Origin of the sequence: Streptomyces sp. MP131-18 (genome assembly GCF_001984575.1) — a bacterium.
Classification (GTDB): Bacteria; Actinomycetota; Actinomycetes; order Streptomycetales; family Streptomycetaceae; genus Streptomyces; species Streptomyces johnsoniae.
Window position 1 is genome coordinate 6,021,382 of the sequence record NZ_LZNS01000001.1, and the last position, 55,170, is coordinate 6,076,551.

The window sequence follows — 55,170 nt, forward strand, 5'->3', positions numbered from 1 at the left end:
CGTCCGCCCCGGCCAGCTCGACGGAGCCGGCGGCCGGCGGGTGCATGCCGACGAGCGTGCGCAGCAGCGTGGACTTGCCCGCGCCGTTCCGGCCCATCAGGGCCACCGTCTCGCCGGGGCGCACCGACAGGTCCACGCCGCGCAGCACTTCGGCGCGCCCCCGGCGTACGGCCAGGCGCCGGACGGTGAGCAGCGGCGCCTGACGCGTGGGCGCGGGCGCGGGCGGCGGCGTGTGCGCCGTCAGCTCCTCCCGCAGGCCCGCGGCCCGGCGGCGGGCGTCCCGGACGGACAGCGGCAGCGGGTCCCAGCCGGCCAGCCTGCCCAGCGCGACGACCGGCGGGTGGACGGGGGAGCGGGCCATGACGGCGGCGGGCTCGCCCAGCACGGGCGCGGCGCCGGGCGCGGGGAGCAGCAGGATGCGGTCGGCGTGGTGCACGACGCGTTCCAGGCGGTGCTCGGCCATCAGCACGGTGGTGCCCAGGTCGTGCACAAGACGCTGGAGCACCGCGAGTACCTCCTCGGCCGCCGCCGGGTCCAGGGCGGAGGTCGGCTCGTCCAGGACCAGCACGCGCGGGTGCGTGGTGAGGACGGAGCCGATGGCGACGCGCTGCTGCTGCCCGCCGGACAGCGTCGCGATGGGCCGGTCGCGCAGGTCGGCGAGGCCGAGCAGGTCGAGGGTCTCCTCGACGCGGCGCCGCATCGTGTCCTGCGGCAGGCCGAGCGACTCCATGCCGTAGGCGAGTTCGTCCTCGACGGTGTCGGTGACGAAGTGGGCCAGCGGGTCCTGGCCGACCGTTCCGACGACGTCGGCCAGGTCACGCGGCCGGCTGTGCCGGGTGTCGCGCCCGGCGACGGTGACCCGGCCGCGCAGCGTGCCGCCGGTGAAGTGCGGAACGAGGCCGGAGACCGTGCCGAGCAGGGTCGACTTGCCGGCCCCCGAAGGGCCGACGACCAGGCACAGCTCCCCCTCGGGCACGGTCAGGTCCACCGGCCCGAGTACCGGGTCGGCGCCGTCGCCGTCCCCGTGGACGACGGAGACCTGGGTGAAACGGATCATGCGGGGGCCTCCTTGGCGGCCGGCGCGGCGGGGCGTGCGGCGGGGCGCGGGGCGACGACGGCGGGCAGCAGCCCGAGCAGCACGGCCGCCGCGGCGCCCGGCGGGAAGGCCGGGGCCGTCAGCGGCACGGCCGGGGGGTTCAGCGCCAAGGGGTCCGCGGCCGAGGCCAGCCCGACGAGGACGGCGACGGCCGCGCCCGCGCCGGCGACCAGCCAGGCCCTGGCCCCGAACCGGTCAGGACGGTAGCGGGAGCGCGCGCTGCGCCGCCCGCCGAGCAGCAGCCCGCCGAGCGCCGCCAGCAGCCCGGCGGCCAGCAGCGGCAGGCCGAGCCCGGCGCCCTCCGCGGCCAGCAGCCCGTAGGACCCGGCGCACACGCCGAGCAGCCCGCCCAGCGTCAGCGCGGTGGTCGTGCGCCGCACGGCGCGCGGCACCTCGGCCGTGCGCCCGTAGCCGCGGGCGTCCATGGCCGCGGCGAGCGCCACCGAACGTTCCAGTGCGCCTTCGAGCACCGGGCGCGCCACTCCGAGGAGGGCGCGCACGCCCCGGTCGCGCCGCCCGCGCAGCCGCCTGGCATCCCGCAACCGCAGCAGGTCGGCCACCAGTTGGGGCGCGAACGTCATGGCCACCACCACCGCGACGCCCGCCTCGTACAGCGCGCCCGGCAGGGACTTCAGCAGGCGGGCCGGGTTCGCCAGGGCGTTGGCCGCGCCCAGGCAGATCAGGAGCGTCGCAAGACGCAGCCCGTCGCAGGCCGCGAACATCACCGCCTCGCCGGTGACCCGGCCGCCGAGCCGCACGCTCTCCAGCCAGCCGGGCAGCGGCATCTCGGGCAGCGTGAACAGCAGCCGCGTGCCGCCGATCGGCGAGCCCAGCAGGACCGCGAACAGCACCCGCAGCACGACCACGAACGCGCCGAGCAGCAGGAAGAAGCGGAACGCGTGCGCCCACGGCGCGTCGGTGCGGCGCGCGGCGACGACGTAGCCGGCGACCGTGACGAGCAGCGCGAGCAGCAGCGGGTTCGTGGTGCGCGAGGCGGCGGCGGCCAGGCCGAGCGCCCACAGCCACCACGCGCCGGCGTGCAGCGCGTTGCTGCGCGTCGCCTGCGGCGCCGCGAGGCGCGCCAGTGGGCCGGGTGCGGGCATCACCGCGCGCGGTCAGGCACGGTGCCGCCGCGCCCGCAGGAGCGCGGCGGTGCCGAGCGCGGCCACCACCCCGACGCCCGCGAGCACCGCGACGCCCGAGCCGCCGCCGTCGTCGCCGTCCGCGTCGCCCCCTGCCTGCGTCTCGTCGTCCGCGCCGCCGCCCGGGCCGTCGGATATCTCGTCGGCGCAGCCGCGGGCCGGATAGCCCGCGATCGCGCACAGCAGGGCGTTCGCGTCGTAGCGCAGCGGCTCGGCGACCGCCGCCAGCGCCTCGGCGGCGGTGCCGCCGTCCGGCAGCGGCGCGCACTCGGCGCGCCGCTCCGGCGGCGCGGCGCCGCCGGGCGCGTCCCTGGCCGTGCCGAAGTCCAGGACCAGCGCGACCCGTTCGCCCTCGCCGGCGTCCCCCGGGCCGCAGGCCGCCGCGAAGTCACCCGCGCCGCGTGGCGCCGAGGCGTCCGCGGTGCCGGTGCTCTCGGCGAACCTGAAGCCCAGCACGTCGCCGTGGCCCGGCCGCAGGGTCCCGGGACCCTGCACGGCGTAGGACCACCGTTCCTCCGCGGTGTCCCACGTCCAGAACGACCAGTACCGGTACCGGTCGTCGTCCGCCGCCGCGGGCGCCGCGCCCGCGGGCACGAGCAGCCCGCCGAGCGCGGCGGAACCGAAGAGGAGCAGGGCCGCCCGCGCGCGGCGGCGCGGGGCGCCGCGGCTCATGCGCGGCCGGCCTTCGCGCGGGAGCGCCACAGCACGAGCGTCACGCCGATGAGGGCCCCGAAGGCCAGTCCGATGCCGATGACCCACAGCGCCGAGAGGCCGCCGTCGCCGTCGTCCGCGGCGTCGCCGCCGCCCTCGCCCGGCGCCTCGTGCGGGTCGGGGCCCAGCTCGTTCAGCCGCGCCATGAGGTCCGTGCCGCCGAACTCCTCGGGGGACACGCCCCCGGCGTGCGCGGCCATCACCAGTGTGCCGACCGCGGTCGGGCTCGCCGCGAAGTCCGGCCACTCGCCGTGGTGTTCGACCAGCCAGGCCAGCGCGCCCGACGCCGCGTCGCCGTGCCCGGCGGCGGCCAGGGCGACGACGGCGCGCGCGGTGGCCAGGTAGTCGGGCTGCTCCTCGCCGCCCGCCGGGGTCGAGGTCAGGTGGTTGCCGCCCTCGTCCAGCGTCCCGGCCAGGTAGGCGGCGCCGGCCGTTGCCGACTCCTCGTTCTCCGGCTGCGGGTGCGTGGCGTCCGACGGCTCGTCCGCCGCGCCCGCGGTGTCCTCGGCGCCCGCGGTGTCCTCGGCGCCCGCGGTGTCCTCCGGGGTCTCGCCGCCTTCCTCGCCTTCCTCGCCCTCTCCACCGCCGGCCTCGCAGTCCAGCGGGGCGACCGGTGTCTCGGGCACGTCCGGGTCCACCAGCAGGCCGCGGCCGTACGAGGCGAGCACCGCGTCCACCGTGGCCAGGTCGCTGGCGTACAGATCGCCGCTCTCCTGGTCGGGCTGCCAGGCGAACGCGCCGCGCTGGTCGTCCATCGGGGCGTCGCAGCCGAGCTGGAACGCGGCGAGCGCGTCGTAGGGCGAGCTGTCCGCACGCCGCACCTCGCCCGGATCGCGGCCCGCGGCGGCGAACGCGCCGATCACCAGCGCGGTGGAGTTGGCGTCCGAGGCGCCGCCCGGGTTGTAGCTCCACCCGCCGTCCTCGTTCTGCACGCCGGTCAGCCAGCTCAGCCCCGCGTCCGCCGCGTCCTCGTGGCCGTCGAGCGCGGTCAGCGCCTGTACGGCGAGCGCGGTGGCGTTGGTGTCGGCGGCGGTCACGTCCGCGCAGGGCTGCCCCGGGTCGGCCCGGTAGGACAGGAACGCGCCGTCGTCGCACTGCTGGCCGAGCAGCCAGTCGACGGCCTGCCCGGCCGGGGTGTAACCCACGGTGTCCTGCGCGAGCAGCGCGACGGACTGCCGCCACACCCCGTCGTACTGCGGGTCGGCCTCGCCGAACAGGCCGTCGTCCGGCAGTGCGGGCGACTCCGCCCGCGCCGCCTCCGCGGCCGGCCCCAGGGCCCCGAGCACGACGGCCGCGCCGGTCAGCACGGCTGCGCCGCGGCGCGGTTTGCGCGGATGATCCCGGTGCCGGCGGGCCCGGTGCGGGTGCTGAAGGAGGGACACGCGGATGCCTTTCGCTGAACCGGTCCGCCGGCACGGCTGACCACCACGGCGCGGCATGCGCTGCGTGGCACCGGGCTCAGCGCCGTACTCCTCGACGGTGCCGGCTCCCCCGCGGGGGAGCCGAGGGCCAGTGCGTGCCGCGGGCAGGCGTTCCGGCTCACGGGGGCGCCGAAGGGACCGCCCCCCGCTCACGGTTGCGGGTCAGCGCCGGGTTTGCACCGGCTTCTCCCGCTCACGGCATGACTGAAAAAGCCATACTAGCGGCGCCGCCGGGGCCCTACGGCGGCGGGGACGACGCTCCGCCCACCAGCCGGCAGGCGGTTTCGACGTCCGTGTGCGCCTCGGCGAGGGAGATGTTTCCGGACAGCCAGTACAGCAGCGTCGCGTGCCAGGTGTGCCGGATGACGCGGATGGCGCTGACGTGCGCCGCCGCCTGGGTCTCCGACAGGCCGGAGGCGTCCACCAGGAGCTCCGTCGTGAGCCGGGACACCGCGCCGACCTCGTCGCGGGCCGAGGCGTCGGCGAACTGGAGCGCCCGCATCATCGCCTCGGCCAGCCGCGGTTCGCGGCGGTGGGAACGGAAGGCCCGCTTGAGGGTGTGCACCAGCCGTTCGGCCGGGTCCCGTTCGGTCAGCGGGCGTTCGCTCAGCGTCGCGTGCAGCTGTCCCAACTGGTCCTGGAGCACGGCGAGCAGCAGGTGGATCTTGGAGGGGAAGTAGCGGTACAGCGTGCCGAGCGCGACTTCGGCGGACTCCGCGACCTCCCGCATCTGCACGGCGTCGAAGCCGCCCGCCGCCGCGAGCCGGGTCGTGGCGTCCAGGATCCGCCGCCTGCGCGCCCGTTGCCGCTCGGTCCTGGCCGGGGCTGCGGGCGCGGGGGCTGCGGGCCGGGGGCGGAGGGTCATGGGGGCCGCTTTCGAAGCCGGACTCTGAAACGTGTTGCAGTTTACTCACGGCGGGACCGTGGTGATAATCACCTGACTCGGGGCATTCCTGCCAGGGAGGGCCGCGTTATGGTCATACCCGCGAGTAGGCGCAGCAGCAGAGGGGGCGCGTGTGGCAGCTGACGCCGGCGAGGATCGCCCGCTGCGGGTGGCACTGCTCAGCTACAAGGGAAACCCGTTCTGCGGCGGCCAGGGCGTCTACGTCCGCCACCTCTCCCGCGAACTGGCCCGCCTCGGTCACCGCGTCGAGGTGATCGGCGCCCAGCCCTACCCCGTGCTCGACGAGGGCGTTCCCCTCACCGAGCTGCCCAGCCTCGACCTCTACCGCGAGCCCGACCCGTTCCGCACCCCGGCCCGCGGGGAGTACCGGGACTGGATCGACGTGCTCGAAGTCGCCACCATGTGGACCGGCGGCTTCCCCGAGCCGCTCACGTTCTCGCTGCGCGCCCGCCGCGAACTCGCCGCCCGCCGCGGCGCCTTCGACATCGTGCACGACAACCAGACCCTCGGCTACGGCCTGCTCGGCGTCCCCCGCCTCGGCCTGCCGCTCGTCACCACCGTGCACCACCCGGTCACCGTCGACCGCCGCGTCGAACTCGCCGCCGCCGGCACCCGCAAGCGCCGCTGGTCGGTGCGCCGCTGGTACGGCTTCACGCGCATGCAGAAACGTGTCGCCCGCCGTCTGCCGACCGTGCTCACGGTCTCCGGCGCCTCCCGGCGCGAAATCATCGAGGACTTCGCGGTCCCGCCCGGCCGCGTCCACGTCGTCCCCATCGGCGCCGACACCCGCGTCTTCCACCCCGACCCGGCCGTGCCCCGCGTGCCGGGCCGCATCGTGACCACGTCGAGCGCCGACGTTCCCCTCAAGGGCCTGATCCACCTCGTCGAGGCCCTGGCCAAGGTCCGCACCGAACACCCGGGCGCCCACCTCGTCGTCGTCGGCACCAGGCCCGCCGCCGGGCCGGTCGCGGACGCGCTGGAACGGTTCGGGCTGCGCGGCGCCGTCGAGTTCGTCAAGGGCATCAGCGACGCCGACCTGGCCGATCTCGTCCGCAGCGCCCAGGTCGCCTGCGTTCCCTCCCTCTACGAGGGCTTCTGCCTGCCCGCCGCCGAGGCCATGGCCGCGGGCACCGCGCTGGTCGCCACCACCGGCGGCGCCATCCCCGAAGTCGCGGGACCCGACGGCGAAACCTGCCTGGCCGTCCCGCCGGGCGACGCCGGGGCGCTCGCCGGCGCCCTCGGCCGCCTGCTCGCCGACGACGCGCTGCGCACCCGCATCGCCGCCGCCGGCCGCGCCCGCGTACTGGCCCGCTTCACCTGGGAACAGGCCGCCCGCGCCACCGCGGACCACTACCGCGCCGCCCTGGCCGCCCGCCGCGGCTGAACCGCGGCCCGCGGCGGCCGGACCGCAAGAACCCGCACGGCACGAACGAAGGAGCTGACCCGCGTGCTCACCGTGGACTTCACCCGCTTCCCCCTCGCCCCGGGGGACCGCGTCCTCGACCTGGGCTGCGGCGCGGGACGGCACGCCTTCGAGTGCTACCGGCGCGGCGCCCGCGTCGTCGCCCTGGACCGCGACCGCGACGAGGTCCGCACCACCGCCGGCTGGCTCGCCGCCATGCGTGAGGCGGGCGAGGCCCCGGCCGGCTCAGCCGCCGCGGCCGTCGAGGGCGACGCCCTCGCCCTCCCCTTCCCCGACCACACCTTCGACGCCCTGATCGTCTCCGAGGTCATGGAGCACATACCCGACGACAAGGGACTGCTCGCCGAGGCCGTCCGCGTACTGCGCCCCGGCGGACGCATCGCCGTCACCGTGCCCCGCCACGGCCCGGAACGCGTCTGCTGGGCCCTGTCCGACGCCTACCACGAGGTCGAGGGCGGCCATATCCGCATCTACCGCGCCGACCAGCTCCTCGGCCGGCTGCGCGAGGCCGGGCTCCGCCCCTACGGCAGCCACCACGCGCACGCGCTCCACGCCCCCTACTGGTGGCTCAAATGCGCGCTCGGCGTCGACAACGACACCGCCTGGCCCGTTCGCGCCTACCACAAGCTGCTCGTCTGGGACCTCATGAAACGGCCGCTCGCCACCCGTGCCGCGGAGAGCGCCCTCAACCCGCTGCTCGGCAAGAGCTTCGTCGCCTACGCCACCAAGCCCCGTACGGCCTCGGCGTGACGAGCCCGGAACGCACCGGGCGCCTCGCCCTGCCCGGCGTCCTGACCGCGGCCGAGGCCGCCGCCACCGCCGCGGGCATCGCCGCCGTCCAGCGCCCCGACGGCGCCATCCCCTGGTACCGCGGCCACCACCTCGACACCTGGGACCACGTCGAGGCCGCCATGGCCCTGGACACCGCGGGCGAGCACGAACGCGCCGCCGCCGCCTACGACTGGCTCGCCCGTCACCAGAACCCCGACGGCTCCTGGTTCGCGGCCTACGCCGACGGCGACGCCGCGCGCCCCACCGACCTGGCGAAGGAGAGCAACTTCTGCGCCTACCCGGCCGTCGGCGTGCTCCACCACTACCTCACCACCGGCGACGAGCCCTTCCGCCGCCGTATGTGGCCCGTCGTCCACGCCGCCACCGAATTCGTGCTCGCCCTCCAGCAGGACGGCGGCCAGCTCGGCTGGCGCCGCGACCCGGACGGCAGCGCCGTGCCCGACGCCCTCCTCACCGGCTCCGCCTCCGGCTACCACGCCCTGCGCTGCGCCCTCGCCCTCGCCGCACTGGACGGCGCCCACCGGCCCGACTGGGAGCTGGCCGCCGGCCGCCTCGGGCACGCCGTGCGCGGCCACCCGGAGCGGTTCCTCGACAAGTCCCGCTACTCCATGGACTGGTACTACCCGGTACTGGCCGGCGCGGTGCGCGGCACGGCCGCGGCCAAGCGGCTGGCCCGGCACTGGGACGACTTCGTCGTCCCCGGGCTCGGCGTCCGCTGTGTCCTGGACAACCCCTGGGTCACCGGCGGCGAGACCGCGGAACTCGCCCTCGCCCTGTGGACGGCCGGCCAGCCCGGCCGCGCCGTCGGCGTGCTGCGTTCGATGAGCCACCTGCGCAACGGCGACGGCATGTACTGGACCGGCTACGTCTACCCGGACGACGCGCTCTGGCCCGCCGAACTGACGACCTGGACCGCGGGCGCCGTGCTCCTCGCCGTGGCCGCCCTCACCGGCGACGACGCCACCCGCGCCGTCTTCGGCGGCGAGCGGCTGCCCCGCGGCCTCGCCCCCGACTGCTGCCGCGCGGGCACCTGAGCCGGTACCCGTCCGTGCCTTGAACGGCCGGAACGGCCGCGGCCCGGCCTGGCAGCGTGAGCTGCCGGACCGGGCCGCAAGCCGGAAGAGAAGAAGGGATCAGCCGCGCTGAATCCCCGCGGTGTCCTGGAGCACGCCGCGGCGCCCGTCCTGGGTCTGCGCCACCAGGGCCTGGCCCCGCTGCTCGACCGCCAGGTACCAGGTGCCGGGCGCCAGCTCGGCCACCGGAGTCGGCGAACCGTCCTCGCCGTAGAGCGGGCGTGCGGCGGGCACCGCGAACCAGAACGGCTGGAAGTTCGGGTCCGCGCCGCCCTGCGCCGCGGGCACGGCCTGCGTCGGCTGGTGCGACATGCCCGGCTGGCCAGGACCCGGCTGCCCGGGCTGCCCGGGCTGGCCCGGCTGACCGCCGTACGAGGGCTGGCCGCCACCGGGGTAGCCGTAGCCCGGCTGACCGCCGTACGGCTGCTGCGCCGCGGGGGGCTTCGGGCCGCCGGTCAGCGGCAGCTGGAGCGCGGGGATCATCGGCGTCGCCGCGGCGGCACCCGCGAGCAGCAGCGCGGCGAAGAAGCCGAGGATCAGCCCGACGCCGGTGTCCAGGTACTCCGGGCCGCCGATGAACGTCCAGAGCCCGGCCCAGACGGACGTGACCGACAGCGCGATGCCCCACTGGTTCAGCTTCAGCCCGAGGAACTCGCGGTCCGGCTGGGGCAGGAACTTCGAGCCGACGATGAGACCGGCGCCGATGATGCCGGCGAGGAACACGGAAGGCAGCACGGGGAAGAAGTCGGCGTCCCATGCGTTGACGCTCTCGCTGCCGCCGCCGTATTCACCCCCGTCCAATGTGTAGAGGTCGAGGAAAGAGAAGATGAAGAGCAGGACCGCTGCTCCGATCACTGCTGCATCGCCTCGGGAGAGCGAGCGGTTGTTCACGTCAGATCCTTCGTCGTTCTCGTCGTCATGGTCTGGTCAGACACCGGAAGGCCCCATCGTACGGATGGCGGCCCGGCCGGTCCCCGTGGGTGGGCGTACTGTTTCCCACGCGACACGCTTGTGATGTCGTCGTGACCTGTGGGCACCGGTCAGCCACCCGCGGCGTCGGCCGCCGTCCGTCTCAGGACGCGCAGCGACCGGCACGCGGACACCTCGGCGAACCGCCCGGACGACACCGCGCGCCGCCAGATACGGTATGGCGCCTGCCCGCCGTCGGCCGGGTCGGGGAACACGTCGTGGATGACCAGCAGCCCGCCCGCGGCCAGCCGCGGCACCCAGCTCTCGTAGTCCGCACGCGCGTGGGCGTCGGTGTGGCCGCCGTCGATGAAGACCAGCGCGAAGCGCCCGCCGCCGCCCCCGCCGAGTGCCGCCGCGGCCTGCGGCGACCCCCCGACGACAGCGACGACGTACTCCTCAAGACCCGCGTCCGCCAGCGTTCGCCGGAAGTGCGGCAGCGTGTCCATGCGGCCGGGGGCGTTCGGGTCCGCCAGCTCCGGGTCGTGGAACTCCTGCCCCGGCTGCTGCTCCTCGCTGCCGCGGTGGTGGTCCACCGTGACCGCGACGGTGCCCGCCCGGCGGGCGGCGTCGGCGAGCAGCAGTGTCGAACGGCCGCAGTAGCTGCCGATCTCCAGCAGGGGCAGGCGCAGCGCGGCGGCGGCCTCGGCCGCCGCCGCGTGCAGCGCGCGGCCCTCGTCCGCCGGCATGAAGCCCTTCGCGGCCTCGAAGGCGGCGAAGACGTCCTCGCCCACTCGTCCCCCTGTGGTCCCCTGGGTCACTCCATGCTGCACCATACGTTCGAACGCGGCGCGGCGGGGTCGGCCGCCACGGGTCAGCCGGGCCTGGCCAGCGGCGCCTGCTGAAGCGGAACGGGCTTGGCCACCGCGACCGGTGGCGGCACGGCCGGCGCCGCCGCACCCGCCTTCCGCACCTCGTCCCGCGCCTCGTCCCGCACCTCGTCCTGCGGCTCCCGCGGCGTCTCCGGTTCCTGCGAGGCGTCCGGTTCCGGTGACGCGTCCCGTTCCTGCGTCGTCTCCGGGTCCGGCGGCTCGGGCAATTCGGGCATCTCGCCGGTCCCGGCCCGCGGTTCCTGCGCGGCGGGCTCCGGCGTTCCGGCCGTCTGGCCCGGCTCCGCGGGCGGCAGCACGGGCACGTCGATCCTGGCCAGGCCGCACGGCGTGTGCTCCGCCGCGTACGGCAGCAGCAGCTGCCCGTCCACCGTCCAGAGACCGGACCCGGCCAGCCACCCGTCCGGCACGCCCAGGTGCTGGAGCTCACGCTGCTGCGGGCGCCACACCGCGACCCAGTCCGCCACGTTCGTCGTCATCCGCAGCGCCACCGCGCACTTCTCCGGCAGCAGCACCTGGCCCGGCTGCGTCGCGAACGGCGTCACCCGCACCCCCTCCGGGTGCAGGGCCTCGGGGAAGCGCACCGGCCGGTGGCTGCCCAGCACCCCCCACCCGATGCGCTCCGTACCGGGCGCGTCGGAGGACACCAGCAGCAGCCCGCTGTCCGGATCGGCGAGCAGCAGCCGGTCGTTGCTGTCCTCGGCGATGCGCAGCAGCTCGGAGGGCTCGCCGCCGTGCTCCACGTCGACGGTCACCGTGCGCGTGCAGCCGGCGTCGTCGGTGCGGTCGAGCGCGAGCAGCCGCCCCTCCTGGTCCAGCCACGCGCCGCCCGCGCACTGCCCCGCGAGCACCGTCACCAGCTCCGGGCCGAACGCCCCGCCGCACACCAGCCACAGCGCCGTCGCGTCCTCGCGGGGCGCGAGCGCGTACACCCGGCTCCCGCCGGGGGGCGGCGGCAGCAGCGTCAGCCGTTCGCACTCGACGGCGCCCAGGGACAGTTCACCGGTGTCGGGCGTGGAGGGGTAGAGCAGGGTGAAGTGGTAACGGCCGTCCGCGCGGCGGGCGATGAGGACCCGCCCGTCGGCGAGCGGCTGGAGCGGGGTGTCCGCCTCCTCCGGCTGTGCGCCGGGCAGCCGCACCGCATAGGGCTCGGGGCCGTCCAGCGTCCAGCGCTCCGGGCACCATCCGCCGTCGCCGTAGCCGGCGATCAGCCGGGCCGCGTAGGCACCTCCGGCCGCGATCGTCAGCGGCACGGGCAGTAACGCCGGTCGGGCCGTCATATGTCGCTCACCTCCAGCGAGGACGCTAGGTTCGCACTCCGCACCGGACAACTGACGTTGCCCGGCTTCATACATAAGGGTGACCGCTGCCGGATTCACAAGATCAACCGGGGTCTGCCCTGCCGGTGGAGTCCAACTCCGCCGGCACCGCTCCCGGGGTCCTTCCGGGCAGGTAGCCTGGGCCCCGTGCCCGTACTCTCCGACGTGATCAACGCCCTCGACACCCTATGGCCCCGCGCGCGGGCCGAGGACTGGGACGCGGTCGGGCCGGTGTGCGGTGACCCAGGAGCCGGGGTGGACAGGGTGCTGTTCGCCGTCGACCCGGTGCAGGAAGTCGCGGACGAAGCGGTCGCGCTCGGCGCCGGGCTGCTCGTCACGCACCACCCCCTCTACCTGCGCGGCACCACCTCGGTCGCGGCCGACACGTTCAAGGGCCGCGTCGTGCACACCCTCATCCGCAACGGAGTCGCGCTGTACGTCGCGCACACCAACGCCGACCGCGCCGACCCGGGGGTTTCCGACGCCCTGGCCGCCGCGCTCGGCCTGCGCGTCACAGGACCACTCGTTCCCGACCCGGACGATCCGTCCGGCCGCCGGGGCCTCGGGCGCCTCTGCGCGCTCGACCGGCCGCTCAGCCTGCGGGAGTTCGCGGCGCTGGCCGCGGAGCGGCTGCCCGCCGCCGCGCAGGGCGTGCGGGCCGCGGGCGACCCGGACAGGACCGTGCGCACCGTGGCCGTCTGCGGCGGCTCGGGCGACAGTCTGTTCGCCGAAGTACGAGCGGCGGGCGTCGATGCCTACCTCACCGCCGACCTGCGGCACCACCCCGCCTCCGAGGCGCGCGAGCACTCCCCGCTCGCCCTGGTGGACGCCGCGCACTGGGCGACGGAATGGCCCTGGTGCGAGCAGGCGGCGGCCCAGCTCGACGCCGTTTCCGAACGGCACGGCTGGGGTCTGCGCACCCACGTGTCCCGCCGGGTCACCGATCCCTGGACCACCCACCACACCGCCCCGCGTGCGAGCGAAGGAGCCCCCAACTGAACGCCGCCCCCGCCGATCAGATCCGCCTGCTCGACGTCCAGGCCCTCGACGTCCGGCTCACCCAGCTCGCGCACCGGCGTGACAAGCTGCCGGAGCACGCCGAGATCCGCTCGCTGGACGCCGAGCTGGCGCAGCAGCGCGACCTGCTGGTCGCCGCACAGACCGAGGAGAGCGACACCGCCAGGGAACAGACCAAGGCCGAGCAGGATGTCGACCAGGTCAGGCAGCGCGCCGCCCGCGACCAGCAGCGCCTGGACTCGGGCAAGGTGACCAGCCCCAAGGACCTGGAGAGCCTCCAGAGCGAAATCACCTCGCTGGCCAAGCGCCAGGACGACCTGGAGACGATCGTCCTGGAAATCATGGAGCGCCACGAGGCCGCCCAGGCCCGCGCCAAGGAACTGTCCGCCGCGCTGGAGGACTTGGAGAGCAAGGCGGCCGACGCGGCGGCCCGCCGCGACGCCGTGCTCCGGGAGATCGACGCCGAGGCGGAGTCGGTCCGCACCGAGCGCGCCGAGGCCGTCGCCGCCATCCCCGCCGACCTGCTGAAGCTGTACGAGAAGCTGCGCGAGCAGCAGGGCGGCGTCGGCGCCGCCCAGCTCTACCAGCGGCGCTGCGAGGGCTGCCGCCTTGAGCTGAACATCACCGAGGTCAACGAGGTGCGGGCCGCCGCCCCCGACGCCGTGGTGCGCTGCGAGAACTGCCGCCGTATCCTCGTCCGCACCCCCAAGTCCGGGCTGTGATGGGCGAGTTCATCGTCGAGGCCGACGGCGGCTCCCGCGGCAATCCGGGCCCGGCCGGTTACGGCGCCGTCGTGCGCGACGCCGCGACCGGGCAGGTGCTGGCCGAGACCGCGGAGTTCATCGGCACCGCCACCAACAACGTTGCGGAGTACCGCGGCCTCATCGCCGGGCTGCGCGCGGCCCACGACGTCGACCCCGGGGCCGCGGTGCGCGTGCGGATGGACTCCAAGCTCGTCGTCGAGCAGATGTCGGGCCGCTGGAAGATCAAGCACCCGGACATGCGCCCGCTCGCCATGGAGGCCGGGCGGGTGTTCCCGTCCGGCGCCGTCCGGTACGAGTGGATTCCCCGCGAACGGAACAAGCACGCCGACCGGCTCGCCAACGAGGCGATGGACGCCGGGCGGCGCGGCGAGCCCTGGCGGCCGCGGCCACAGGCCGTGCCGCCCGCCCTGGCCCCCGACCCCGACCCCGATCCCGCGCCGCCGTCGACGGGCTGGAGCGCCGCGGCGGGCACCCCGACCACGTTCCTGCTGCTGCGGCACGGCGAGACGCCGCTCACCGCGCAGAAGCGGTTCTCCGGCAGCGGCGGCGACGACCCCGACCTGTCACCCGCCGGCCTCGCGCAGGCCGAGGCCGCCGCCGAGGCGCTCGCCGCGGCCGGCGGCGTGGAGGCCGTGGTCAGCTCGCCGCTGACCCGCTGCCGCACCACCGCCGAGGTGGTCGCGGCACGCCTCGGCCTGCCCGTCCGCTACGAACCGGGCCTCAGTGAAGCCGACTTCGGCGCCTGGGAGGGGCTCACGTTCGCCGAGGTACAGCAGCGCCACCCCGACGACCTCGCGGCCTGGCTGGCGAACCCCGGCGCGAAGCCGACCGGCGGCGGCGAGAGCTTCACCGCGGTCGCCCGCCGCGTCGCCCTGGCGCGCGACAAGACCATCGCCCGCAACCCGGGCCGCACCGTGCTCGCCGTCACCCACGTCACGCCGGTCAAGACCCTGCTGCGGCTGGCCCTCGGGGCGCCCCCGCAGTCCATGTTCCGGATGGAGCTGGGCCCCGCCGCCCTGTCGGAAGTGGCCTACTGGCCCGACGGCAACGCCAGCGTGCGCCGTTTCAACGACACGGCGCACCTCGGGTAGGAGCGTTATTCCGGAGGTCGTCGGCGCTGTGGTCCTTACGGTCGGCCGTCCCTCGGGCGTTTCCCCGGCTCGGACTCGGTGATCCACAGCGGCTTGCCGTCACCGCAGGTGACCCGCGTTCCGCCGGCGGCCGGTTCGAGACTGGTGCGGATCAGCCGCAGCCAGGTGTCGCCGAGCCGGGCGACCGGCCCGTCGGGCGTGCGCATGAAGCGATGCGTCCGCACTTGGTCGTGAATCGTGCGCGCGCTGTCGGACCACTGAACGCGGGAGAACGCGGCCTCCATGAATCCTGCGTACGTGGCCCTGCGTTCGTCCTGCGGCTCGCCGGCCTCGCCGGCCGCCGCCCGGTCCAGTGCGGTGCGCAGCAGTTCATAGACAACGGGCATGGCATCGGTGCAGTAGGACGCCCAGCTGATGTCGTCGGCGAGCGGGATACCGTCCCGCTGGGCGAGGATGTTCCCGGTGTCGAAGTCCTCGTCCATCCGGTGCACGGTGATCCCGCCCGTTGGATCACCGTTGCGGATCGCCCACAGCAGGGGCGCCGGGCCGCGGTACTTCGGCAGCATGGAGACATGGATGTTGAGCGCTCCGAGCCGCGGGATCGCCAGCACGTGCGGCGGGAGCCGCCAGGCGAAGCCGAAGACGACCAGCAGGTCGGGCCGGTAGCCCGTCAAGGCGAGAGCGAGACCGCTCATGCTTCCCGGAAGGAGCAGGTCCGTCTTCGCCGGAACGGCCGGGAGAATCGAAGCCGCCGTCTGTCCCGCGTCGTCGAGGAGCGGGCCGCCCGGGCGGAGCGAGCGGCCGTAGAAGTAGGCGACCGGCACGTGGCCCGCATCGGTGCACGCCGCATGGATGGTGGAGAACTCTTCGGGGCCTGAGGAGATCACCGCGACGCGCAGGCCGGCCGACAGGGTCCTGGCTTCATCGGTCTCCCGGCGGTTGGTCACCGCAGCACGTAGGTGTCGTGAGGGATGCCGAGCTCCCAGACCGACTCGAACGCCTCGGCGCACAGCAGGGCGACACGCGCATCGGTGGTCAGTTCGTTGCCGACCCAGCCGCCGTCCCCGGTGAAGTGGTTGAACAGGACCGTCGTCCTGTCGAAGATCCAGCAGTCGTTACCGGGCAGAGCCAGCCCCGATGCCCTGCTGCGCGGCAGCCAGCGCACCTCTTCACCGGCTGCGATGTTCTGAGGGGTGCCCTCGTGCTCGAAACGGATGTATTCGGTGACCGGTTCCGAGACGATACGGGCCCGGCGAAGCCGCACCCCGCGTGCCGAGGTGGCCCGCATCAGATCGAGCCAACCCGCCTTGCTCGCCGCATCCTGCTCGGGCCCCCAGTCCCCGGCCCGCCACTTCTCGATGTCGGCTGCTTCCTCGGCCACCGCGTAGTGGTCGCGCATCTCAAGATGACAGGCCGATTCCCGGCACGCGTCGAACAGCCTGGCCCAGCCCGCTGAGTCAAGAGACTCCATCCAGATGATCCTTAGGTAGATGGGCGAACAGAGAAACCGGTACCCGCACGACGGTTTCCCCGTCAGGAACGTTCATCTGCGCAAGATCGGCCGGGTCGTTGACCACGTAGCCCTGCACGATGAAGTCGCCGCTCACCTCGTCGCGGTATAGACGTGGCGAACCGCCCTGGCCGGTGGAACCGCCCACGAATGCAATCTTCATGATCACCACTCATTCTCCGGACTCGCGAATCACGCCGCAGGGGGGAGGCGTCCCCGGCCCCTGACGATCGTACTGCCCGGGCGACTTTGCGGAGTGTGGTGAGACAAATGAGGGAAAGTGCAGCGTGTGGATCTGGCCAGTCGGATCTGGCTGGTTGGACACCCAGGGATAAAACGCCTGGGTTCGGTGTATCCGTCCCTGGGTACGTCCGTCTGGCGCTGGTGGGCATGTGACAGGAGGATACGTGGCGGAGAGCCGGAGTTGTCAAGATCAGGAAGCGGAATGCGAGCCTCCTGGTGGCATTCGCAACGAACTGCCGGGTCTGGCGGGTAACGTCGTGCAGACCGGCCAGGTCAGCGGTGGTGTGCATTTCCATGCCTCGGCATTCGCGCCGGGGGTGCGCCCGGCGCAGCTCCCCAGTCCCGTGGCCGGATTTGTCAACCGGGTCGCCGAGTTACGATCCCTGGACACACTTGCGGAAGCCGAATCCGGTGCGCATCGGAGCGCAGCGGCCATGCGCATCATTGCCGTCGTCGGAACGGCCGGGGCAGGCAAGACATCGCTTGCGGTGAGCTGGGCACACCGCATCAAGGACCGGTTTCCCGATGGCCAGTTATATGTCAATCTCCATGGATATGATCCCGTTCCGCCGGTGGCCGCCGGGGAGGTTCTCGGACGTTTCCTGCGCGCGTTGGACGTGCCGGTAGAGCAGATTCCTGTGGGTGAGGAGCCGCGAGCGGAGTTGTTCCGTTCTGTGACGGCTGGGCGTCGGGTGCTCCTACTGCTGGACAATGCTGCGACGGCGGCTTCGATCCGGCCGCTTCTGCCGGGCTCCGCCCATTGTCTGGTGGCCGTCACGAGCCGTACCCGCATGTCGGGTTTGGTGGCACGGGAGGGGGCACACCGTGTGAGTGTGGAGACCCTTTCGCAGGACGAATCCATCCGGTTGATGCGCACCGTCATGGCCGCGTACCGCCCCGACGACGATGAAGCAGAGCTGGCCGAGTTGGCGCGCCTGTGCGCCGGACTGCCGCTGGCCCTCCGGATCGTGGCCGAACGAGCCGCCGGGCGACCGCACATGGCGTTGCGCGATCTGATCGCGGAACTGCGGGACCAGTCCGGACTTTGGGATGCGCTGTCCGCAACCGGCGGGTCGGATGACGACGAAGCGGACGCGGTGCGTACGGTGTTCGGCTGGTCCTACCGCGCGCTCGCCCCGCAGGTGGCTCGCTGCTTCCGCCTGCTCGGACTGCATCCGGGACCCGATTTCCGAGTGGAGGCCGCAGCCGCGCTGCTCCGTGCCACCCCGGTTCGCGCCCGGCGCCACCTCGACACCCTGGCCGGCGCGCACTTGCTGGAGGAGTGCGGTCACGACCGTTACCAGTTCCACGACCTGCTGCGTGCCTTCGCTGCCGAGCAGGCACGGCGCGAGGAGCCGGCGGAGGCGCGGCACGCGGCTCTGGGACGAGTCCTCGGCTGGTACGTGCACTCCGCCGCTGCGGCGGCGCGGGCGGGCTCGAACTCTTACACGCTTCCGGTGACCCTCGAATCCCTGGACGACGGCGTGGTGCCCGCCGCCTTTGACGACGGCAAGGCCGCCATCGCCTGGTACGAGACCGAACGCGATAACCTCATCGCCGCTGTCAGCACCGCGAGCGCGACAGGCATGGAGCGTATCGCCTGGCAGCTCCCCGCCGTCCTGACAATGATCATCGCGGACCGTGAGCTGGCGGGCACGTGGCTGCCCGCCCAGCAGGTGGCCCTCGCCTCGGCCCGCCGGGCAGGGGACCGGTACGGAGAGGCGGTTGCCCTCGACAACCTGGGCATTGCCTATCGGCATCTCTACCAACTGGCCGAGGCCACAGAGCATTTCGACGCCGCGCTCATAGCCTTCGGGGAACTGGGCGACTCGTTCGGCCGCGTGCGAGCCGCCAACGGCCTGGGGGTGACCCATATGCTCGCCCACCGCACGGACGAGGCGGCAATCTGCTTCGAACAGGCGCTGGAAGGGGCGCACGAGCTCAACGAGCCTGTCTACGTCGGTGCCTTCACCCGCAACCTCGGCTGGGCGCACCTGGAGCGCGATGACCTGGACCGGGCGGAAACGCTGCTTGAGCGATCGGCTGATCTGCTTGCCGACGAGGGGGAACAGCTGGAGTGGGCCGAAGCTCTGACTCTGCTCGCCGCCGTCCACCGGCGTCTGCGGCGGTACGCGCTGGCCGAAGAGACGGCGGAACGAGCGCTGGCTCTTTCGGGCGAGGCCGACGGCACGTTATTCCAGGCGCTTGCGCTCCTGGAGTTGGGACGGGTCGCCCTGGCCCGCAGACGCGGTTCCGAAGCGCTGAATCTCCTTCAGCAGGCCGCCGTCCTGTTCCAGCGCGTGGGCCGCTCCGATCTCCAGGCGAGCGCCTGGGACGCGACAGGCGAGACGTATCTGTTCCTCGGACGAACGGAGGACGCGGTGGCCTTTCACCGACAGGCATCCGCCGCGTTCCGCAGCAAGGACGACTCCTGGTCACTGGCACTTTCGTTGGCTCGTCTCGCCACGGCGCTGACCCGGCAGGGGAACGCGCACGAGGCAAGGGAACACCGGAGCGAGGCACTTCGGCTGCTCGCCACCTTCACGGGCCAGGCGGCGGAGGCGAGACGGGCCGAGGTGGCGGCGGCCCGGGCCGACGGAGACCCCGGCCCGTGAAGGCGCCCGGGCCCGCGTCAGCTGTCGATGAGGTGGTCGAACTCGCCTGCTTTGGCGGCCTGGATGAAGGCGGTGAGTTCGGTGGGGGTGTAGCGGAGCGGTTCGCGGTGGGGGGACTTGGAGTCGTCTATGGCGACGCCACCGGTGATCTTCATGAGCCGCACGCAGTCGTTGCCGTTGCCCACACTGTAGCTGGATTTGACCCACTCGCCGTCGAGCGGTGCGGAGTAGAGGGTGTCTTTATCGGCGTGCACAGGATGTCCCTAGTTCTCGGTGTCGTCGATGAGGTGGTCGAACTCGCCTGCTTTGGCGGCCTGGATGAAGGCGGTGAGTTCGGTGGGGGTGTAGCGGAGCGGTTCGCGGTGGGGGGACTTGGAGTCGTCTACGGCGACGCCACCGGTGATCTTCATGAGCCGGACACAGGCGTCACCGTTGGTGGTGCTGTGGCTGGATTTGATCCACTCACCGTCGAGCGGTGCGGAGTAGAGGTCGTTCTTCTCGCTCATGACAGCTCCTTCTCGATCTCTCCGATGTAGCGGGCGGTTTCCTCCGGACTCAGAGCGTGCCTGGCGAGATTGGCGAACTTCCGCCGGGCCCTTCTGACGTCGGCGGTTTCCTCATTCAGGATCTCCCCAGTGGTCCTCTCCTGGAAGACCACGGCACGGTTGGTATCGCCGGGGAAGTCGAAGATGCTGAAGGGAGCACCAGAAATGCTCGGTGCGCCAGCGGAATGCGGGACAACTCGGAGAGTCACATGGGGCCGTTTCGTAGAATCGAGAAGGTGGCCGAGCTGCCTTCGCATCACATCGGGACCGCCGACGACCGCGCGGACGGCCGCCTCCAGGCAGAGGGCATCGAGAGCGACTGGATTTCTGCGGGTGAGGATGTCCTGTCGCCTCATCCTCGCCTCCGTGAACACCTCGCGGTGCTCCGCGCTCTCGTCGGCCTGCCCGAACGAGACGATGGCCTCGGTGTATTCGCGGGTCTGCAACAGGCCAGGGACATACGTGCCCGAGTGGACGAAGATCTGTTCAGCAGCGTCCTCGATATAGAAGTAGCGATACGAGTCGCCGTGGATGTGACTCCGGAAGCGGGGTTGTTCCCACCAGGCGCGGCCGAATGATCGGCCCTGGTCGATGATTGCGCGGATCGCGGCGTGTTTCTCTGCCGTGGCCTCGTAAACCCGCAGGAGCGTGTTCAATTGCTTCTCGGTCGGGAAGGCCTTCCCGCGCTCGATCTTGCTGATCGTGTAGCGGGTGACGTTCAGCCGCTCCGCCGCGTCCTCCTGGCGGAGCCCCGCCGAGATGCGGAGTTGCGCCAGGTCCTCACCCACGGCCTGCATGGCCATGATCGCATTGGTGTTGATGCTGACGGACACGGCCTTCTCCCTCCCCGCGGCATGGCGATCAGCGTATCGCCCAGCCCCGCTGTGCCCGAAGTTTTCCCTCTTCAGGGGGAAGTTCCCACCTGGGGTTGCACGTGACTGGTCACGTGACCCACACTCTGGGTGTGCACGCTGCGGCGCGGGTCGTATGCCGTGTGTAGTCCTTGATCGTGCGCGGTCGGGAGGAGCTGTGATGCATGAGCGCGGGCACGTTCTCGCCGTCGGACGGTACCGGTGTGAGCCCCGGGCCGTGGCGAAGGCCAGACGGACAGCGGTGGAGGCATACTCCCCGTTCCCGTGGATCGACTCCGGTGTGGTGGCGCTCCTGGTGTCGGAGCTGGCCACCAACGCCGTCCTTCATTCGAACGGCGCCGACTTCTACGTGCTGTGCCACTCGCCCTCGCTCGCCGACGGAAGCGTGCAGGTCGAAGTGCACGACAGGGGAGGCGGGTTGCCCGCGGCGCGGGTGGCCGACGCGTTCGATGAGGGCGGGCGCGGGCTCGAACTCCTCGGTGTGCTGGCCGCCCACTGGCGCACGGAACGGACTACGACCGGGAAGAGTCTCGTTTTCACTCTCAAGGGGGATGGATGAACCGTTTAACGCCTGCCGGCGGTGCCGGCGAGGGGCCGGTGAGGCCGCCGACGGGCCGGGGCGGTGTCGTCGTGTCCGTCGAGGTGGACGCGGGCACCGTGCGCAGGGGCGACCAGGTGATGATCGGTGGGCGCCCGTTCGTCGTCGAGGACATGACCGCGCTCGCCGGCGGCGGCAAGCGCCTCCTCTTCGGCGGCGGCAACTCGTTGACCGTCGCCAGGGCCACGGTGCTGTGGGCCGCCCGCGTGGCCGATCCCCGGCGGATTCCGTGACCGGCCTGCCGGGGTGAGGGGGGCTGACGCGGCCTCACCGTCCATGATGAGGATGTTGACGCCCCGGGACCAGAAGGAAGCATCTCGTGAGACGACTTGTCGCCCGCCTGTGGCGGATGATTCGCGGCCCCGTCCAGTGGCGGGTGCTCTGGCTGGCGCATGCGAAGTTCATGGTCGGGGTGACCGGCGTGGTCAGGGACGGCGAGGGACGGATGCTCCTCCTGCGTCACCGGCTGTGGCCCGAGGGGCGGCAGTGGGGGTTCCCCACCGGTTTCGCCGTCAAGGGCGAGGACTTCCGGCAGACCGTCGTGCGCGAAGTCAGGGAGGAGACGGGCCTGGAGGTCGTTCCCGGGCGGCTGGTCCGGCTGCGCAGCGGCTACCGGCTCCGGCTGGAGATCGCCTACGAGGCGGAGTTGACCGGCGGCACGCTGCGACTCGACCCAATGGAGATCCTGGAGGCGCGCTGGTGCACCTTGGAGGACCTGCCGGAGGGTCTGCAACCGGTGCACCGAAACTTGGCAAAGGGAGAGGAAAGCTGGTGACGGCCCGACGCGGGGGGTCACCGGGTGACGTCGGTGATCACCACGTCCAGCCGCCCCGGCGCGTTCTCCTCCACGCGCCACCCCAGGTCGCGCAGCGCGCCGGTCAGCTTGGCCGGGGTGCGGGGGAGCGGACCCGCTTCCAGCAGCGAACGCAGCAACTGCCCCTTGGTCGCCTTGTTGAAGTGGCTGACCACGGAACGTCGTTCCGTCCCGTTCACGACTTGTGACAGGAGAACGCGCACCGTGACCGTTCGGCGGGCGGTTTCCGTGTCGGGCCGCCACATCGCCGCGTACGCCGCGGACCGCAGGTCCAGCACCGGGCCCCGTCCGACCTCCCCGGGCAGCACCTCGGCCAGCGGCCCGCGCCAGAACGCGGCGGGCGTGCCCGTCCCCGGCAGCCGCACGCCCGCCGGGCACCGGTAGCCCGGGATGCGGTCGGTGACGCGCACCACGCCCCAGAGCCCGGAGAACACCAGCAGCGACGCCCGCGCCCTGCGCCTGGCCGCGGTGCTCAACGAGGCGAGCCCCAGCGCGTCGTAGAGCACGCCGGTGTAGATCTCGCCCGCCGGGCGGGCCGGCGCCGCACGCAGCGCGGCGTTGCGCGCGACCTCCCCGCGCAACCCCTCGCTCAGGCCCAGCACCTCCCGCGCCTTCTCCGGGTCACCGGAGCACAGCCCCGTCAACTCCGCCAGCATCCGCTCGCGCGCGGCGGTCAGCCCCGGCAGCGACAACGCGCCCAGGTCCACCGGAGCCCCGGTGCTTCCCTCGGCCTTCCCCTCGGACGGCGGCAGCAGTACCCACACGGACAGCAGCGTACGGCAGCCCGCCGGGGGACACTGCCCGCCATGGACCACGCCACCTGGACGCGCCTCGCGCTCGCCGGCGCCCGCCCCCTGGACCTGATGACCGCCCGCTTCACCGCGCACCGCTACGCGCCGCACGCGCACGAGGAGTTCGCCGTCGGGGTGTGCACCGACGGCCTGGAGTCCATCCGTTACCGCGGCGCCCACCACCTGGCGGGCCCCGGCACCGTCGTCGTGCTGGAGCCCGGCGAACCGCACACCGGCGCGCCCGCCGACGGCACCGGCTTCGCCTACCGGGTGCTGTACCCGCCGGCCGCCCTGCTCGCCGAAGGCTTCCGCACGCGCCCGCACTTCCCCGAACCCGTTCTCCGCGACCCGGGCCTCGCCGCCGCCCTCGCCCGCGCCCACCGCGCCGCCGCCGCGGGCCACCGGCACGCCGCGGAATCCGGACTGGTGTGGGCGTTCGCCACCCTGGCGCGCCGCCACGCGGGTGCGCCGCCCGCGCACGCGCACGCGCCGCGCGGCGGGGGCGCGGGGGAACGCATCGCCCGCGCCGTGCGCGCCCGGCTCGCCGACCAGCTGCGGAACCCGCCCACCCTCGGCGAGATCGCCGCCGACCTCGGCCTGTCCCGCTACCAGGTGCTGCGCGCGTTCCGCGACAGCGCGGGCATGCCGCCCTTCGCGTGGCTCGCCCAGCACCGCGTCAACCGGGCCCGCGCCCTGCTCGACGCCGGACGAAGCCCGGCCCTTGCGGCGGCGGACGTCGGCTTCGCCGACCAGGCGCACCTGACCCGCTGGTTCCGCCGCGTGCTCGGCGTGACGCCCGGCGCCTACCGCAACAGCGTTCAAGACGGCGGCCGTTCCGTTCGCTGACGCTGTGCGCATGTCACCGCGCGCCTGGTTCCTCTTCGCCCTGATGAGCCTCATCTGGGGCATCCCCTACCTGTTGATCAAGGTGGCGGTGGACGGCGTTTCCGTCCCCGTCCTCGTCTTCGCCCGCACCGCGGCCGGTGCGCTGCTGCTGCTCCCGTTCGCGCTGTCCCGCCTCGGCGCCCTCCGCGGCCACGGCCGCCCGCTGCTCGCGTTCGCCGCCTGCGAAATCATCGGCCCCTGGTGGCTGCTGTCCGACGCGGAACGCCACCTCAGCAGCTCCATGGCCGGCCTGCTGATCGCCGCCGTCCCCATCGTCGCCGTACTGCTGGCCCGGCTGACGGGCGACCGCGAACGCCTCGGCGCCCTGCGCTGGACCGGCCTCGCGGCGGGCCTGGCGGGCGTCGCCGTCCTGGCCGCACCGCAGGTGAACGGCGGCAGCCCGTGGGCGGTGACCGAGGTGCTGCTCACCGCCCTCGGCTACGCCGCCGCGCCCCTGATCGCGGCCCGCCACCTGCGCGACGTGCCCACCCTCCCGCTGACCGCGGGCTGCCTGGCCGTGGCCGCAGCCTGCTACGCGGTCCCCGCGGCGGCCACCTGGCCCGCGCGCATGCCCGACGCCGAGGTGCTGGCCGCGCTCGCCGGACTCGGCGTGATCTGCACGGCGTTCGGCTTCCTGGTGTTCTTCGAGCTGATCCGCGAGGCCGGCGCGTCCCGCGCGATGGTGTTCACCTACGTCAACCCCGCGGTCGCGGTCGCGGCGGGCGTCACGTTCCTGGGCGAGCCGCTGACCGGCACCGTCCTGGCCGCCTTCGTGCTGATCCTGTGCGGCTCCGTGCTGGCCACGGGTAGACTGGACCGCACGGCGGACGAGCCGGCCGGGCGGTCGCGTCGGGATCTCCACGATCCCGCCGAGGAACGTCCGGGCTCCACAGGGCAGGGTGGTAGGTAACACCTACCTGGGGCGACCCACGGGAAAGTGCCACAGAAAACAGACCGCCGGGGGCCACGGCCACCCGGTAAGGGTGAAACGGTGGTGTAAGAGACCACCAGCGCCCAGGGTGACCTGGGCGGCTTGGTAAACCCCACCCGGAGCAAGGTCAAGAGGGGCCCGGAAGGGCCCTGCGCGGACGACTGAGGGCTGCCCGCCCGAGTCCGCGGGTGGACCGCACGAGACCGGTGGCAACACCGGCCCCAGATGGATGGCCGCCTCCCCCGCACGCCGCAAGGCCACGGGGCGACAGAACCCGGCGTACAGGCCGACTCGTCCGCCGCCTACGATCGCGACGCGCGGGTGGGTGCAGGTGTTGTTCCAGGTCTCTCGGAGACTGCGTGTGGGGCGTGCCGGCCGGAGGCACCGAGTCTCGTCGCGCCGCAGTGCGTGCGCTTGGCGATCTCCTTCTCGGATAGTGCCCGCGGTCCGAGGGGGAAGAGCTCAACGGTGACCAGGGCCTCGGCGAGCTGGTTCCGTTGCGGCGCACGCGGCTATCCGCGCGCCGAGCCGGTCCGTGCGGGCCTGGTAGGCGTCCGGATCGGTCAGCGGCGTAGATCCGGGCCTGCTGGGCTGTCTCCCCTCTTCCGCTGAAGCGACGGAGCGCGTGCACCACCTCGCCCGGGCCGAGCTGAGCGACCCGGCGAACCTCCCGCCGTCGGCTTCTCCCTGGGCGGGTCGTGCGTGACTTCGGCGACGCCAGGGGGACTGCTCAACTGAGCCCCCACAAGCACGGGGACAGCCGGGATAGAGTTCCATCGGGTTCTGCGAGGTGACCTCATCAACCGATCAACTGGACACCGAGCTGTGGTGGTTCGGAACCTCAAGCACACACGCGACACGCGGATCGCACCGAAGGAAAATGCCGGAGATGGGCGCGATGTCTGCCGCCACGAGGGTGACGGCCGGTCGACTGACCGCTATCACCCCAGTTCAGAAGCCGTGGCGGCCGTCCTCCGGGACGGCCGAGGATCGCAAGTGCGTGCTGCGCAGCGCGGCGGAACGGGCGGCCGCGGGTGGCGGTCACCCTCCGGGGCGGCCGAGGATCGCAACTGAGCAGTTACCATTATTGGTAACTGCTCCTACCAAGTGGCGGTCACCCTCCGGGGCGGCCGAGGATCGCAACCGCAGAGTCTGCTGGAAATCCGCCAGCGTCATCGGGTGGCGGTCACCCTCCGGGGCGGCCGAGGATCGCAACCCGATTGCGTCGCCGTCTGGCACACGCGACTTGGACTGTGGCGGTCACCCTTCGGGGCGGCCGAGGATCGCAACCGTTCACAGCCACAGCACTGCGCACCGTCAGTCCTTGCCCAGGAGGTCCGCCGGGAAGGCGCCGTTCTTGCGGGCGGTTGTGCTGAGGGCGGTGGCCAGTTCGGTCAGCCGGGCCACGCCTTCGGCGCCCAGGTGCTCGTACGGGGCCGCGTCCAGACGGTCGGTCTCGGCCTCGATGTCCTTGCGCAGCCGTTTGCCCGCCTCCGTCAGCTCGTTGCCGGCGGTGAGCACCCCGCGGTCGCGCAGCCGCTGCCGGCCCGACTCCCACTGCTCGGCGCTGATGCCGCGGGTCCGCAGGAGCCACTTGGGGGACATACCCTGACCGGTCGCGGTGTGCGAGGCGAGCGCCTCGACCGGGTCGAGCCCGGCGCCGACCAGGGTCATCAGGTGGCCGTCGCCGCGGTGTTCGCGCAGCAGCGTGGCGGCGTGCCACAGCGCCAGGTGCGGGGCGTCGGGCACGGGCAGATCGGCGTTGGCCGAGTACAGGGGGCGCGCCTGGCGCGTGCACGCCTCGGTGGCGCGCAGCGCCAGCTCCGCGGCCTCGGCCACCGCCTCGGAGGCTACGACCTCCTCGCCCAGCAGCCGGCGCAGCGTCGAGTCGGCGGCCCGCAGCCGGGCTTCCAGGGCGGCTTCGGGGGAGACCACGTCCCACGCGGCCGGGATGTGCCGGGCGATCAGCTCATGGCTGAAGTTGAAGAAGGTCGCGGTGACGGTGCCCGCGCACACCCGTCCCAGCGGCGCCGCGCGGCCGACGAAGTAGGTGGCCGCGGTGTTCTTCAGTCCCAACTCGGCGAGTTCCTCGCCGAAGTCCGGGGAGAAGTAGATGGCGGCGTGGATCTGGTTGACGACGCCGTAGCAGCGACGAGCGGCGAGGTCGGGGAGAGTGGCCATGGGCCGCACGTTACCGACCGGTGTCCCATCCGGTTTTCCGGGCCCCGCCGAGATCGGCGGCATCAGGCCCGCGACGGGCTCTCAGGCCGGGTCGGTGATGTCATCGAACTCGTCATGCCTCTGGAGGTACTTCGCGACGTAGGGGCAGACCGGCACGATGCGTTTGCCGGCGGTGCGTGTGTCGGTGAGTGCCTGCTGGACGAGGAGGGAGGCCAGGCCCTGACCGGCGAAGGCGTCGTCGATTTCCGTGTGGTGGAAGACTCGTTGGCCGTCTCGGTCGCGGTAGGCGGTGAAGCCGGCGAGGGTGCCGTCGAGCAGGATCTCGTAGCGGTGCCTGGCGTCGTTGCGTTCGACGGTCGGGGTGGTGCCGGGCTGTGTCATCGGGTGCCCTTCCGGGGTGGGTTCGCTCGCGGTTTGATGGTGGCGTTGGGCAGGGCGGGGGCGGGCAGCCGGTCTCCGTTGTAGCCCTCGACGGTGCCGAAGCGGTCGGTGCCGTCCTGCCAGGCGGTGCGGGCCTGGAGGATGTCGTCGTGGCTTCGGCCGATGAAGTTCCACCACATGACGATCTCCTCCTCGAAAGGCGGTCCGCCGAGCAGGAGCGTCCTGGCCGTTTTGTCGGAGGCGTTGGTCAGCGTGAGGGTGTCGTTCCCGGTGTCGAGGTAGCCCAGCTCCGCCGGGCCCAACTGGGTGTCGGCCATGCGGACGTGGCCGTGGTCGACGAGAAGGCCGTGCTCGAAGCCGCGATCCACGGCGAGGGTGGCCGTGGCGTGGGGCCGGAGGACGATCTCGGCGCCGAGCAGGGGGGTGAAGGTCCGTACCGGGGAGGTGGCCCCGGCGAGGGAGCCCAGGAAGACCCTGGCCTCGGCCCCGTCCAGCTGTAGGGGGTCGGGGATGTGGTGCTGGAAGTCCCGGGCGGCGTCGCGGTGTGCCTCGGGCAGTGCCACCCACAACTGGACGCCGTGCAGCACGGTGGCCCGCGCCGTGGAGACCTCGGAGTGGGCGATGCCGTGCCCGCCCGTCATGAGGTTCAGCTCTCCGCGCCGGACGAGGGCATGGCTGCCCAGGCTGTCCCGGTGCTCGATCTCGCCGCTGAACAGCCAGCTCACTGTCTGAAGGCCGGTATGCGGGTGCGGGGGAACGTCCATCCCGCTCGTGGCGGCGACATCGTCCGGGCCGTAGTGATCGACGAAGCACCAGGCCCCGATCAGCGTCCGGGCCCGCTGCGGCAGCGTGCGGCGCACCGTCATCGCCCGTGGGCCGCCCAGCGGGACCTCACGCGGGGCCAGTACCTCCACCCGCGGCAGCTGCGGCCGCGGTGTTCCCCGTTCGTCGCCGGCCGGTTCTCCGCAGCGAAGCACGGCCGGCTCCGTCTCGACGTTGCTCACCGCTGACCGCCTTCCACTCGATTGCCACATCTGGTTTATGTGTCAACTACTATTGGGTGGGTTGAATGTACACCCTGACCCGCCGCACCACGACACGGTGGAACGAGCGCGGCCGGCGGCGGCCCGAACAAGGAGCGCAGATTGAGCGACACGACCCCTGATCCCGCGGCTCGGCGGATCTTCATCGACAAGCAGAGCCCCGAGCCCTACCGCGCGCTGCTCCGGACCTCTGAAACGGTCCGCGCTGCCGCCGCCGACGCGGGCCTGGAACGCACGCTCGTGGAGCTGATCAACCTCCGCGTCTCGCAGATCAACGGCTGCCCCTACTGCCTCGACGTGCACACCAGGGCCGCGCTGCGCGGCGGCGAGACCACCCAACGCCTCGGCGTGCTGGCCGCCTGGCGGCACACGGAATTGTTCACGGCGCGCGAGCGCGCCGCCCTCGCCCTGGCGGAGGCCACCACCCAACCCGCGGACGACGCCGTCCAGGAGGCCGCCTACGCCACCGCCCGCCAGGCGCTCACCGACGACGAGATATCCGCGGCGATCTGGGTGGCGATCACCATCAACGCCTTCAACAGGGTCTCGATCATGAGCAGGCATCCCGTGCGCAAGAGTTCCCAGTAGCCACCGAGGTGACCCGCGCCCCGGGCCCTCCGGCCGCGTGCCGGGCTCGCCGTTCCGCCCGGTCGTCGGCGGAGTGGGGAGACACCGCCATAGTGCCCCAGTCGCACATGGAACTGAGCGCGGGGCGCGTCCGCTTCGTCGGACCGGCCGGGCCACCCGGGGCAGCGTTCTCCGCCGCCACCGCCGCGACCCTCGGCCCGGCCGTGTGAGGCGGTCCTCCGCCCGGCGGCGATCAGGCGTCGGACGCTACCTGCTGGTCCGGGGAAGGGGCCTCGTTCAACCGGGTCATGATGCGCTCGGAGACCCGGGCGAGCACACTCAGCTCGGCCGGCGTCACGTGGTCGAGGAACAGGTCGCGAACGGCTTCGACGTGCCGGGGGGCCGCGGCCTCGATCGCCTTGCGGCCCGCCGGGGTGATGACCACGAACGCTCCACGGCCGTCCTCGGCGCACTCCTCCCGGGTCACCAGCCCGCGCTTTGCCATGCGGGTGATGTGGTGGGACATCCGGCTCTTCTCCCACTCCACCGACTTGGCCAGGTCCAGGAGGCGGCGCCGGCCGTCGGGCACGTCCGTGAGGGAGACAAGGGCCGCGAAGTCGGGGGCGGAGAGGCCGGACTCGGTCTGGAGCTGGCGCGACAGCCGGCCGGTGAGCTTCAGGTGCATGTCGATAAAGCTCCGCCAGGCCCGCTGCTCCGCTGGGCTCAGCCAGCGCGGCGTCTCGTTCATGTGAACGAGCATAGCGGCAAATGGTTGATTAATCACCTATCTGCTCGGTTGTGATATGCGGCTTCGCGCCATGCGAAGCGCGCAGGGGCTGTTGCGTCAGGAGGGGCCCGTCGAGTGCCGAAGGCGCGGCCGGTCCGGGGTGGAGGGGGTGCCGAACGTGGTCACGCCGACGTCCCTGCCGCGACCGGCGGCTGGGTGTCGGTGTTCGTGGATCTTGGTTGGCTGCCGTTCGGCGCGCGGCCGAGTATGGGGAGAGGAGCGGGAGTGAGTCCTCACTCATTGACGGAGTGAGGGCTCACTCCGTACTCTCGGGGGCATGACATCACCCAAGGAGAACCAGACCACCCGCCGCCGTGCCCCCGGCATGTCGCCGGAGCAGCGTCGCGCGATGATCATCCAGACCGCGATCCCGCTGATCACCGAGTACGGCGCCGCGGTGACCACCGCGAAGGTCGCCCGCGCCGCGGGCATCGGCGAGGGCACGATCTTCCGGGTCTTCGCCGACAAGGACGAGCTGCTGCAAGCCTGCCTGGCGGAGGCGCTCTCCCCAGAGCACGCGATCCGCGAACTCGGCACGATCGAGCTGTCCCAGCCGCTGCCCGACCGGCTCGCGGAGGCGGCCCAGGCGCTGCAGGCGCACCTGTCCCGAATGGGCGCGATCGCCGGCTCGCTGCACGCCTCCGGGCATCGCGGCGGCAAGCACCCCGGCACGGTGCGCGGCGCGGGCCGCGAGGAGTCGACGGCCCGCATCCGCGGGGCCCTCGCGGACCTGCTGGAGCCCGACAAGGCCGCGCTGCGCCGGTCGCCGGAGCAGATCGCGGCCCTCTTTTTCGGGCTGCTCTTCACCCAGCCGCATATGGAGGACGAGCCAGAGCTGACCACGCAGGAGCTGGTGGAGGTCTTCTTGCACGGCGCACTCGCGGGCGGCGCCAAATGAACGCGCGCAGACGACGTTTGGCGGTCACGGGCCTCGCGGCCCTGGCGCCTGTCCTGGTGTGGGTGGTCGCGGACCCGGTGCTGGGGCACCGGCTGCGGATCATCGACGGCGAGCAGACGCTCGACATCGGCGCGGTGCCGGTGGTGGTGGTCGCGCTGCTGGCGGCGCTCGTCGGCTGGGGGCTGCTGGCTGCCCTGGAGCGGTTCGGGGTACGGCACGCCCGCGCCGTCTGGACCGGGGTGGCCGTCGCGGTACTGGCCATGTCGTTCCTGCCGTTGACCGGCGACGGCATGGACGGCGGTACCCGGGCCGCGCTGGCGCTGATGCACCTCGCGGTGGCGGCGGTACTGATCCCGGGCCTGCGCACCAAGTACGCCGCGGACAGCACCGGATGCAGGCAGCCCTGCCTGACGAGCTCGTGATCGTTGGATCACGGTCGCGTGGTGGGGAACGCGACCCGTGCAGCGATCATCGGTGACCGGGCCGTCGGTGAGGTGTGGCCCCCGCGCACAGCCCGTCGCGGGGGCCCCTTTGCCGTGTGGGTGCCGGGCGCGTCGTAGTCTGGTCCGGCCAGTCGAGCTCCCCCGTGGAGTCAGGGAATCCGGTGCGAATCCGGGACTGACGCGCAGCGGTGAGGGGGACGGGCACGGCGACATGCCACTGGAGCGGTGCCGCTCCGGGAAGGCGCCGCGCACCGGACGATCCCGAGTCCGAAGACCTGCTGGCACTGGCGGCGACCGCCGCCAGGTCGACCGCGGGCTCCGCGTATGCGCCCCTGACCTCGAAGGACCGTGCCAGTGCCGATCTCTCCCGCCGTGCGCGATCGACGTGACCGGTGCCCCGGCGCACTGCGTCCCTGGCCCGCAGAGGACGGGCTGCTGGTCCGCCTCCGGCTGCTCGGGGGCAGACTCCCCGCCCGCGGCCTGCGAGCGCTGCTGGCGATCGGCGAACGGTGGGGCGACGGGCGGGTCCACCTCACCTCACGCGCCAATGTGCAGGTCCGCGGGCTGCCTTCGGACGGCGGCGCACTCACCCCCGAGGTGCTGGCGGCGATCGAGGCGACCGGGCTGCTGCCCTCGCGGTCGCACGAACTGGTCCGCAACATCATGGTCTCCCCGCAGACCGGGCTGGCCGGCGGGCGGGCGGACCTGCGCGGCGTCGCCGCCGGACTCGACGCCGCGCTGCTCGCGCAGGCCCGTCTCGCGCACCTCCCCGGCCGCTTCCTCTTCGTACTCGACGACGGCCGCGGCGATCTCCTCGACCGGCCGTGCGACCTCGGTCTCGTGGCGCTGAACGGCACGACGGCGCAACTGCGGATCGGCGCGGCCCTGGGCCCCGTGGTGCCGCTGGGCGACGCCGCCGACGCGGTCACCGAACTCGCCCTCGCGTTCCTGCGCGCCAGGGGCGAAGGACCGGCCGCGCCGTGGCACGTGCGCGAGCTGGCCGTTCCCCTCGCCGCGCCCACCGGGCCCGACCCGGCCCTGCCGCGTGCGAGGGCGCCCCTCCCGTACGGCGACGTCCCCGGCGGCCGGCACGTCGGCATCGCCGGCGGCACGCTGACCCGCGGCCAGGTGGACGAACTGGCCGCCACCGGCGCCGACCTCGTCGTCACACCCTGGCACGGCGTGCTGGTCCCCGCCGCCGAGGTCGCCGCATGAACGTCCTCGGCCGCCCGCGGCGCCACTACGACTACCTCGACAACGGCCAGGAGATCTACGCCGACTCCTTCGCGACCATCCGGCGCGAGGCGCGGTTCGACGGGCTTCCCGCCGAGGCCGAAAGGCTCGCCGTCCGCATGATCCACGGCAGCGGCCAGGTCGACCTGGTGGACGACCTCGTCGTCCACCCCCGGCTCGTCCCGGCCGCACGGCAGGCACTGGAGGCGGGCGCACCGATCCTGTGCGACGCCACCATGGTCGCCACGGGCGTCACCGCGAGCAGGCTGCCCGCCCGCAACGACGTGCTCTGCTTCCTGAACGACCCGCGGGTGCCCGCGCTCGCGCGCGACTGGTCGACCACGCGGAGCGCGGCGGCCGTGTCGCTGTGGGAACCCCGCCTCGCGGGCGCGGTCGTGGCGATCGGAAACGCCCCCACGGCACTCTTCCACCTGCTGGAGATGCTCCTCGACGGCGCGCCCCGGCCGGCCGCGATCCTCGGCTGCCCGGTCGGCTTCGTCGGCGCGGCCGAGTCCAAGCAGGCACTGACCGATCTCGCCGCCGACCACGGCATCGACGTCCCGTACGCCACCGTGCGCGGACGCAGAGGCGGTTCCGCCATGACGTCATCGGCCCTGAACGCGCTGGCACAGGAGGCGGAGTGAACGACACGACGAAGGGCCGCCTCTACGGCGTCGGCGTCGGCCCGGGCGACCCCGAACTGATCACGCTCAAGGCCGCACGCCTCATCGCCGCCGCCGATGTCGTGGCCTACCACTCCGGCGCGGGCAAGCGGTCCAACGCCCGCCGCATCGCCGGTGACCTGATCCCCGCCACGGCCGTCGAGGAGGAACTGGTCTATCCCGTGACCGTCGGCACCACCGACCATCCGCTCGGCTACGAGGGCGCGTTGGCCGACTTCTACGAGACCTCCGCGGCGCGGCTCGCGGGGCACCTCGACGCGGGCCGGAACGTCGTTCTGCTGGCGGAGGGCGATCCGCTGTTCTACGGCTCGTACATGTACATGCACGACCGGCTCGCCGAGCGCTACGCCGCGGAGATCGTGCCGGGCATCCCGGCGTTCGCCGCGGCCACCGTGGCCGCGGGTTCCCCGCTGGTGCGGCAGACGGACGTGCTCACCGTGCTGCCCGGCACGCTGCCCGAGGCGGAGCTCGCCCGCCGGCTGGCCGACACCGACGGCGCCGTCATCATGAAGCTCGGCCGCACCTTCCCCGCCGTCCGCCGCGCCCTGGCCACCGCCGGGCGACTCGACCACGCGCTCTACGTCGAACGGGCCTCGATGCCGGGGGAGCGCCGGCTGCCGGTCGGCGAGGTCGCCCCGGAGACCGTTCCCTACTTCTCCCTCATCCTCGTCACCGGCGACAGCCGCAACGGCCGCCGCTCGCGCACGAAGGCCGCGGCGCGCCCCGCCGAGACCGGCACGACCGCCGAGACCGGCACGACCGCCGAGACCGGCACGACCGCCGAGACCGGCACGACCGCCGAGACCGGCACGACGCCGTCGGCGCCGTCCTCGCCTGCCGAGCTGCTCGTGGTCGGCCTCGGGCCAGGACCCCGGGAGTGGCTCACCCCGGAGGCGACCGCGGCCCTCGCCACGGTCGACCATGTGGTCGGCTACCGCGCCTACGTCGACCGGGTGCCCCGGCGCGCCGGCCTGGCACGGCACGCCTCGGGGAACACCGTCGAGGCCGACCGCGCCCGGTTCGCCCTCGGCCTGGCCCGCGACGGCGAGAAGGCCGCCGTCGTCTCCGGCGGCGACTCCGGGGTCTTCGGGATGGCCGCGGCCGTCTTCGAGGCGGCCGAGGACCCCGCCTACGCCGACGTGCCCATCCGTGTCCTGCCCGGCGTCAGCGCCCTACAGGCGGTCGCCGCGCGGGCCGGGGCGCCGGTCGGCGCCGACTTCGCCGTCGTCTCCCTCTCCGACCGGCTCAAGCCCTGGGAGGTCGTCGAACGGCGGCTGCGCGCCGTCGCCGAGGCCGACCTGGTCCTCGCCGTCTACAACCCCGCGTCCCGCTCCCGCACCACCCAGGTCGCCGAGGCACGGCGCGTTCTGCTGGCGCACCGCAAGCCCGAGACGGTCGTCGTCGTCGGCCGTGACATCGGCCGGGCCGGGGAGACCCTCACCGTCACGACCCTGGGCGAGCTCGAACCGGACACCATCGACATGAAGTGCCTGATCGTCGTCGGCGCCTCCGCCACCCGCGTCACCCCTTCCGGCCGGGTCTGGACACCGAGGTGGGTCGCGTCATGACCGTCCACTTCGTCGGCGCGGGCCCCGGCGCGGCCGATCTGCTCACGGTCCGCGCGACCCGCCTCCTCGCCGCGGCCGACCTGGTCCTCTACCCGGGCACCTACCTCGATGCCGAGGTGCTCGCCCACTGCGGCCCGACGGCCGAACTCGTCGACACCCAGCACCTCGACCTCGACCGGATCGTGGACCTCCTCGCCCGGGGGGCCGCCGCGGGCCGGCAGGTCGTCCGCCTGACGTCGGGCGACCCCTCCCTCTACTCCGCCCTCGCGGAACAGACCCGCCGGCTCTCCGCCGCCGGGGTGGCCTGGGACGTCACGCCCGGCGTGCCCGCGTACGCCGCCGCCGCCGCGCTCGTCGGCCGGGAGCTGACCGTTCCGCTCGTCGCCCAGTCGGTGGTCCTCACCCGCACCCGGGCGCGTTCGACGGCGATGCCGGAGAGCGAGTCGCTCGGCCGGTTCGCCGCGACCAGGGCGTCGCTGGTCCTGCACCTGGCGATCCGCCGCATCCGTGCGCTGATGACCGAGATCGAGCCCGAATACGGCGGCGACTGCCCCGTCGTGGTGGTCCACCGGGCCAGCCAGCCGGGCGAACTGGTCCTGCGGGGCACCGTCGCCACCATCGCCGATGCCGTCGAACGGGCCGGGCTGCGGCAGGCCGCCGTCATCCTCGTCGGGCGGGCCCTGGGAGGCGAAGGCGGCGAGTCGTACCTCTACGACCGCTCCCGCGACCGCACCGGCCTCAACGACCGCACCGGCCTCAACGACCGCACCGGCCTCAACGACGGCGCGTCCAGGCCCACTGGGTGACGGTCCGCGCCGGTGTCCAGCCCGTGAACGCGCCGAGCGGCGCCGCGCTCTCCACGGCCAGCCGGGACAGCTCGCCGCCGTGCAGCAAGTAGGCGTCGGCGAGCACCCGTTCGGTCTCCAGCGTCACGCCGTGGACCACCAGCCGCCCGCCCGGGCGCAGCGCGCCGAGGCAGGCGTCGAGGACCCCGGGACGGGTCGCCCCGCCGCCCACGAAGACCGCGTCAGGCGCCGGCAGGCCCGCCAGCGCCTCCGGCGCCGTGCCCTCGACCACGGTGAGCGTGGGAACGCCGAGCCGTTCCGCGTTCCGCCGGACCCGCGCCGCCCGTTCCCCGCGGGTCTCGACCGCGGTCGCCCGGCAGGTGGGATGGGTGCGCAGCCATTCGATGCCGACAGAACCGGCCCCCGCACCCACGTCCCACAGGTGCCCCCCGGGCGCAGGCGCGAGCCGCGCGAGCGCGGCCGCGCGCAGGTCGCGCCGGGTGAGCTGACCGTCGTGCTCGTACGCCTCGTCCGGCAGCCCGGTGGCCCAGCTGACGCCGGGGCCGCGCAGGTCCAGGGCGAGCACGTGCAAGGCCGGTACGTCGGACGGCGGGTCGGCGAGCCAGCCGTTCGCCGTCGCCGCCGCACGCGACTCCGTGGCCGCGCCGAGGTCGCCGAGGACCGTCACCGTGCTCTCGCCGTACCCGGCGCCGGCCAGGAGACCCGCCACCACGCCGGGGGCGGACCGGCCGGCGGAGAGGACCAGGACGCGGTGGCCCGGGGCGAGCGAACGCAGCAGCAGGTGCGCGTCGCGGCCGACGACCGTGACGACCTCGCTGCTCTCGGCGGACCAGCCCATCCGGGCCCGCGCCAGGGCCACGGAGGAGACCGCCGGCTCGATCAGGACCGCCCCGGCGCCCAGCACCTCCACCAGGGTCGTGCCGACGCCGGACACCATCGGGTCCCCGGAGGCGAGGGCGACCACCGGTGCGGTGCCGAGCGAGTCGAGCAGGGCCGGCAGCCCCGCCCGCAGCGGCGAGGGCCAGGTCTCGCGCCGCTGCCCCGCCACGGGCGGCACCAGGCCCAGATGCCTGCTGCCGCCCAGGACGGTGCCGGCGCCGCGCACGACGCCCCGCAGCCGTTCGGGCAGCCCGTCCCAGCCGTCCGCGCCGATGCCGACCACCGTGATCCGCGGCCGGAGCGCAGGGCCCGCGGGGACTCCCGTGGCGTTCACCATGGAACGAGACGCTATCGTGAACGCCGGAAGGCACGAGGTGCCCCAGTGGCCCAGCCATCGGAAACGGTGGGGCAGGCCGGTGGGGAGAATCTGGGAAGCCGGTGAGACTCCGGCACAGGCCCGCTGCGGTGAACCGAGCCCGCTCACGACGAGCAGGGACCCGGCAAGTCCGAAGACCGGCCTCGCGCCCGAGCACTTGGGTCAGGACAGGCCCAGAGGATGGCGAAGCGAGCGGGAGCCTCACATGCCGGCGCAGTACCCCTTTTCCGCAGTTCTCGGCTGCGACACCGAGCACCCCGACGGACTCGACGACATGGGTCTCGCACTGATCCTCACCACCGTCGCCCCCGAGATAGGCGGCGTTCTCGTCCGGGGCGAGAAGGGCACCGCCAAGTCGACCGCGGTGCGCGCGCTCGCGGCCGTGCTGCCGCCCATCGACGTCGTGGCGGGCGACCGCTTCGCCACCGACCCGAACGACCCGGGGGCCGCCTCGCCCGACGGCCCCTTCCCGGCGGACGCCGCCACCGAGACGCGGCCCGTCCGCCTCGTCGAACTGCCGGTCGGCGCCACCGAGGACCGCGTCCTCGGCTCGCTGCACCTGGAACGCGCGCTGGCGCACGGCAAGGTCGAGTACGAGCCCGGCCTGCTCGCCCGCGCCCACCGCGGCATCCTCTACGTCGACGAGGTCAACCTGCTCCACGACCACCTCGTCGACCTGCTGCTCGACGCCGCCGCGATGGGCCGCGCCACCGTCGAACGGGACGGCGTCTCCGTCGAGCACGCCGCCCGGTTCGTGCTCATCGGCACGATGAACCCGGAAGAAGGCGAGCTGCGGCCGCAGTTGCTCGACCGGTTCGGGCTGACCGTCGAGGTCGCCGCCCCGCGGGACCCGCGCCTGCGCGCCGAGGTGGTCAGGCGGCGGATCGCCTACGACACCGAGCCCCGCACGTTCGCCGAGCGCTACCGGGCCGCTGATGCCGCGCTCACGGCGCGGATCGCGGCGGCGCGCGAACGGGTCGGGAAGGTGCGCCTGGGCGAGCCCGCGCTGCTCAAGATCGCCGAGGTGTGCGCCGCCTTCGAGGTCGACGGGCTGCGGGCCGACATCGTCACCGCCCGCGCCGCCGTCGCCCACGCCGCGTGGGAGGGCCGCGACGAGGTGACCCGCGCGGACATCCGCCGGGCCGCGATCCTCACGCTGCCGCACCGCCGGCGCCGCAAGCCGTTCGACGCCCCCGGCCTCGACGAGGACCTTCTCGACCAGCTCCTCGGCGACACCGAGCCGCCCCCGCAACCGCAACCGCCCCAAGGCCCCGAGGACCCGATACCGCCGGATCGCGGCGACGGCGATGGTGCCGGGTCCGGCGACGGCAGCGATGACGGGGCCGGGGACGGGGACGGCCCGCCGGGTGACGGCCCCGGCCAGGACGCGCCGGGCGCTCCGGCGGCCACCGCGCCGGACACGGACGCCGGCCACCCGGCCGTGCCGGCCTCGACGCCCTACCGGCCCCGGCTGCTGACCGTCCGCGGCCTCGGCCACGGCGCCGCCGGGCGGCGCAGCCGGGCCCGTGCCGCCATCGGCGCCCGGGTCGGTGCACGCCGCGCCGACGGAACGTCCGGGTCCCTCGACCTCGTGGAGACCCTGCGGGCCGCGGCCGGCGGCGGCAGGACCGCGCGCCGAACGGCCGGCGGTCGGCCCCACCTGCGCCCGGAGGACCTGCGGCACACCGTCCGGGAGGGCCGCGAGGCCAACCTGGTGATGTTCTGCGTCGACGCGTCCGGCTCCATGGCCGCACGCAAACGCATGACGCAGGTGAAGACCGCGATCCTCTCGCTCCTGCTCGACGCCTACCGGCGCCGGGACAAGGTCGGCCTGGTGACGTTCCGGGGCCGGCAGGCCGAACTCGTCCTGCCGCCGACCCACTCGGTGGAGATCGCCGCCCGCCGCCTCGACGAACTGCCGGCCGGCGGCCGGACCCCGCTGGCCGAGGGCCTCCTCGAATCCGCCCGCGTCCTGCGTCGGGAACGGCTCCGCGACCCGCGCCTGCGCCCCCTGCTCGTCGTCGTCACCGACGGCCGGGCCACGGGAGGTCCCGACGCGGTCGCCCGGTCGCGCCAGGCGGCGGAGTACGTCGCCGCGTCGGGCGTCACCTCGGTGGTCGTCGACGGCGAGACCGGCCCGCTGCGGCTCGGCCTGGCCGCCGACCTCGCGCACCGGCTCGGCGCCGAACACCTGCCGGTCACCGAGGTCAGCGCCGAGGCGCTCGCCGGGAGCGTCCGCGACCGCACCGGTGGCCTGAGGGGGGCTGCCTGATGCCGCAGGGCCGGCCCCCGACCGTCCCCGACGACGGTCTGACCACGCGGCAGCGGCGCAGGCGCCCCCTGGTCGTCGTCCACACGGGCGAGGGCAAGGGCAAGTCGACCGCCGCCTTCGGCCTCGCGCTCCGCGGCTGGAACCAGGGCTGGCGCATCGGGGTCTTCCAGTTCGTCAAGTCCGCGAAGTGGCGCGTCGGCGAGCAGGACGTTCTGGAGCGGCTCGGCCGGCTCCACGCCGAGACCGGCGAAGGCGGGCCCGTCGAGTGGCACCGGATGGGCGCGGGATGGTCCTGGGCCAGGAAGCGGGGCGACGCCGACGACCACGCCGCTGCCGCCGCCGAGGGGTGGGCGGAGATCAAGCGGCGCCTGGCCGCGGAGACCCACGATCTGCTCGTGCTCGACGAGTTCACCTACCCCATGGCCTGGGGCTGGGTCGACGTCGACGACGTCGTCCGCACGCTGGCCGGGCGGCCGGGCCACCAGCACGTCGTCGTCACCGGGCGCCGGGCCGACCCGAGGCTGGTCGAGGCCGCCGATCTGGTCACCGACATGACCAAGGTCAGGCATCCGATGGACGCGGGGCAGAAGGGCCAGCGGGGCATTGAGTGGTGAGACAGGGGTGCGGCTGCCGCGGCTGATGGTCGCCGCTCCCGCCTCGGGACAGGGCAAGACCACCGTCGCCACCGGCCTGATGGCCGCCCTGCGCGCGGCCGGGCACGAGGTCAGCGGCCACAAGGCAGGCCCTGACTACATCGATCCCGGGTACCACGCGCTGGCCACCGGCCGTCCGGGCCGCAACCTCGATCCGCACCTCGTCGGCGAGAGCCGCGTCGCCCCGCTCCTGCTGCACGGCGCCGCGGGGGCCGACATAGCCGTGATCGAGGGGGTGATGGGGCTCCACGACGGCCGGCTCGGAACGGAAGGCTTCGCCTCGTCCGCGCACGTCGCCACGCTGACCCGCACGCCCGTCGTGCTCGTCATGGACGTCGCCGGGCAGTCCAGGTCCGTCGGCGCCGTGGCGGCGGGCATGGCCGCGTACGATCCCGGGGTCCAGGTGGCCGGAGTCGTGCTCAACCGGGCAGGATCGGCCCGCAACACCGCCGAGATCGAACGGTCGCTGGAACGCGCCGGGCTTCCCGTCCTCGGGGTCGTGCCCCGCGACGACCGCCTGTCCGCGCCGTCGCGCCACCTGGGTCTCGTTCCGGCCGCGGAACGCGACGACCCGGCGCGGCTGATCGCGCGCCTCGGCGAGCGGCTGGCCCGGTACCTCGACCTCGACGCGCTCCTGGCCGCCGCCCGCGCGGCCCCCGGCCTCGGCACCTGGCCCTGGGAGCCGGGACGCGAGGTCGTCGCGGCCGGGGACCGGCGCCCGGTCGTCGCCGTCGCGGGCGGCCGTGCCTTCACGTTCCGGTACGCGGAGACCGAGGAACTGCTGACGGCGGCCGGATGCGCGGTGGTCACCTTCGACCCGCTCACCGACACCGAACTCCCCGCGGGCACCCGGGGGATCTATCTCGGTGGCGGCTTCCCCGAGGTCTACGCGGCCGGCCTCGCCGCCAACCGCGCCCTCCTGCACGACCTGCGCACCGCCGTGCGCCGCGGCATCCCCACCGTCGCCGAGTGCGCGGGGCTGCTCTACCTCGCCGCGTCCCTCGACGGCGCCGAGATGGCCGGGGTCCTGCCGACGGCGACCGCCATGACCGACCGGCTCACCCTGCGCTACGCCGTCGCGACCGCCGCCACCGGCAGCCTGCTCACCCGGGCCGGCGAACGGGTCACCGGCCACGAGTTCCACCGCACGCAGGCCACGCCCGCGGCCGGCACCGTTCCGGCCTGGCGGATCGACGGCGAGGCCACCGGGTTCGCGTCGGCCACGTGCCACGCCTCGTACCTGCACGTCCACTGGGCCGGCCACCCCCGGCTCGCGCAGCGCTTCGCCGACGCCGTCCACGCCGCGGCACCGCACGTCACGGCCCGCCCCGTCGCCGCGCCCCGCCCTCCACCGGCGCCCGGCGGGAGCGAGCCGGTGCCGGACCCGCTGCGCCACCACGGGGACCGAGAGACGGGCCCAGGACTGATCGACTTCGCCGTCAACGTGTACGACGGCGGGCGGCCGGAGTGGCTCGACCGGGCGCTGCGCCGAAGCCTCGACCGGGTGGCCGACTATCCCGATCCGGCACCGGCCAGGGCCGCGGTGGCCGAACGCCACGGACGCCACGGTGACGAGGTGCTGCCCACGGCCGGTGCCGCCGAGGCGTTCACCCTCGTCGCGCGCCTGCGCGACTGGAAGCGCCCGGTCGTCGTCCACCCCCAGTTCACCGAGCCGCACGCCGCGCTCGAACAGACCGGCCACCACGTCACGCCCGTTCTCTGCCGTCCCGACCGCGGATTCCGGCTGGACCCGGCGGACGTGCCGGAGGAGGCGGACCTCGTCGTCATCGGCAACCCGACCAACCCGACGGGTGTGCTCCACCCGGCCGAGGTGGTGCGCGGCCTGCGGCGCGCGTGGCGCCTTGTCGTCGTCGACGAGGCGTTCATGGACGCCGTTCCCGGCGAGCGGGAGTCGCTGGTCGGGGAACGCCTGGCCGGGGTCGCCGTGATCCGCAGCCTCACCAAGCACTGGTCCATCCCCGGCGTGCGCGCCGGGTACGTGGTCGCCGGCCCCGGGGTGATCCGCGAACTGGCGGCCCACCAGCCGCCGTGGTCGGTGTCGACGACGGCCGTCGACGCCACGGTCGCCGTCTGCTCCGCCGCGGCGGCATCCGAAGGACGTGACCGGGCCCGCGCTCTCGTCCGGTGGCGCGAGTACCTCGCGGGCGGGCTCCGCGAACGGGGCTTCGAAGTGGTCGAGTCCGCGGCGCCGTTCGTCCTCGCCCGCCTCGGCGATGGCATGCACCCGATGCTGCGCGCCCGCGGCATCGCGGTACGGAGAGCCGACACCTTCCCCGGTCTCGGCAGCGACTGGGTCCGCGTCGCGGCCCGGCCGCCGGAGCGCACCCGGCGGCTTTTCGCCGCCCTGGACGCACCCGCCCCGGACGCACCGCTCCCCCCGCCGGTGGCCGCCTCATGACGCCCGGCGCCTCCCGTGCCGCCGGGCTGCTGCTCGGCTTCGCCGCCGACCGGCTGCTGGGCGATCCGCGCCGCCACCACCCGGTGGCGGGCTTCGGCGCGGTGGCATCGGCCCTGGAGCGGCGGGTCCACGCCGACCGCCGTTCCCGCGGCCTGGCGTACACCGTCGCGCTCGTCGGGGGAGCGGCCCTGGCCGGCCGCGCCGCGGACCGCCTCGCCGAGCGGTGCCCGCTCGCCCATGCGGCGGTCACCGCGACCGCCGCGTGGGCGGTGCTCGGCGGCCGTTCCCTGGAACGGGAGGCGCTCGCCGTCCACGCCTGTCTCGACCGCGGCGACCTGCCCGCGGCACGGCTGCGGCTGACGCACCTGGTCGGGCGCGACACCAGCGGCCTCGACGAGCCCGGGATCGTCCGGGCCGTGGTCGAGTCCGTCGCCGAGAACACCTCCGACGCCGTCGTGGCGCCGCTGGTGTGGGGCGCGTTCGCCGGTGTCCCCGGGCTGCTCGGCTACCGCGCCGCCAACACCCTCGACGCCATGGTGGGTCACCGCACCCCCAGGCACGAGCGGTTCGGCTGGGCCGCGGCCCGGCTCGACGACCTGCTCAACCTGCCGGGCTCGCGGCTCGGCGGGGCCCTCGCCGCGGCGGCGGCGCCGGCCCGCGCGCGCCAGGCGCTGGCGGCCTGGCGGGCGGACGCCGCCGCCCACCCCAGCCCGAACGCCGGCGTCGTGGAGGCGGCATTCGCCGGATCGCTCGGCGTCCGGCTCGGCGGCACCAACCGCTACGGCACCAGGACCGAGCACCGCCCGGTCCTGGGCACCGGCCGCCGGGCCCGGCGCGCCGACGTTCCGCGGGCCGTCGTGCTCGCGAGGCGGGTTGGCACGGGCGCGGCGCTGCTGGCGGCCGGTGCCGCCTGGGCCCGCGGGCGCCGCGGGCGGACCCGGTGAGGCGGCGGTGGCCGCCGCGGGCACCGTGGACGCGACCGCGAGTGGGCGGGCCCGGGCCTCGTGCATGGCACGGCTCGGGTCAGCGATCCGCGGCGTCGACGCGACTTCGCCGGCGTGGCCCGGCCCGACCCGGCGCGGGGAGCGCCCTCACCGCAGCCGCAGGACCCACGTAACCGCCTCGCGAACGTCGTGGACCGTTCGGACGCCAGAAGGGCCTGGCGGGCGGCGGACGACGACCACCGGCACGGCCAGCCGTTCGGCGGCGGCCAGCTTCGGCCAGGTGTAGGTGCCGCCCGAGTCCTTGGTGACGAGCACGTCGACCGCGTGGCCGCCCATCAGGTCCAGTTCGCCGTCCAGATGGTAAGGACCGCGGCTGGTGACCAGCCGCCATCGCCCGGGCAGGGGCAGGGCGGGCCGGTCGACCACGCGGGCCAGCACGGCGCGGTCGGCGAGCGTCGGCACGAAGCGGGCCAGCTCCTGGCGGCCCACCGTCAGGAACGGGCGGGCGCCGAGCGCCGCGGCAAGACCGGCGGCCTGCTCGTGCGTGTCGGCGTACCGCCACCCGGAACGGGGCTCCCACCCGGGCCGCTCCAGCCGCAGCAGCGGCACGGCGGTGCAGGCGGCCGCCGCGTTCGCGGTCATGCCCACCGCGAACGGGTGGGTGGCGTCGACGACCGCGTCGTATCCGGCGAGCGCGGCCCGCAGCCCCGCCACGCCGCCGAAGCCGCCGACGCGGACCCGCCCGGCGGGCAGCCGCGGCCGCGCCACCCGGCCGGCCAGGGAGGTCGTGACGTCGACACCCTCCTCGATCAGCCGCGCCGCGAGCGCGCGGGCCTCCGAGGTGCCACCCAGCAGCAGCAGTCTCATGCGCCGCCCCCGGGCGCCAGGACCGGCAGACCGGGGGGTGCCCCCTCCCGGGCCAGCGTCAGGAGCGCGTCGAGGTCGAGCCGCTGCTCGACCAGGTCCGCGATCAGGTCGATCCGACGCTCACGCGCCGCCGCGAAGCTCACCCCGGAGGGGGCCAGGCCGAGGGTCTCGGCCAGGAACGCCGCACGCAGCTCGTCGCCCTCGAGCGCGCCGTGCCACAGCGTGCCGAAGACGTTGCCCGCCCGGACGCCGCCGAGGAACTCCGGGGCGGACCGGCCGACCGTGACGCGGCCGTGGTGGATCTCGTAGCCCGAGGCACGGGCACCGAGCGCCGTTCCGGTCGGCAGCCGCAGCGTCTTCTCCGCCGCGAACTCGGTGCGCACGTCGAGCAGGCCGAGCCCGGCGACGTCCGAGCCGGCCGCCCCCTCGACGCCGTGCGGGTCGGTGACGCGGTGCCCGAGCAGTTGGTAGCCGCCGCAGATCCCCAGGAGCGGTTTGCCCCGGCGGACGTGGTCGGCGACGGCGCGGTCGAGCCCGCGCGCCCGCAGCCAGCCGAGGTCGGCGAGGGTGGCGCGGGTGCCCGGCAGCACCAGCAGATCGGCGTCGGCGAGGTCACGCGGGTCGGCGGCGAACACGACGTCGAGATCCGGTTCGAGGCCGAGCGCGTCCACGTCGGTGAAATTGCTGATCCTCGGGAACCGGACGACCACGACGCGCCGCGCACGGTCGCCTGCCGACCGCCGGCCCGCCAGGTCGAGGGCGTCCTCCGAGTCCAGCCACAGGCCGGGGGCCCACGGCAGGACGCCGTACACCCGGCGGCCCGTCAGGCGTTCCAGACTCGTGAGCCCCGGGCGGAGCAGACTCGGCTCGCCCCGGAACCTGTTCACCACGAAACCGGCCACCAGGGCCTGGTCGGCCGCCTCCAGCAGCCCCACCGTTCCGTACAGGGCGGCGAAGACACCGCCCCGGTCGATGTCGCCGACGACGACGGCCGGCAGCGAGGCGTGCCGGGCGAGGCCCATGTTGACGTAGTCGCTCGCCCGCAGGTTGATCTCGGCCGGTGAGCCGGCGCCCTCGGCGACGACCAGGTCGTGCCGCGCGGCCAGCTCGTCGAACGCGCCGTGCGCGGCCTCGGCGAGGTGCCGGCGCCCCGTGGCGAAGTCGCCGGCGGCGACCTCCCCGGCGGGATGTCCCAGCAGCACGACGTGGCTGCGCCGGTCGCTGCCTGGCTTGAGGAGCACGGGGTTCATCGCGGGCTCCGGGCGCACGCCCGCGGCGAGCGCCTGCACCCACTGGGCGCGGCCGATCTCGGCGGGCCGCCCGTCGGGGCCGTGGCAGACCATCGAGTTGTTGGACATGTTCTGCGCCTTGTAAGGGGTCACCCGGACGCCCCGGCGGGCGAACGCGCGGCACAGGCCGGTCGTCACGACGCTCTTCCCGGCGTCCGAGGTGGCGCCGGCGACCAGGAGGCCCGCCATCAGCGCACCCGGCGCAGCAGGTAGGCGTCCATGACCCAGCCCGCGGCGGCCCTGGCCCGCCCGCGGGCCGCGGCCAGTTCCGGCAGCACGTCGCCGACGCGGCCGTGCACCAGCTCCTCGCCCGGGCCGCCGAGGTTGGCGCCCCACCAGATCGTCCAGTCCGCCAGGCCGGGAAGCTCGGACAGCTCGGATGGCCCGGAACTGCCGCCGAGGACGACGACGATGTTCTCCTGCCCCGCCTCGACCGCCTCGCGCAGCCGGCGCGCCGGGGTGACGTGGACGGGCCTGCCGACCTCGTGCAGCACGATCCGGTGCCGGGCGGCGAGCAGTTGGGGCGCGCTGACGCCGGGCAGCACGTCCCAGTCGGCCCGCAGCCGGCCGGCGAGCCGCTCGACCAGGCGGATCGTGGAGTCGTAGAGCGACGGGTCGCCCCATACGAGGATGGCCGCGGTGCCGCCGCGGCGCGCAAGCACCCGCTCGTACGCCGCCGCGCGGGCCTCGTGCCAGGCGGCGACGGCCGCCTGGTAGTCGGCCGGGTCGTCGCGGTCGCGCGGGGGGTCGGGTACGACGGCGAGCGCGACGCCGTACCGTTCGCAGACCGCGCGCCGGACGGCCAGCAGCCGGTCCTCCTCCGACTTCCGGGGCGCGAGAACGTAGTCGGCCGAGCGCAGCGCCTCGGCCACCTCGGGCGTCACATGCTGCGGACCCATGCCGATGCCCAGGACCCGAATCCTCACCCTTCGTCCTCCAGGTCGCCCTCGACCTCCAGGTACACCTGCTGCATCGCGGCCAGCAGGCCGCGGTCCGGCTCCGCCCACAGGCCGCGCTCGGCCGCCTCGTGGAGCCGTTCGACGATGCCGCGCAGTGCCCAGGGGTTGGACCGCCGCAGGAACTGCTGGTTCGTCTCGTCGAGGACGTACTGCCTGGCCAGCTCCTCGTACATGCCGTCGTGCACGACGCCCGCGGTGGCGTCGAAGCCGTACAGGTAGTCGACCGTGGCGGCCAGTTCGAACGCGCCCTTGTAGCCGTGCCGCTGCATCGCCGCGATCCAGCGCGGGTTGACCACGCGGGCCCGGAAGACGCGGGAGGTCTCCTCGGCCAGGGTGCGGGTCCGCACCGCGTCGGGCGAGGTCGAGTCGCCGACGTACGCCTTGGGATCGGCGCCGGTCAGGGCACGGACGGTCGCGATCATGCCGCCGTGGTACTGGAAGTAGTCGTCGGAGTCGGCGATGTCGTGCTCGCGGCTGTCGACGTTCTTGGCGGCGACCTTGATCCGGCGGTAGTTGGCGCGCATGTCGTCGTCGGCGGGGGCGCCGTCGAGGTCGCGTCCGTAGGCGAAGCCGCCCCACGCCGTGTAGACCTCGGCCAGGTCCTTGTCGTCGCGCCACGACCCCGACTCGATCACCTGTAGGATGCCGGCTCCGTAACTGCCGGGCCGGGAGCCGAAGATGCGGGTGGTCGCCCGGCGTTCGTCGCCGTGCTCGGCGAGGTCGGCGCGGGCGTGGGCCCGCACGTAGTTCTGCTCGTCCGGCTCGTCGAGCGCGGCGACAAGACGGACCGCGTCGTCGAGCAGCGCGACGGCGTGCGGGAACGCGTCGCGGAAGAACCCCGAGATGCGCACGGTCACGTCGATGCGGGGCCGGCCCAGCTCGTCGAGGGGGACGACGGCGAGCCTGCCGACCCGGCGCGACTCGGCGTCCCACTCGGGGCGCACCCCCAGGAGGGCCAGGACCTCGGCGATGTCGTCCCCCGAGGTGCGCATGGCGGAGGTGCCCCACACGGACAGGCCGACGGACCGCGGATAGCCGCCCGTCTCCTCCCGGTAGCGCCGCAGCAGCGAGTCCGCCATCGCCTGGCCGGCCTGCCAGGCGAGCCGCGAGGGCACCGCGCGGGGGTCGACGGTGTAGAAGTTCCGCCCGGTCGGCAGCACGTTCACCAGGCCGCGCAACGGGGACCCCGAAGGACCGGCCGGCACGAAGCCGCCGTCGAGGGCGTGGCTGACCGCGGCCAGTTCCCCGGTCGTGCGGGCCAGTCGCGGCACGACCTCGACGGCGGCGAACTCCAGTGCCCGCCGGACCTCCTGGGCGGCGTGGAGCGTGGCCGCGGCCGCGGGCTCCCAGCCGGCCGCCTCCATCCCCTCGACCAGCTCGCGGGCTTCGGCCTCGAAGCCGTCGACCTCGGCCGTGCTCGCCGCGGCGGCGTCCTTCAGGCCGAGCGCGGCGCGCAGGCCGGGAACGGCGTCGCCCACACCGCCCCATACCTGGGCCGCGCGCAGGATCGCGAGCACCAGGTTGACGCGGGCCGCACCGGTCGGGGCCTCGCCGAGGACGTGGAGGCCGTCCCGGATCTGGGCGTCCTTGATCTCGCACAGCCAGCCGTCGACGTGCAGGAGGAAGTCGTCGAACTCGTCGTCCCCCGGGCGCGCCTCAAGACCGAGGTCGCGGTGCAGCTGGGCGGCCTGCATCAGCGTCCAGATCTCGCCCCGGACCGCGGGCAGCTTCGCCGGGTCCATCGCGGCGATGTTGGCGTGTTCGTCGAGCAGTTGCTCCAGCCGGGCGATGTCGCCATAGGTCTCCGCCCGCGCCATCGGCGGCACGAGGTGGTCGACGATGGTGGCGTGGGCGCGGCGCTTGGCCTGCGCCCCCTCGCCCGGGTCGTTGACCAGGAACGGGTAGACCAGCGGCAGGTTGCCGAGCGCCGCGTCGGTGGCGCAGGCGGCCGAGAGCGCGGCGTTCTTGCCGGGCAGCCACTCCAGCGAACCGTGCTTGCCGAGGTGGACGACGGCGTGGGCGCCGAAGCCGTGCTCCAGCCAGCGGTAGGCGCCGAGGTAGTGGTGGCTCGGCGGCAGGTCGGGGTCGTGGTAGATCGCGACCGGGTTCTCGCCGAAGCCGCGCGGGGGCTGGATCAGCAGGACGACGTTGCCGGCGGACAGGGTGGCCAGCACCAGCTCGCCGGCGTCGTTGACGAACAGGCTGCCCGGGGCGGCGCCCCACGTCTCGGCCATCGCGGCGCGCAGGCCGGCCGGCAGGTCGGCGGTCCAAGCCTCGTACTCCGCCGCGCCGATGCGGACATGGGCGTCGGTCAGCTGCGCGGACGTCAGCCACTCCTCGTCCTGGCCGCCCGCGGCGACGAGGGCGTGGATGAGCGCGTCGCCCGCCTCGGTGTCGGTGTGTCCTGCGTCCAGGATGCGGACCACGGCATTGTCCGCGCCCAGGTCGTAGCCGTCGTCCCGGAGCCGGCGCAGCAGCCGGACGGCCGACACCGGGGTGTCGAGACCGACGGCGTTGCCGATGCGCGCGTGCTTGGTCGGGTACGCCGAGAGCACGACGGCGATCCGCTTGTGCCGGTTGGGCGTCGACCGCAGGCGAGCGTGGTTGACGGCGAGCGCCGCGACCCGGCCGCAGCGTTCGGCGTCGGCGACGTAGCGGGGCAGCCCGTCGGCGTCGAACTCCTTGAACGAGAACGGCGCGGTGATGATCCGGCCGTCGAACTCCGGAATGGCTATCTGGCTCGCCGAGTCCAGCGGCGTGACCCCGTCGTCCGAGGCTTCCCACTCGGCGCGACTGGACGTGAGGCACAGGCCCTGGAGAACGGGTATGTCCAGCGCCGCCATCCGCCGCACGTCCCACGCCTCGTCGTTGCCGCCAGCGCTCGCGTTCGACGGAACGGTGCCCCCGGCCGCCAGGACGGTGACGACCAGCGCGTCGAAGGTGCCGAGGGCGTCGTAGAGACTGTCGGGGGCCGAGCGCAGGGAGCCCGCGAAGACGGGGACCCCGACGGCCCGGCCGGTCGCGTCGATCGCGTCGGCGAGGGCGTGGGCGAAGGCCGTGTTCCCACTGGCCTCGTGGGCCCGGTAGTACAGGACGCCGACCCGGGGGAGTTCTCCGTCGGGGGCCGCCGGCCGGGCGGCGAACCCCCATTCGGGGATCGCGATCGGCGGCTCGAAGCCCTCGCCGGTCAGCAGTACCGTGTCGGACAGGAACGCGTGCAGCTCGGCCAGATTGGCGGGGCCGCCCTCCGCCAGGTACCGGTGGGCCTCGGCCGCGACGCCGATCGGCACCGTGGAGCGCTCCATCAGCTCGGCGTTCGGCTGCTGCTCCCCGCCCAGGACCACCAGGGGGGTGCCCCGGTCACGGACGGCGCCGAGCCCGTTCCACAGCTCGCTCGGCGAGCCGAGGAGCCGGACGACGACGAGGTCCGCGTCGGCGACGGTGGTGGCCAGCTCGGCGTCGCCGGCCCGTGCCGGGTTGGCCCACCGCCAAGTCGCGCCGCTGGCACGGGCGGAGAGCAGATCGGTGTCGGACGTGGACAGCAGCGCGATGCGCTTGGCGGGCTCGGCCATCGCCAAGTTCCTCCTCCGGGGTTCTCGCCCCGTGTGACGGTCGGACGGGCCCGCGGCCAGTATCTGGCTGCGCCGTCGAACGGGCGACGGCGTCACAGTGGCGGAACCGCCCCGGAATCTCACCGGGTTCCTGGCACCGCGGGCGACGGTCAGCCTACGCGACGTTCCCCTTCGGCCGGCCGGGGCGGCGGGAGCGTGCCGAGGAACCGGATGTGGGGGCGCCCTTCGGGTCCGGAAGGGGTGACGTCGGCGCGTACCCGGTAGACCTGCGCGATGAGTTCCTCGGTGAGCACTTCATCGGGCGTGCCACGGGCCACCACGCGTCCTCGCCCGAGCACCAGGAGGTCGTCGCAGTACATCGCGGCGAGGTTCAGGTCGTGCAGGGCGACGACCGTGGTGAGGGGGAGGGCGGCGACCAGGGCCAGCAGATCGAGCTGGTGCTGGATGTCCAGATGGTTGGTCGGCTCGTCCAGCAGGAGTTCCCTGGGCTGCTGGGCGAGGGCGCGGGCGATCTGGACGCGCTGACGTTCGCCTCCGGAGAGGGTGTGCCAGGCGCGTTCCGCGTGGCCGGTCAGTCCGGCCTGCTCAAGGGCGGTGCGCACGGCCTGCTCGTCGTCCGGCGAGCCGGGGGTCCAGGGGCGCCGGTGCGGGACGCGGCCGAGGCCCACGACGTCCGCGACGGTCAACTCGACCTGAGTGTCGGCCTGTTGCTCGACGACGGCCACCCGCCGGGCGACCGCTCTGCGGCGCAGTTCGCCGAGCGGGTACCCGTCGAGGGTGACCAGCCCGCAGGCGGGGGAGAGGAGGCCGGCGAGCAGGCGCAGCAGCGTGGACTTGCCCGACCCGTTCGGCCCCAGCACGCCGGTCGTGTGCCCGGGGCGCAGGGCCAGGTCGACACCGTCCAGGATCAGGTGCCCGCCGGCGGAACGGGAGACCCCCTCGGCGTGCAGCGTCATGACGCGCTCCTGACGCCGCGGCGGGTGCGGTACAGAACGAGGACGAAGGCCGGGACACCGACCAGCGAGGTCACCACCCCCACCGGCACCTCCTGCGGATCGAGAACGGTGCGCGCCAGCGTGTCGGCCCACACCAGGAACACGGCGCCGGTCAGGGCGCAGGCCGGCAGCAGCCGCCCGTGACCAGGACCGGTCAGTGCCCGGGCGGCGTGCGGCAGCACCAGGCCGACGAAGCCGATGGCCCCCGCGGTACTGACGAGCGCGCCGGTCAGCAGCGCGGTGGCGCACAGCAGCACCAGCCGGGTGCGGGCGACGGAGACCCCGAGCGAGGCCGCCGCGTCCTGCCCGAAGGCGAAGGCGTCCAGGGTCCGGCAGTACCCAAGACACACCACCAGGACCGCGAGCAGCACCGCCAGGCACAGCCACACGTCCGTCCAGCCCGCCCCGCCGAGCGAACCGAGCAGCCAGAACAGCACGCCGCGGGTGGTCTCCGCGTCGGCGCCGGTCATCACCACGAAGGAGGTGAGCGCGGAGAAGAGCTGCATCGCCGCGACACCGGAGAGGACCACCCGGTCCGGGGTGCCGCCCAGGGTGTGGCTGAGCAGCAGTACCAGCGCGAAGGAGCAGACGGCTCCCAGGAACGCGCCCCCGGAGACCGACAGCGCGCCGCCGCCGGCGCCGAGGACGACCACCACGACGGCCCCGGTGGAGGCCCCGGAGGAGACGCCCAGGACGAAGGGGTCGGCGAGCGGATTCCGCAGCAGCGACTGCATCACCGCCCCGCACACCGCGAGTCCTGCGCCGCACACGGCCGCCAGCAGGACGCGCGGCAGCCGCAGGTTCCACACGATTTCCTCCCGCAGCCTGGTGAGATCCGAGGTGCCCCAGCCCAGGCGGGCCGCGATGGTGGACCAGACGTCGCCGACGCCGATGGACGCCGGGCCGATGGTGACGGTCAGGGCGATGGAGGCGCACAGCACGGCGAGTCCGGCCCCCCACAGCAGACCACCCCGGGTGGCCGGACGTATGCCGTGGCTCACTCCGCGAGCCCGTGCTCGCGCAGCGCCGCGGCCACCTGCTCGATGCCCTCGACGGTGCGGATGGTCGGGTCCATGGCCTGGCCGCTGAGCAGGACGTACCGTTCGTTGCGGACGGCCGTCATGTTCCGGGTGACCGGGTGCGACTCCAGGAACGCGATCTTCTCCGCCGCGCTCTCGGCCGTCTGCGAGTCGCGGGTGAGGTCGCCGATCACCAGCACGTCGGGGTCGCGGTCGGCGACCGTCTCCCAGTTGATCTGGGGCCACTCCTCGTGGGTGTCGTCGAACACGTTCTCCGCGCCGAGCGCGTCGGTGATGACGCCGGGAGCACCGCAACAGCCCGCCATGTAGGGGGCCTCCGAGTTGGCGAACCAGTACAGGAGCGTCACCCCGGACGCGTCGATGCCGGCGGTGGCCCGCGCCGCGCGCGCTTCGAGCTCGGCGACCAGCTCCTCGCCGCGCTCCTCGACGTCGAAGACCCTGGCCAGCTCGCGGACTTCCGTGTAGACCGTCTCCATGGTGAACGCCTCCGTGCGCACCCCGTCACCGCCGCCGCTGTTGTCCTTGCCGACGCAGTCGGCGGGGGACAGGTAGGTGGGCACGCCCAGCTCCTCGAACTGCTCGCGGGTGGCCACGCCCCCCGTGTCGAGCAGGGAGCTGTAGGACGAGGAGACGAAGTCCGGTTCGGTGTCCAGGACCCGTTCGAAGGAGGGGGCGTTGTCGGCGAGCCGGGGCACCGACGCACCGGCCTCGGCCAGCGCCTCGGGCAGCGGGTCGGTCCAGGTGGCGGTGCCGGCGATCCGGCCGGCCAGACCGAGGGACAGCAGGATCTCGGTGGTGCCCTGGGACAGCGAGACCGCCCGCCGGGGCGGGGCGGCGATCTCCACCGTCCGCCCGCAGTTGTCGAGCGTCAGCGGATAGCCGCTCTCCCCCGGCTGCGCCGAGGAAGGCGGCGAGGACGCGTCGGCACCGCAGGCGGTCAGGAGCAGAACTCCCGCGAGGACCAGGACGGAAGGACGGACGAACTGCGCGACCGGCATGAACTTCCCCGGGTGTCGAGGGCTCGAGCGCGGAACCCTGTCGGACGGTGTCCCTCCGCCGCACGACGCCGGGCGCGGAGGCCGCCAGCAGGTCTTCGGACTCGGGATCACCCGGACGAGGCGCCTTCCCGGACCGTGATCGTGGTCCAGTGGCTGATGCCCCGCCCGTCCCCCTTACCGCTGCGCGTCAGTTCCGGATTCGCACCGGATTCCCTGACCCACGCACGTGTGGGTTCGACTGGCCCCGGCAAGCTATCACAGCGCGTCATCCCACCGGCCAGGCCCGGCTCGGCCGCCCCTGACCGGTGCGCGAGTCGATCAGTAGCGGCGCAGGTGGATGGACTTGCCGGTCTTCTGGCCCAGCCACACCTTGCGGTGCTCGGCGGCGCCGATGACGGCGGGGTTGCTGAAGCGGTGGGGCAGCTCGGAGGCGGGGTTGACGACGACGGACACCTCGTCCAGGCACCAGGCGTCGTCGTTGTTGCGGGGCTCGAAGCGGATGTAGGCGGGGAACCGGTCCAGGTCATCGGTGGAGATGCGGGGCGCGCCGGGGTCGTTCCGTTCCGGGTCCAGGACGTTGGCGTTCTCCCCGAAGACGTAGGTGTACGCCGCACCGGGCTCGAAGTCGTTGTCGGAAGTCTCGACGTGGAACTCGCGGCCTGCGATGCCGAGGTAGACCCAGCCGTCGGTTCCGGCGTCGGAGTCCTTGGCGGTCTGGAGCTTCAGTTCGATGGTGCCGATGCCCGCCATCACGGGCCTCCTTCCAGGCAGTGGCCAGATACATCCCGTCATCGACACTGCTCCGATTAAGTGACGGCAGACCGCCGTCAGTTCCGTTCCGAACGGCACCCGGGTCGCTGGACACCTGCCCGCACCGACGGTACGTCAGCGGGCCCCCGGGGTCCCGGCCACGGCCGGGCACCCCGGGGGCCCGCGTCACGGCAAGCCTCTGAGCGGTTATCAGGCGGCGGATGACGGCTCGGGGCCGGTTATCCCGTTTGCTGGACGAGCGAGAGGCCGTCGACGGTGAAGCCGCCGGAACCCGAGGATCGGACCGTCACGGTGACGGGTCCTGCGGGCAGTTCTATCCCGGTCAGCTCGTGCTCGGACCAGTCACCGGAGGAGGGGACCTCCAGGACGTTGTCGTTGCCGTCGGCGTCGGTGACCACGACCTCGCCGGCTTCTCCCCTGGCGGACAGGGACAGGGCATAGGCGCCCTCGGGCACGTCGATCTCCTGCTGCGTGCCGCCGCCGCTGACCCGCAGCGCGAACCGGCTCGCGTTCGCGCCGCCTTCGACGTTGGTCACGCTGCCGCCGGTGTTGGTCCACCCGGTCAGGTCCGAGACGATGATCCGGTCGGCCTGGAAGTCGGGGTTGAGGATGTAGTTGTTCTGCGGCCCGACCCGCCATTGGCCGGTGGCGGCGTTGAACTGCCACTGGCTCATCGAGTGGAACTGGAGCTCGCCCGCTTCGTCCTGGTCGATCGGCATCCACTGGTTGTAGCCGATGCCGTTCCACGCGAAGTCGGCCCAGCGATCACCGGCATACAGCACCGTGTCCTGCTCCGTTCCCTCGACCGTCACGAAGAACCCGGTCTGGGTCACGTGGCTGTAGTCCATCTCGGTACCCGGAAGGGTGTACTCGTCCGAGTAATCACCTTGGATGTCGTCGGTGGTGGACTCGATGACGTGGTTGACCGAAGAGTTCCAGCCGTGCAGGTCCGAGGCCGCCAGGTAGTAGCTGCCGTCGAGCTTGAACATGGCGTTGCCTTCTCGGCCATCGGCGTTGTAGCCGACCTCGACCGCGGGCTCCGCGCTCAGCGAGTCGGACGCGCTGAGCTTGGAGACGAAAGCCCGGGAGCGTCCCTCGCGGTTGGAGAAGATCAGGTAGTCCTGCCCGTCCTCGTCGGTGAAGACGGTTTGGTCCCCGGTGCCCGTGGTCGGCGAGTTCTGGACCTGGGTCTGGAAGTTGCCGAAGACGAAGTCGCCGGTGGGCGAGTCGCCCTGGAGGAACAGAACGCCGTGGTCGTGCGCCGGGTGCCACATCTGCACGGGAAGCACGTACTTGCCGGTGTTCTCGTTGTACGAGACGCCGAGACGCCCCACCCAGCCGGCGTCGCCGAGGTCGCCGCCCAGGTCGCCGAGGCCGGTGGCAGTTGTGGCGACATCGTTCTCGAACGTCCAGTTCACCAGGTCTTGCGAGGAGTACACCGGGATCGACACGAAGGAGACCTGGTCGTCGTACTTCCTCGACGGATCTTCGCGGTAGGACTCGGCGCCTCGGTAGTGCACGCCGTACCAGTAGTAGGTGTCGCCGAACTTGAACACCCCGCCACCCTGGGAGTAGATGGGGTTGCCGTCGGTGTCGTTCCAGAACGTGTCGTTCGTGATGGTCTCGAACGACCCCTGCAACGGCTCCAGCTCGGACGCGGCCGTTTGCAGGTCCGTCTTCGCGGCAGCCACCTCCGACGAGGTCGCAGACGGGTCACCGGCGACATCGGCCGCGGTGGTCAACGCCTCGGCGAACGGAGACCAGGTCGCGGTGGTGTAGTCGGTGGGAACGCGTGTCTCGTAATCGGCGACCAGAGTCGTCAGGCCGCGGACCATCACCAGGTCGTCGGTGGCTTCCTGGAGCGCCGCGCGGGCCTCGGTACGCTCCGCGGCGGTTGTCTCTTCCTGCTCGATCAACTGTACGGCGGCGTCCCTGGCCGAGGCGAAGGATGCCCAGGAGCCGGCCGTGAAGTCCGCGGCAGAGTGTGGGGAGACTTCTTCGGACAGCGCGACGAGAGGATCGGTTGATTCAGCCTCGCCGCCGGCCATGCTCTCCGCCGCGGCAACGGAACCGGTTGCCGAGAGCGGTGCGGCTACCAACGCGAACAACGACGCGGCGACGAGCAGCCTCCATCGCCGTGGATTCGCACGGGATGTACGTGTCATGATCACTTCCTTTCGCTCGGGATTGCGT

The 55,170-nt window shown here is 73.6% G+C and carries 52 protein-coding genes, 1 other RNA gene, 1 pseudogene, 1 CRISPR repeat array and 5 riboswitches (1 of these 60 only partly in view); of the genes and pseudogenes, 25 read left to right on the forward strand and 29 right to left on the reverse strand.

The features are described from left to right. The 5 genes from STBA_RS27190 to STBA_RS27210 form a co-directional block, all read right to left on the reverse strand. Positions 1 to 1,057, reverse strand: partial view of an ABC transporter ATP-binding protein gene (locus tag STBA_RS27190; protein ID WP_077061725.1) — the 5' portion only. It extends 593 nt beyond the left edge of the window; only the first 1,057 of its 1,650 coding nucleotides appear in the window; its start codon is at positions 1,055 to 1,057; its stop codon lies off the left edge, out of view. After that, complete coding sequence (locus STBA_RS27195) at positions 1,054 to 2,199, reverse strand: CbiQ family ECF transporter T component (RefSeq protein WP_077061726.1); 1,146 nt, start codon at positions 2,197 to 2,199, stop codon at positions 1,054 to 1,056. The genes STBA_RS27190 and STBA_RS27195 overlap by 4 nt, the downstream gene beginning before the upstream one ends. A 12-nt stretch (positions 2,200 to 2,211) precedes the next feature. After that, positions 2,212 to 2,910 carry an SCO2322 family protein gene (locus STBA_RS27200; RefSeq protein ID WP_077063641.1) on the reverse strand — a complete coding sequence of 233 codons (699 nt, stop codon included), beginning with the start codon at positions 2,908 to 2,910 and terminating at the stop codon, positions 2,212 to 2,214. Next, positions 2,907 to 4,331 (reverse strand): prenyltransferase/squalene oxidase repeat-containing protein, encoded by a 1,425-nt coding sequence (locus tag STBA_RS27205; protein WP_077061727.1) that lies wholly within the window; start codon positions 4,329 to 4,331, stop codon positions 2,907 to 2,909. Before STBA_RS27205 ends, STBA_RS27200 begins: the two co-directional genes overlap by 4 nt. Positions 4,332 to 4,470: 139 nt before the next feature. Further along, positions 4,471 to 4,593, reverse strand: a riboswitch (cobalamin riboswitch). 15 nt (positions 4,594 to 4,608) lie between these two features. Then, positions 4,609 to 5,235, reverse strand: a complete 627-nt coding sequence (locus STBA_RS27210; RefSeq protein ID WP_077061728.1) for a TetR family transcriptional regulator — start codon at positions 5,233 to 5,235, stop codon at positions 4,609 to 4,611. A 151-nt stretch (positions 5,236 to 5,386) separates the two neighbouring features. On the opposite strand from STBA_RS27210, the gene STBA_RS27215 reads away from it, so the two are divergent. The 3 genes from STBA_RS27215 to STBA_RS27225 all read left to right on the forward strand — a co-directional run bounded on the left by STBA_RS27215 (position 5,387) and on the right by STBA_RS27225 (position 8,523). Beyond that, the gene (locus STBA_RS27215; RefSeq protein WP_253195037.1) at positions 5,387 to 6,658 is read left to right on the forward strand and encodes a glycosyltransferase family 4 protein; all 1,272 of its coding nucleotides are present in this window, start codon (positions 5,387 to 5,389) and stop codon (positions 6,656 to 6,658) included. Positions 6,659 to 6,721: 63 nt separating this feature from the next. Beyond that, positions 6,722 to 7,447, forward strand: a complete 726-nt coding sequence (locus STBA_RS27220; RefSeq protein ID WP_077061730.1) for a class I SAM-dependent methyltransferase — start codon at positions 6,722 to 6,724, stop codon at positions 7,445 to 7,447. After that, the gene (locus STBA_RS27225) at positions 7,444 to 8,523 is read left to right on the forward strand and encodes a prenyltransferase (RefSeq protein ID WP_077061731.1); all 1,080 of its coding nucleotides are present in this window, start codon (positions 7,444 to 7,446) and stop codon (positions 8,521 to 8,523) included. Before STBA_RS27220 ends, STBA_RS27225 begins: the two co-directional genes overlap by 4 nt. A gap of 99 nt (positions 8,524 to 8,622) precedes the next feature. Here the strand turns inward: STBA_RS27225 and STBA_RS27230 are convergent, their stop codons facing one another. The 3 genes from STBA_RS27230 to STBA_RS27240 form a co-directional block, all read right to left on the reverse strand. Then, positions 8,623 to 9,453 carry a DUF5336 domain-containing protein gene (locus tag STBA_RS27230; RefSeq protein WP_077061732.1) on the reverse strand — a complete coding sequence of 277 codons (831 nt, stop codon included), beginning with the start codon at positions 9,451 to 9,453 and terminating at the stop codon, positions 8,623 to 8,625. Between the two features lie 149 nt (positions 9,454 to 9,602). Next, a complete protein-coding gene (locus STBA_RS27235; RefSeq protein ID WP_253195286.1) occupies positions 9,603 to 10,217 on the reverse strand; it encodes a class I SAM-dependent methyltransferase in 615 nt (204 codons plus the stop codon). A gap of 125 nt (positions 10,218 to 10,342) precedes the next feature. Then, a complete protein-coding gene (locus STBA_RS27240; RefSeq protein WP_077061734.1) occupies positions 10,343 to 11,638 on the reverse strand; it encodes a hypothetical protein in 1,296 nt (431 codons plus the stop codon). A gap of 186 nt (positions 11,639 to 11,824) precedes the next feature. Here STBA_RS27240 and STBA_RS27245 point away from each other — a divergent pair, with 186 nt between their 5' ends. Genes STBA_RS27245 through STBA_RS27255 form a run of 3 tightly spaced genes read left to right on the forward strand, consistent with a single transcriptional unit; the run spans position 11,825 to position 14,549 of the window. Then, positions 11,825 to 12,676 carry a Nif3-like dinuclear metal center hexameric protein gene (locus tag STBA_RS27245; protein ID WP_077061735.1) on the forward strand — a complete coding sequence of 284 codons (852 nt, stop codon included), beginning with the start codon at positions 11,825 to 11,827 and terminating at the stop codon, positions 12,674 to 12,676. Beyond that, complete coding sequence (locus STBA_RS27250; protein ID WP_216356045.1) at positions 12,673 to 13,416, forward strand: C4-type zinc ribbon domain-containing protein; 744 nt, start codon at positions 12,673 to 12,675, stop codon at positions 13,414 to 13,416. The genes STBA_RS27245 and STBA_RS27250 overlap by 4 nt, the downstream gene beginning before the upstream one ends. Continuing rightward, positions 13,416 to 14,549, forward strand: a complete 1,134-nt coding sequence (locus STBA_RS27255; RefSeq protein ID WP_077061736.1) for a bifunctional RNase H/acid phosphatase — start codon at positions 13,416 to 13,418, stop codon at positions 14,547 to 14,549. The genes STBA_RS27250 and STBA_RS27255 overlap by 1 nt, the downstream gene beginning before the upstream one ends. Before the next feature lie 35 nt (positions 14,550 to 14,584). Here the strand turns inward: STBA_RS27255 and STBA_RS27260 are convergent, their stop codons facing one another. The 3 genes from STBA_RS27260 to STBA_RS27270 are packed head-to-tail and all read right to left on the reverse strand — an operon-like array spanning position 14,585 to position 16,222. Further along, a complete protein-coding gene (locus STBA_RS27260) occupies positions 14,585 to 15,496 on the reverse strand; it encodes a formyltransferase family protein (RefSeq protein WP_253195039.1) in 912 nt (303 codons plus the stop codon). Then, the gene (locus STBA_RS27265) at positions 15,493 to 16,020 is read right to left on the reverse strand and encodes a DUF6879 family protein (RefSeq protein WP_077061737.1); all 528 of its coding nucleotides are present in this window, start codon (positions 16,018 to 16,020) and stop codon (positions 15,493 to 15,495) included. Before STBA_RS27265 ends, STBA_RS27260 begins: the two co-directional genes overlap by 4 nt. Continuing rightward, positions 16,007 to 16,222 (reverse strand): hypothetical protein, encoded by a 216-nt coding sequence (locus STBA_RS27270; RefSeq protein ID WP_077063644.1) that lies wholly within the window; start codon positions 16,220 to 16,222, stop codon positions 16,007 to 16,009. Before STBA_RS27270 ends, STBA_RS27265 begins: the two co-directional genes overlap by 14 nt. A gap of 244 nt (positions 16,223 to 16,466) precedes the next feature. On the opposite strand from STBA_RS27270, the gene STBA_RS27275 reads away from it, so the two are divergent. Further along, positions 16,467 to 18,917 (forward strand): tetratricopeptide repeat protein, encoded by a 2,451-nt coding sequence (locus tag STBA_RS27275; protein WP_077061738.1) that lies wholly within the window; start codon positions 16,467 to 16,469, stop codon positions 18,915 to 18,917. Positions 18,918 to 18,934: 17 nt separating this feature from the next. Here STBA_RS27275 and STBA_RS27280 read toward each other — a convergent pair whose 3' ends face one another. From STBA_RS27280 to STBA_RS27290, 3 genes are read right to left on the reverse strand one after another with little or no spacing between them, the layout of a single operon-like run. Continuing rightward, positions 18,935 to 19,171, reverse strand: a complete 237-nt coding sequence (locus tag STBA_RS27280) for a DUF397 domain-containing protein (RefSeq protein WP_077061739.1) — start codon at positions 19,169 to 19,171, stop codon at positions 18,935 to 18,937. A gap of 9 nt (positions 19,172 to 19,180) precedes the next feature. Next, a complete protein-coding gene (locus STBA_RS27285) occupies positions 19,181 to 19,423 on the reverse strand; it encodes a DUF397 domain-containing protein (RefSeq protein ID WP_077061740.1) in 243 nt (80 codons plus the stop codon). Further along, positions 19,420 to 20,295 carry a helix-turn-helix transcriptional regulator gene (locus tag STBA_RS27290; protein WP_077061741.1) on the reverse strand — a complete coding sequence of 292 codons (876 nt, stop codon included), beginning with the start codon at positions 20,293 to 20,295 and terminating at the stop codon, positions 19,420 to 19,422. The genes STBA_RS27285 and STBA_RS27290 overlap by 4 nt, the downstream gene beginning before the upstream one ends. Before the next feature lie 199 nt (positions 20,296 to 20,494). On the opposite strand from STBA_RS27290, the gene STBA_RS27295 reads away from it, so the two are divergent. From STBA_RS27295 to STBA_RS27305, 3 genes are all read left to right on the forward strand, one after another. Continuing rightward, on the forward strand, positions 20,495 to 20,893 hold the full coding sequence (locus tag STBA_RS27295; protein WP_077061742.1) for an ATP-binding protein: 399 nt from the start codon (positions 20,495 to 20,497) through the stop codon (positions 20,891 to 20,893). A gap of 71 nt (positions 20,894 to 20,964) precedes the next feature. Further along, positions 20,965 to 21,165: a hypothetical protein gene (locus STBA_RS27300; RefSeq protein ID WP_077061743.1), complete on the forward strand. Its 201-nt coding sequence runs from the start codon at positions 20,965 to 20,967 to the stop codon at positions 21,163 to 21,165. A gap of 86 nt (positions 21,166 to 21,251) precedes the next feature. Continuing rightward, positions 21,252 to 21,707 carry an NUDIX domain-containing protein gene (locus STBA_RS27305; protein WP_077061744.1) on the forward strand — a complete coding sequence of 152 codons (456 nt, stop codon included), beginning with the start codon at positions 21,252 to 21,254 and terminating at the stop codon, positions 21,705 to 21,707. A gap of 17 nt (positions 21,708 to 21,724) precedes the next feature. On the opposite strand, the gene yaaA is transcribed toward STBA_RS27305, so the two are convergent. Then, positions 21,725 to 22,510, reverse strand: coding sequence for a peroxide stress protein YaaA (yaaA, locus tag STBA_RS27310; RefSeq protein WP_077061745.1), 786 nt, complete (start codon positions 22,508 to 22,510; stop codon positions 21,725 to 21,727). 42 nt (positions 22,511 to 22,552) lie between these two features. Between yaaA and STBA_RS27315 the strand changes: the two genes are divergently transcribed. From STBA_RS27315 to rnpB, 3 genes and pseudogenes are all read left to right on the forward strand, one after another. Then, on the forward strand, positions 22,553 to 23,383 hold the full coding sequence (locus tag STBA_RS27315) for an AraC family transcriptional regulator (RefSeq protein WP_077061746.1): 831 nt from the start codon (positions 22,553 to 22,555) through the stop codon (positions 23,381 to 23,383). A 43-nt stretch (positions 23,384 to 23,426) separates the two neighbouring features. Next, positions 23,427 to 24,164, forward strand: a pseudogene (locus STBA_RS36000) (DMT family transporter); the annotation flags it as partial. Positions 24,165 to 24,250: 86 nt separating this feature from the next. Next, positions 24,251 to 24,651, forward strand: an RNA gene (gene rnpB, locus STBA_RS27330) — RNase P RNA component class A. 662 nt (positions 24,652 to 25,313) lie between these two features. Then, positions 25,314 to 25,643: direct repeats of the CRISPR family, unit length 37 nt; unit sequence GTGGCGGTCACCCTCCGGGGCGGCCGAGGATCGCAAC. A 27-nt stretch (positions 25,644 to 25,670) separates the two neighbouring features. Here the strand turns inward: rnpB and STBA_RS27335 are convergent. From STBA_RS27335 to STBA_RS27345, 3 genes are all read right to left on the reverse strand, one after another. Then, the gene (locus tag STBA_RS27335) at positions 25,671 to 26,534 is read right to left on the reverse strand and encodes a hypothetical protein (RefSeq protein WP_077061747.1); all 864 of its coding nucleotides are present in this window, start codon (positions 26,532 to 26,534) and stop codon (positions 25,671 to 25,673) included. Positions 26,535 to 26,615: 81 nt separating this feature from the next. Next, positions 26,616 to 26,915 carry a GNAT family N-acetyltransferase gene (locus STBA_RS27340; protein ID WP_077061748.1) on the reverse strand — a complete coding sequence of 100 codons (300 nt, stop codon included), beginning with the start codon at positions 26,913 to 26,915 and terminating at the stop codon, positions 26,616 to 26,618. Next, positions 26,912 to 27,919: a pirin family protein gene (locus STBA_RS27345; protein ID WP_077061749.1), complete on the reverse strand. Its 1,008-nt coding sequence runs from the start codon at positions 27,917 to 27,919 to the stop codon at positions 26,912 to 26,914. The genes STBA_RS27340 and STBA_RS27345 overlap by 4 nt, the downstream gene beginning before the upstream one ends. 141 nt (positions 27,920 to 28,060) lie before the next feature. On the opposite strand from STBA_RS27345, the gene STBA_RS27350 reads away from it, so the two are divergent. Beyond that, positions 28,061 to 28,546: a carboxymuconolactone decarboxylase family protein gene (locus tag STBA_RS27350; protein WP_077061750.1), complete on the forward strand. Its 486-nt coding sequence runs from the start codon at positions 28,061 to 28,063 to the stop codon at positions 28,544 to 28,546. Positions 28,547 to 28,778: 232 nt separating this feature from the next. Here the strand turns inward: STBA_RS27350 and STBA_RS27355 are convergent, their stop codons facing one another. Next, positions 28,779 to 29,273 carry a MarR family transcriptional regulator gene (locus STBA_RS27355; protein ID WP_077063645.1) on the reverse strand — a complete coding sequence of 165 codons (495 nt, stop codon included), beginning with the start codon at positions 29,271 to 29,273 and terminating at the stop codon, positions 28,779 to 28,781. Positions 29,274 to 29,589: 316 nt separating this feature from the next. Between STBA_RS27355 and STBA_RS27360 the strand changes: the two genes are divergently transcribed. The 6 genes from STBA_RS27360 (at position 29,590) to STBA_RS27385 (ending at position 34,943) form a co-directional block, all read left to right on the forward strand. Then, positions 29,590 to 30,210 (forward strand): TetR/AcrR family transcriptional regulator, encoded by a 621-nt coding sequence (locus STBA_RS27360; protein WP_077061751.1) that lies wholly within the window; start codon positions 29,590 to 29,592, stop codon positions 30,208 to 30,210. Then, a complete protein-coding gene (locus STBA_RS27365; RefSeq protein WP_077061752.1) occupies positions 30,207 to 30,632 on the forward strand; it encodes a DUF6069 family protein in 426 nt (141 codons plus the stop codon). The genes STBA_RS27360 and STBA_RS27365 overlap by 4 nt, the downstream gene beginning before the upstream one ends. 132 nt (positions 30,633 to 30,764) lie before the next feature. Beyond that, a riboswitch (cobalamin riboswitch) is annotated at positions 30,765 to 30,951 on the forward strand. A 56-nt stretch (positions 30,952 to 31,007) separates the two neighbouring features. Further along, the gene (locus STBA_RS27370; protein ID WP_216355980.1) at positions 31,008 to 31,868 is read left to right on the forward strand and encodes a hypothetical protein; all 861 of its coding nucleotides are present in this window, start codon (positions 31,008 to 31,010) and stop codon (positions 31,866 to 31,868) included. Continuing rightward, positions 31,865 to 32,530, forward strand: coding sequence for a precorrin-8X methylmutase (locus STBA_RS27375; protein WP_077061753.1), 666 nt, complete (start codon positions 31,865 to 31,867; stop codon positions 32,528 to 32,530). Before STBA_RS27370 ends, STBA_RS27375 begins: the two co-directional genes overlap by 4 nt. After that, positions 32,527 to 34,137: a precorrin-2 C(20)-methyltransferase gene (locus STBA_RS27380; RefSeq protein WP_077061754.1), complete on the forward strand. Its 1,611-nt coding sequence runs from the start codon at positions 32,527 to 32,529 to the stop codon at positions 34,135 to 34,137. The genes STBA_RS27375 and STBA_RS27380 overlap by 4 nt, the downstream gene beginning before the upstream one ends. Next, positions 34,134 to 34,943 carry an SAM-dependent methyltransferase gene (locus tag STBA_RS27385; RefSeq protein WP_171987798.1) on the forward strand — a complete coding sequence of 270 codons (810 nt, stop codon included), beginning with the start codon at positions 34,134 to 34,136 and terminating at the stop codon, positions 34,941 to 34,943. The genes STBA_RS27380 and STBA_RS27385 overlap by 4 nt, the downstream gene beginning before the upstream one ends. On the opposite strand, the gene cbiE is transcribed toward STBA_RS27385, so the two are convergent. Then, on the reverse strand, positions 34,912 to 36,159 hold the full coding sequence (cbiE, locus tag STBA_RS27390; RefSeq protein ID WP_077061756.1) for a precorrin-6y C5,15-methyltransferase (decarboxylating) subunit CbiE: 1,248 nt from the start codon (positions 36,157 to 36,159) through the stop codon (positions 34,912 to 34,914). The two genes, STBA_RS27385 and cbiE, sit on opposite strands and share 32 nt — an antisense overlap. Positions 36,160 to 36,211: 52 nt before the next feature. Continuing rightward, positions 36,212 to 36,359, forward strand: a riboswitch (cobalamin riboswitch). 44 nt (positions 36,360 to 36,403) lie between these two features. Here cbiE and STBA_RS27395 point away from each other — a divergent pair. From STBA_RS27395 to STBA_RS27410, 4 genes are read left to right on the forward strand one after another with little or no spacing between them, the layout of a single operon-like run. Beyond that, positions 36,404 to 38,470, forward strand: coding sequence for a VWA domain-containing protein (locus STBA_RS27395; protein ID WP_077061757.1), 2,067 nt, complete (start codon positions 36,404 to 36,406; stop codon positions 38,468 to 38,470). Further along, positions 38,470 to 39,084: a cob(I)yrinic acid a,c-diamide adenosyltransferase gene (gene cobO, locus STBA_RS27400; protein ID WP_077061758.1), complete on the forward strand. Its 615-nt coding sequence runs from the start codon at positions 38,470 to 38,472 to the stop codon at positions 39,082 to 39,084. The genes STBA_RS27395 and cobO overlap by 1 nt, the downstream gene beginning before the upstream one ends. Further along, a complete protein-coding gene (locus STBA_RS39560; RefSeq protein ID WP_216355981.1) occupies positions 39,074 to 41,542 on the forward strand; it encodes a cobyrinate a,c-diamide synthase in 2,469 nt (822 codons plus the stop codon). Before cobO ends, STBA_RS39560 begins: the two co-directional genes overlap by 11 nt. Continuing rightward, positions 41,539 to 42,486, forward strand: coding sequence for a cobalamin biosynthesis protein (locus STBA_RS27410; RefSeq protein WP_077061759.1), 948 nt, complete (start codon positions 41,539 to 41,541; stop codon positions 42,484 to 42,486). The genes STBA_RS39560 and STBA_RS27410 overlap by 4 nt, the downstream gene beginning before the upstream one ends. Before the next feature lie 147 nt (positions 42,487 to 42,633). Here the strand turns inward: STBA_RS27410 and STBA_RS27415 are convergent, their stop codons facing one another. The 9 genes from STBA_RS27415 to STBA_RS27455 all read right to left on the reverse strand — a co-directional run bounded on the left by STBA_RS27415 (position 42,634) and on the right by STBA_RS27455 (position 54,893). Beyond that, positions 42,634 to 43,353 (reverse strand): cobalt-precorrin-6A reductase, encoded by a 720-nt coding sequence (locus STBA_RS27415; protein ID WP_077061760.1) that lies wholly within the window; start codon positions 43,351 to 43,353, stop codon positions 42,634 to 42,636. After that, positions 43,350 to 44,831 (reverse strand): cobyric acid synthase, encoded by a 1,482-nt coding sequence (locus tag STBA_RS27420; RefSeq protein WP_077061761.1) that lies wholly within the window; start codon positions 44,829 to 44,831, stop codon positions 43,350 to 43,352. The genes STBA_RS27415 and STBA_RS27420 overlap by 4 nt, the downstream gene beginning before the upstream one ends. Next, complete coding sequence (gene cobF, locus STBA_RS27425; protein WP_077061762.1) at positions 44,831 to 45,568, reverse strand: precorrin-6A synthase (deacetylating); 738 nt, start codon at positions 45,566 to 45,568, stop codon at positions 44,831 to 44,833. Before cobF ends, STBA_RS27420 begins: the two co-directional genes overlap by 1 nt. Then, positions 45,565 to 49,173: a cobaltochelatase subunit CobN gene (cobN, locus tag STBA_RS27430; protein WP_077061763.1), complete on the reverse strand. Its 3,609-nt coding sequence runs from the start codon at positions 49,171 to 49,173 to the stop codon at positions 45,565 to 45,567. The genes cobF and cobN overlap by 4 nt, the downstream gene beginning before the upstream one ends. Positions 49,174 to 49,209: 36 nt before the next feature. Beyond that, positions 49,210 to 49,329: riboswitch (cobalamin riboswitch) on the reverse strand. After that, positions 49,323 to 50,129: an ABC transporter ATP-binding protein gene (locus STBA_RS27435; RefSeq protein ID WP_077061764.1), complete on the reverse strand. Its 807-nt coding sequence runs from the start codon at positions 50,127 to 50,129 to the stop codon at positions 49,323 to 49,325. It overlaps the preceding riboswitch by 7 nt. Next, complete coding sequence (locus tag STBA_RS27440) at positions 50,126 to 51,169, reverse strand: iron chelate uptake ABC transporter family permease subunit (RefSeq protein WP_077061765.1); 1,044 nt, start codon at positions 51,167 to 51,169, stop codon at positions 50,126 to 50,128. Before STBA_RS27440 ends, STBA_RS27435 begins: the two co-directional genes overlap by 4 nt. Continuing rightward, positions 51,166 to 52,206, reverse strand: a complete 1,041-nt coding sequence (locus STBA_RS27445) for an ABC transporter substrate-binding protein (RefSeq protein ID WP_077061766.1) — start codon at positions 52,204 to 52,206, stop codon at positions 51,166 to 51,168. The genes STBA_RS27440 and STBA_RS27445 overlap by 4 nt, the downstream gene beginning before the upstream one ends. 68 nt (positions 52,207 to 52,274) lie before the next feature. After that, positions 52,275 to 52,464, reverse strand: a riboswitch (cobalamin riboswitch). A 60-nt stretch (positions 52,465 to 52,524) separates the two neighbouring features. Further along, positions 52,525 to 52,956, reverse strand: a complete 432-nt coding sequence (locus STBA_RS27450) for a hypothetical protein (RefSeq protein ID WP_077061767.1) — start codon at positions 52,954 to 52,956, stop codon at positions 52,525 to 52,527. A 239-nt stretch (positions 52,957 to 53,195) separates the two neighbouring features. Beyond that, the gene (locus STBA_RS27455; protein ID WP_253195041.1) at positions 53,196 to 54,893 is read right to left on the reverse strand and encodes a family 43 glycosylhydrolase; all 1,698 of its coding nucleotides are present in this window, start codon (positions 54,891 to 54,893) and stop codon (positions 53,196 to 53,198) included. 49 nt (positions 54,894 to 54,942) lie between these two features. Here STBA_RS27455 and STBA_RS38425 point away from each other — a divergent pair. Further along, positions 54,943 to 55,170: hypothetical protein (locus STBA_RS38425; protein WP_216355982.1), on the forward strand; the 228-nt coding region annotated here is incomplete at its 3' end.

Coding starts and splice junctions, on each gene's coding strand:
- STBA_RS27340 (WP_077061748.1), bottom strand. CDS start 26,915: ATGACACAGCCCGGCACCACCCCGACCGTCGAACGCAACGACGCCAGG.
- STBA_RS27315 (WP_077061746.1), top strand. CDS start 22,553: ATGGACCACGCCACCTGGACGCGCCTCGCGCTCGCCGGCGCCCGCCCC.
- STBA_RS27285 (WP_077061740.1), bottom strand. CDS start 19,423: ATGAGCGAGAAGAACGACCTCTACTCCGCACCGCTCGACGGTGAGTGG.
- STBA_RS27375 (WP_077061753.1), top strand. CDS start 31,865: ATGAACGTCCTCGGCCGCCCGCGGCGCCACTACGACTACCTCGACAAC.
- STBA_RS27435 (WP_077061764.1), bottom strand. CDS start 50,129: ATGACGCTGCACGCCGAGGGGGTCTCCCGTTCCGCCGGCGGGCACCTG.
- STBA_RS27420 (WP_077061761.1), bottom strand. CDS start 44,831: ATGGCGGGCCTCCTGGTCGCCGGCGCCACCTCGGACGCCGGGAAGAGC.
- STBA_RS27355 (WP_077063645.1), bottom strand. CDS start 29,273: ATGAACGAGACGCCGCGCTGGCTGAGCCCAGCGGAGCAGCGGGCCTGG.
- STBA_RS27415 (WP_077061760.1), bottom strand. CDS start 43,353: ATGAGACTGCTGCTGCTGGGTGGCACCTCGGAGGCCCGCGCGCTCGCG.
- STBA_RS27445 (WP_077061766.1), bottom strand. CDS start 52,206: ATGCCGGTCGCGCAGTTCGTCCGTCCTTCCGTCCTGGTCCTCGCGGGA.
- STBA_RS27210 (WP_077061728.1), bottom strand. CDS start 5,235: ATGACCCTCCGCCCCCGGCCCGCAGCCCCCGCGCCCGCAGCCCCGGCC.
- STBA_RS27295 (WP_077061742.1), top strand. CDS start 20,495: ATGCATGAGCGCGGGCACGTTCTCGCCGTCGGACGGTACCGGTGTGAG.
- cobO (WP_077061758.1), top strand. CDS start 38,470: ATGCCGCAGGGCCGGCCCCCGACCGTCCCCGACGACGGTCTGACCACG.
- STBA_RS27360 (WP_077061751.1), top strand. CDS start 29,590: ATGACATCACCCAAGGAGAACCAGACCACCCGCCGCCGTGCCCCCGGC.
- STBA_RS27385 (WP_171987798.1), top strand. CDS start 34,134: ATGACCGTCCACTTCGTCGGCGCGGGCCCCGGCGCGGCCGATCTGCTC.
- STBA_RS27265 (WP_077061737.1), bottom strand. CDS start 16,020: ATGGAGTCTCTTGACTCAGCGGGCTGGGCCAGGCTGTTCGACGCGTGC.
- STBA_RS27200 (WP_077063641.1), bottom strand. CDS start 2,910: ATGAGCCGCGGCGCCCCGCGCCGCCGCGCGCGGGCGGCCCTGCTCCTC.
- STBA_RS27195 (WP_077061726.1), bottom strand. CDS start 2,199: ATGCCCGCACCCGGCCCACTGGCGCGCCTCGCGGCGCCGCAGGCGACG.
- STBA_RS27240 (WP_077061734.1), bottom strand. CDS start 11,638: ATGACGGCCCGACCGGCGTTACTGCCCGTGCCGCTGACGATCGCGGCC.
- STBA_RS27335 (WP_077061747.1), bottom strand. CDS start 26,534: ATGGCCACTCTCCCCGACCTCGCCGCTCGTCGCTGCTACGGCGTCGTC.
- STBA_RS27450 (WP_077061767.1), bottom strand. CDS start 52,956: ATGGCGGGCATCGGCACCATCGAACTGAAGCTCCAGACCGCCAAGGAC.
- STBA_RS27410 (WP_077061759.1), top strand. CDS start 41,539: ATGACGCCCGGCGCCTCCCGTGCCGCCGGGCTGCTGCTCGGCTTCGCC.
- cobN (WP_077061763.1), bottom strand. CDS start 49,173: ATGGCCGAGCCCGCCAAGCGCATCGCGCTGCTGTCCACGTCCGACACC.
- cbiE (WP_077061756.1), bottom strand. CDS start 36,159: ATGGTGAACGCCACGGGAGTCCCCGCGGGCCCTGCGCTCCGGCCGCGG.
- STBA_RS27255 (WP_077061736.1), top strand. CDS start 13,416: ATGGGCGAGTTCATCGTCGAGGCCGACGGCGGCTCCCGCGGCAATCCG.
- STBA_RS27270 (WP_077063644.1), bottom strand. CDS start 16,222: ATGAAGATTGCATTCGTGGGCGGTTCCACCGGCCAGGGCGGTTCGCCA.
- STBA_RS27395 (WP_077061757.1), top strand. CDS start 36,404: ATGCCGGCGCAGTACCCCTTTTCCGCAGTTCTCGGCTGCGACACCGAG.
- STBA_RS27235 (WP_253195286.1), bottom strand. CDS start 10,217: ATGCCGGCGGACGAGGGCCGCGCGCTGCACGCGGCGGCGGCCGAGGCC.
- STBA_RS27365 (WP_077061752.1), top strand. CDS start 30,207: ATGAACGCGCGCAGACGACGTTTGGCGGTCACGGGCCTCGCGGCCCTG.